Annotated in this window: 49 protein-coding genes and 1 tRNA gene (2 of these 50 cut by a window edge); 32 read left to right on the top strand and 18 right to left on the bottom strand. The window is 70.8% G+C overall.

What is annotated here, in order from left to right; all coding sequences use genetic code 11:
• Together ACLQ3B_RS08460 and ACLQ3B_RS08455 are read left to right on the top strand one after the other, a co-directional pair.
• A protein-coding gene (locus ACLQ3B_RS08460; RefSeq protein WP_425778910.1) for an SseB family protein crosses the window boundary here: on the top strand, positions 1-2,682 show its 3' portion. Its footprint begins 78 nt before the window's first position; 2,682 of the gene's 2,760 nt are visible here — the last part of the coding sequence; its start codon lies beyond the left edge, outside the window; its stop codon occupies positions 2,680-2,682.
• Complete coding sequence (locus tag ACLQ3B_RS08455; protein ID WP_124822515.1) at positions 2,679-3,044, top strand: hypothetical protein; 366 nt, start codon at positions 2,679-2,681, stop codon at positions 3,042-3,044. Before ACLQ3B_RS08460 ends, ACLQ3B_RS08455 begins: the two co-directional genes overlap by 4 nt.
• Positions 3,045-3,048: 4 nt before the next feature.
• Here ACLQ3B_RS08455 and ACLQ3B_RS08450 read toward each other — a convergent pair whose 3' ends face one another.
• The 4 genes from ACLQ3B_RS08450 to acs form a co-directional block, all read right to left on the bottom strand.
• Positions 3,049-3,981, bottom strand: a complete 933-nt coding sequence (locus ACLQ3B_RS08450; RefSeq protein ID WP_425778908.1) for an alpha/beta fold hydrolase — start codon at positions 3,979-3,981, stop codon at positions 3,049-3,051.
• A gap of 167 nt (positions 3,982-4,148) precedes the next feature.
• Complete coding sequence (locus tag ACLQ3B_RS08445; RefSeq protein WP_425779839.1) at positions 4,149-6,596, bottom strand: immune inhibitor A domain-containing protein; 2,448 nt, start codon at positions 6,594-6,596, stop codon at positions 4,149-4,151.
• 332 nt (positions 6,597-6,928) lie between these two features.
• Positions 6,929-9,724, bottom strand: coding sequence for an immune inhibitor A domain-containing protein (locus ACLQ3B_RS08440; RefSeq protein ID WP_425778906.1), 2,796 nt, complete (start codon positions 9,722-9,724; stop codon positions 6,929-6,931).
• A gap of 267 nt (positions 9,725-9,991) precedes the next feature.
• Positions 9,992-11,956, bottom strand: a complete 1,965-nt coding sequence (gene acs, locus ACLQ3B_RS08435) for an acetate--CoA ligase (protein WP_425778904.1) — start codon at positions 11,954-11,956, stop codon at positions 9,992-9,994.
• A 402-nt stretch (positions 11,957-12,358) separates the two neighbouring features.
• Between acs and ACLQ3B_RS08430 the strand changes: the two genes are divergently transcribed.
• Positions 12,359-13,105 carry an oxidoreductase gene (locus tag ACLQ3B_RS08430; protein WP_425778902.1) on the top strand — a complete coding sequence of 249 codons (747 nt, stop codon included), beginning with the start codon at positions 12,359-12,361 and terminating at the stop codon, positions 13,103-13,105.
• Between the two features lie 183 nt (positions 13,106-13,288).
• Here ACLQ3B_RS08430 and ACLQ3B_RS08425 read toward each other — a convergent pair whose 3' ends face one another.
• Complete coding sequence (locus tag ACLQ3B_RS08425; protein ID WP_425778900.1) at positions 13,289-14,092, bottom strand: HAD family hydrolase; 804 nt, start codon at positions 14,090-14,092, stop codon at positions 13,289-13,291.
• 597 nt (positions 14,093-14,689) lie between these two features.
• On the opposite strand from ACLQ3B_RS08425, the gene ACLQ3B_RS08420 reads away from it, so the two are divergent.
• Together ACLQ3B_RS08420 and ACLQ3B_RS08415 are read left to right on the top strand one after the other, a co-directional pair.
• Positions 14,690-15,748, top strand: a complete 1,059-nt coding sequence (locus tag ACLQ3B_RS08420; RefSeq protein ID WP_425778898.1) for an XRE family transcriptional regulator — start codon at positions 14,690-14,692, stop codon at positions 15,746-15,748.
• Positions 15,749-15,915: 167 nt separating this feature from the next.
• Positions 15,916-16,233: a GNAT family N-acetyltransferase gene (locus ACLQ3B_RS08415; RefSeq protein ID WP_425778896.1), complete on the top strand. Its 318-nt coding sequence runs from the start codon at positions 15,916-15,918 to the stop codon at positions 16,231-16,233.
• Positions 16,234-17,249: 1,016 nt separating this feature from the next.
• Here ACLQ3B_RS08415 and ACLQ3B_RS08410 read toward each other — a convergent pair.
• Positions 17,250-17,588 carry a DUF7668 domain-containing protein gene (locus tag ACLQ3B_RS08410; protein ID WP_425778894.1) on the bottom strand — a complete coding sequence of 113 codons (339 nt, stop codon included), beginning with the start codon at positions 17,586-17,588 and terminating at the stop codon, positions 17,250-17,252.
• Between the two features lie 462 nt (positions 17,589-18,050).
• A complete protein-coding gene (locus tag ACLQ3B_RS08405) occupies positions 18,051-18,473 on the bottom strand; it encodes a hypothetical protein (protein ID WP_425778892.1) in 423 nt (140 codons plus the stop codon).
• 125 nt (positions 18,474-18,598) lie between these two features.
• Here ACLQ3B_RS08405 and ACLQ3B_RS08400 point away from each other — a divergent pair, with 125 nt between their 5' ends.
• The 9 genes from ACLQ3B_RS08400 to ACLQ3B_RS08360 all read left to right on the top strand — a co-directional run bounded on the left by ACLQ3B_RS08400 (position 18,599) and on the right by ACLQ3B_RS08360 (position 25,799).
• Positions 18,599-19,153 (top strand): RNA polymerase sigma factor, encoded by a 555-nt coding sequence (locus tag ACLQ3B_RS08400; protein WP_425778890.1) that lies wholly within the window; start codon positions 18,599-18,601, stop codon positions 19,151-19,153.
• On the top strand, positions 19,153-20,163 hold the full coding sequence (locus tag ACLQ3B_RS08395) for a CU044_5270 family protein (protein WP_425778888.1): 1,011 nt from the start codon (positions 19,153-19,155) through the stop codon (positions 20,161-20,163). The genes ACLQ3B_RS08400 and ACLQ3B_RS08395 overlap by 1 nt, the downstream gene beginning before the upstream one ends.
• A gap of 219 nt (positions 20,164-20,382) precedes the next feature.
• Entirely contained in the window at positions 20,383-21,486 is a 1,104-nt protein-coding gene (gene ssd, locus ACLQ3B_RS08390; RefSeq protein ID WP_425778886.1) for a septum site-determining protein Ssd, read from the top strand.
• The gene (locus ACLQ3B_RS08385; protein WP_425778884.1) at positions 21,483-22,694 is read left to right on the top strand and encodes a TadA family conjugal transfer-associated ATPase; all 1,212 of its coding nucleotides are present in this window, start codon (positions 21,483-21,485) and stop codon (positions 22,692-22,694) included. Before ssd ends, ACLQ3B_RS08385 begins: the two co-directional genes overlap by 4 nt.
• Entirely contained in the window at positions 22,667-23,989 is a 1,323-nt protein-coding gene (locus tag ACLQ3B_RS08380; protein WP_425778882.1) for a hypothetical protein, read from the top strand. Before ACLQ3B_RS08385 ends, ACLQ3B_RS08380 begins: the two co-directional genes overlap by 28 nt.
• Before the next feature lie 182 nt (positions 23,990-24,171).
• The gene (locus ACLQ3B_RS08375) at positions 24,172-24,753 is read left to right on the top strand and encodes a type II secretion system F family protein (protein ID WP_425779837.1); all 582 of its coding nucleotides are present in this window, start codon (positions 24,172-24,174) and stop codon (positions 24,751-24,753) included.
• 22 nt (positions 24,754-24,775) lie between these two features.
• Entirely contained in the window at positions 24,776-24,943 is a 168-nt protein-coding gene (locus ACLQ3B_RS08370) for a DUF4244 domain-containing protein (RefSeq protein WP_081883916.1), read from the top strand.
• A 47-nt stretch (positions 24,944-24,990) separates the two neighbouring features.
• The gene (locus ACLQ3B_RS08365) at positions 24,991-25,386 is read left to right on the top strand and encodes a TadE family type IV pilus minor pilin (RefSeq protein WP_425779835.1); all 396 of its coding nucleotides are present in this window, start codon (positions 24,991-24,993) and stop codon (positions 25,384-25,386) included.
• Entirely contained in the window at positions 25,380-25,799 is a 420-nt protein-coding gene (locus ACLQ3B_RS08360; RefSeq protein ID WP_425778880.1) for an Rv3654c family TadE-like protein, read from the top strand. The genes ACLQ3B_RS08365 and ACLQ3B_RS08360 overlap by 7 nt, the downstream gene beginning before the upstream one ends.
• 187 nt (positions 25,800-25,986) lie before the next feature.
• On the opposite strand, the gene ACLQ3B_RS08355 is transcribed toward ACLQ3B_RS08360, so the two are convergent.
• The 3 genes from ACLQ3B_RS08355 to ACLQ3B_RS08345 all read right to left on the bottom strand — a co-directional run bounded on the left by ACLQ3B_RS08355 (position 25,987) and on the right by ACLQ3B_RS08345 (position 29,413).
• On the bottom strand, positions 25,987-26,565 hold the full coding sequence (locus ACLQ3B_RS08355; protein WP_425778878.1) for a hypothetical protein: 579 nt from the start codon (positions 26,563-26,565) through the stop codon (positions 25,987-25,989).
• Between the two features lie 166 nt (positions 26,566-26,731).
• Positions 26,732-26,941, bottom strand: coding sequence for a hypothetical protein (locus ACLQ3B_RS08350; protein ID WP_425778876.1), 210 nt, complete (start codon positions 26,939-26,941; stop codon positions 26,732-26,734).
• A 99-nt stretch (positions 26,942-27,040) separates the two neighbouring features.
• Complete coding sequence (locus ACLQ3B_RS08345) at positions 27,041-29,413, bottom strand: DEAD/DEAH box helicase (RefSeq protein WP_425779833.1); 2,373 nt, start codon at positions 29,411-29,413, stop codon at positions 27,041-27,043.
• Positions 29,414-29,601: 188 nt separating this feature from the next.
• On the opposite strand from ACLQ3B_RS08345, the gene ACLQ3B_RS08340 reads away from it, so the two are divergent.
• From ACLQ3B_RS08340 to topA, 6 genes are all read left to right on the top strand, one after another.
• The gene (locus tag ACLQ3B_RS08340) at positions 29,602-29,958 is read left to right on the top strand and encodes an STAS domain-containing protein (protein WP_425778874.1); all 357 of its coding nucleotides are present in this window, start codon (positions 29,602-29,604) and stop codon (positions 29,956-29,958) included.
• A complete protein-coding gene (locus ACLQ3B_RS08335; RefSeq protein WP_238684776.1) occupies positions 29,955-30,392 on the top strand; it encodes an ATP-binding protein in 438 nt (145 codons plus the stop codon). Before ACLQ3B_RS08340 ends, ACLQ3B_RS08335 begins: the two co-directional genes overlap by 4 nt.
• 315 nt (positions 30,393-30,707) lie before the next feature.
• Positions 30,708-33,068: a sodium-translocating pyrophosphatase gene (locus tag ACLQ3B_RS08330; RefSeq protein WP_425778872.1), complete on the top strand. Its 2,361-nt coding sequence runs from the start codon at positions 30,708-30,710 to the stop codon at positions 33,066-33,068.
• Positions 33,069-33,119: 51 nt separating this feature from the next.
• Positions 33,120-33,659: a hypothetical protein gene (locus ACLQ3B_RS08325; protein ID WP_425778870.1), complete on the top strand. Its 540-nt coding sequence runs from the start codon at positions 33,120-33,122 to the stop codon at positions 33,657-33,659.
• Entirely contained in the window at positions 33,650-34,411 is a 762-nt protein-coding gene (locus tag ACLQ3B_RS08320; protein WP_425778869.1) for a hypothetical protein, read from the top strand. The genes ACLQ3B_RS08325 and ACLQ3B_RS08320 overlap by 10 nt, the downstream gene beginning before the upstream one ends.
• A 450-nt stretch (positions 34,412-34,861) precedes the next feature.
• Positions 34,862-37,696 (top strand): type I DNA topoisomerase, encoded by a 2,835-nt coding sequence (gene topA, locus ACLQ3B_RS08315; protein WP_425778867.1) that lies wholly within the window; start codon positions 34,862-34,864, stop codon positions 37,694-37,696.
• A 76-nt stretch (positions 37,697-37,772) separates the two neighbouring features.
• Here topA and ACLQ3B_RS08310 read toward each other — a convergent pair whose 3' ends face one another.
• Both ACLQ3B_RS08310 and ACLQ3B_RS08305 read right to left on the bottom strand, forming a co-directional pair.
• The gene (locus ACLQ3B_RS08310; RefSeq protein ID WP_425778865.1) at positions 37,773-38,732 is read right to left on the bottom strand and encodes a DUF559 domain-containing protein; all 960 of its coding nucleotides are present in this window, start codon (positions 38,730-38,732) and stop codon (positions 37,773-37,775) included.
• A 112-nt stretch (positions 38,733-38,844) separates the two neighbouring features.
• Entirely contained in the window at positions 38,845-40,161 is a 1,317-nt protein-coding gene (locus ACLQ3B_RS08305; protein WP_425778863.1) for a D-arabinono-1,4-lactone oxidase, read from the bottom strand.
• A gap of 226 nt (positions 40,162-40,387) precedes the next feature.
• Here ACLQ3B_RS08305 and ACLQ3B_RS08300 point away from each other — a divergent pair, with 226 nt between their 5' ends.
• The gene (locus ACLQ3B_RS08300; protein ID WP_425778861.1) at positions 40,388-40,993 is read left to right on the top strand and encodes a TetR family transcriptional regulator; all 606 of its coding nucleotides are present in this window, start codon (positions 40,388-40,390) and stop codon (positions 40,991-40,993) included.
• Between the two features lie 61 nt (positions 40,994-41,054).
• On the opposite strand, the gene ACLQ3B_RS08295 is transcribed toward ACLQ3B_RS08300, so the two are convergent.
• Entirely contained in the window at positions 41,055-42,260 is a 1,206-nt protein-coding gene (locus ACLQ3B_RS08295; protein ID WP_425778859.1) for an amino acid deaminase/aldolase, read from the bottom strand.
• A 308-nt stretch (positions 42,261-42,568) separates the two neighbouring features.
• On the opposite strand from ACLQ3B_RS08295, the gene tmk reads away from it, so the two are divergent.
• The 6 genes from tmk (at position 42,569) to ACLQ3B_RS08265 (ending at position 48,648) form a co-directional block, all read left to right on the top strand.
• Complete coding sequence (tmk, locus tag ACLQ3B_RS08290; RefSeq protein ID WP_425779831.1) at positions 42,569-44,668, top strand: dTMP kinase; 2,100 nt, start codon at positions 42,569-42,571, stop codon at positions 44,666-44,668.
• A complete protein-coding gene (locus ACLQ3B_RS08285) occupies positions 44,668-45,924 on the top strand; it encodes a DNA polymerase III subunit delta' (RefSeq protein ID WP_425778857.1) in 1,257 nt (418 codons plus the stop codon). Before tmk ends, ACLQ3B_RS08285 begins: the two co-directional genes overlap by 1 nt.
• Positions 45,925-46,046: 122 nt before the next feature.
• Positions 46,047-46,376, top strand: a complete 330-nt coding sequence (locus ACLQ3B_RS08280) for a YbaB/EbfC family nucleoid-associated protein (protein ID WP_425778855.1) — start codon at positions 46,047-46,049, stop codon at positions 46,374-46,376.
• Between the two features lie 2 nt (positions 46,377-46,378).
• The gene (locus ACLQ3B_RS08275) at positions 46,379-46,684 is read left to right on the top strand and encodes a hypothetical protein (protein WP_425778853.1); all 306 of its coding nucleotides are present in this window, start codon (positions 46,379-46,381) and stop codon (positions 46,682-46,684) included.
• A complete protein-coding gene (locus tag ACLQ3B_RS08270) occupies positions 46,684-47,364 on the top strand; it encodes a hypothetical protein (RefSeq protein ID WP_425778851.1) in 681 nt (226 codons plus the stop codon). Before ACLQ3B_RS08275 ends, ACLQ3B_RS08270 begins: the two co-directional genes overlap by 1 nt.
• Before the next feature lie 444 nt (positions 47,365-47,808).
• The gene (locus ACLQ3B_RS08265; protein WP_425778850.1) at positions 47,809-48,648 is read left to right on the top strand and encodes a PSP1 domain-containing protein; all 840 of its coding nucleotides are present in this window, start codon (positions 47,809-47,811) and stop codon (positions 48,646-48,648) included.
• 172 nt (positions 48,649-48,820) lie between these two features.
• On the opposite strand, the gene ACLQ3B_RS08260 is transcribed toward ACLQ3B_RS08265, so the two are convergent.
• Positions 48,821-50,575, bottom strand: a complete 1,755-nt coding sequence (locus tag ACLQ3B_RS08260) for a metallophosphoesterase family protein (protein WP_425778848.1) — start codon at positions 50,573-50,575, stop codon at positions 48,821-48,823.
• A 144-nt stretch (positions 50,576-50,719) separates the two neighbouring features.
• Between ACLQ3B_RS08260 and ACLQ3B_RS08255 the strand changes: the two genes are divergently transcribed.
• Both ACLQ3B_RS08255 and ACLQ3B_RS08250 read left to right on the top strand, forming a co-directional pair.
• Positions 50,720-50,796, top strand: a tRNA-Thr gene (locus ACLQ3B_RS08255).
• A 298-nt stretch (positions 50,797-51,094) separates the two neighbouring features.
• Positions 51,095-52,675 carry a hypothetical protein gene (locus ACLQ3B_RS08250; RefSeq protein ID WP_425778846.1) on the top strand — a complete coding sequence of 527 codons (1,581 nt, stop codon included), beginning with the start codon at positions 51,095-51,097 and terminating at the stop codon, positions 52,673-52,675.
• A 304-nt stretch (positions 52,676-52,979) separates the two neighbouring features.
• Here ACLQ3B_RS08250 and ACLQ3B_RS08245 read toward each other — a convergent pair whose 3' ends face one another.
• The 3 genes from ACLQ3B_RS08245 to ACLQ3B_RS08235 all read right to left on the bottom strand — a co-directional run bounded on the left by ACLQ3B_RS08245 (position 52,980) and on the right by ACLQ3B_RS08235 (position 54,880).
• Positions 52,980-53,558: a hypothetical protein gene (locus tag ACLQ3B_RS08245; RefSeq protein WP_425778844.1), complete on the bottom strand. Its 579-nt coding sequence runs from the start codon at positions 53,556-53,558 to the stop codon at positions 52,980-52,982.
• Between the two features lie 143 nt (positions 53,559-53,701).
• Positions 53,702-53,920 (bottom strand): hypothetical protein, encoded by a 219-nt coding sequence (locus tag ACLQ3B_RS08240; RefSeq protein ID WP_327033162.1) that lies wholly within the window; start codon positions 53,918-53,920, stop codon positions 53,702-53,704.
• Positions 53,921-54,235: 315 nt separating this feature from the next.
• Entirely contained in the window at positions 54,236-54,880 is a 645-nt protein-coding gene (locus tag ACLQ3B_RS08235; protein WP_425778842.1) for a class I SAM-dependent methyltransferase, read from the bottom strand.
• 92 nt (positions 54,881-54,972) lie between these two features.
• On the opposite strand from ACLQ3B_RS08235, the gene ACLQ3B_RS08230 reads away from it, so the two are divergent.
• The gene (locus ACLQ3B_RS08230) at positions 54,973-55,527 is read left to right on the top strand and encodes a DUF4240 domain-containing protein (RefSeq protein ID WP_425778840.1); all 555 of its coding nucleotides are present in this window, start codon (positions 54,973-54,975) and stop codon (positions 55,525-55,527) included.
• 35 nt (positions 55,528-55,562) lie between these two features.
• Here the strand turns inward: ACLQ3B_RS08230 and ACLQ3B_RS08225 are convergent, their stop codons facing one another.
• Positions 55,563-56,180, bottom strand: a complete 618-nt coding sequence (locus ACLQ3B_RS08225; RefSeq protein ID WP_425778838.1) for a pyridoxamine 5'-phosphate oxidase family protein — start codon at positions 56,178-56,180, stop codon at positions 55,563-55,565.
• 165 nt (positions 56,181-56,345) lie between these two features.
• On the opposite strand from ACLQ3B_RS08225, the gene ACLQ3B_RS08220 reads away from it, so the two are divergent.
• Together ACLQ3B_RS08220 and ACLQ3B_RS08215 are read left to right on the top strand one after the other, a co-directional pair.
• Positions 56,346-56,849 carry a DUF2231 domain-containing protein gene (locus ACLQ3B_RS08220; protein ID WP_425778836.1) on the top strand — a complete coding sequence of 168 codons (504 nt, stop codon included), beginning with the start codon at positions 56,346-56,348 and terminating at the stop codon, positions 56,847-56,849.
• Positions 56,849-57,338, top strand: partial view of an Hsp20/alpha crystallin family protein gene (locus ACLQ3B_RS08215; RefSeq protein ID WP_425778834.1) — the 5' portion only. Its footprint extends 62 nt past the window's final position; 490 of the gene's 552 nt are visible here — the first part of the coding sequence; it begins with the start codon at positions 56,849-56,851; its stop codon lies off the right edge, out of view. Before ACLQ3B_RS08220 ends, ACLQ3B_RS08215 begins: the two co-directional genes overlap by 1 nt.

Here is a 57,338-nt window from a genome sequence, read left to right as displayed (position 1 = left end):
TTCCGGCTCCTGTCCCGCACCGACGTGCTGCTGCCGGTCTCCGCGCCGACGCAGCCTGGCCAGCCACCCGCCGGATGGGGCACCTGGACCACCGGCGGCCGGACCCACGTCCTGGCCTTCACCTCCGCCGCCGCACTGCGGGCCTGCCTCGGCGATCACGCCGGCGGCAACCGACGCATCCCCTTCGCCGATCTCGCGGCCAGCTGGCCCAACCACGAATGGTGGCTCGCCGTCAATCCGGGTCTGCCGGTCGAGGGTTACCTGCCGGCCTGGTTCGTGTCGCAGCTGTCCCGAGGCGACGTCCGGCTGCCCGGCCGTTCCATGGGTGCCCGCGCTCGCCTGGAGCGGGCCGAGACGTTGGCCCGGACCCGACCCGGCATGCCCCGGGACGCCGCGCCGGCCGCTGGATCGCCTCCGGCGACGGGGCCGTTCTCGTCCGGGCCCGAGAGTGCCCCGCCCACGCCCCGACGGGCCCCCCGGGTGGCTGCCCCGTCGGTGGCGGGCCCGGCGCCCCGGCCACCCGTTCCCGGTGAGCCGACGCGCCGACCCGGCGAGGACGACCTGCCCGCGGCCGGTCAGCGGCACCCGACCGAGCCGTCCCGGCCCGCGTCGGGCACCGGCGCCCTGCCCCGCAGCGGGCGGCCGTCCCGGTTCACCCCGTTGGCGTCCGCCGCCCCCACCACCGATCAGGCCGGGCCGAGTGTGGGCTGGCCGGCAGCGACCCGGCCGAGCGACGTCGACGGCCCCGCCGCGGGTAACGGCAATGGGGGCCCCCAGGCGGCACCCCGGCGTTCCTTCTTCGACCCCAGCCCGGCCCGCGACCCGGCCCCGAGCGGAGGGCGTTCCGGTGACCGGGCGGCCCCGCCGACCCGGTTCGGGCGGGGCAGCCAGCCCTTTCCTCGCCGCCGCCCGGCCGACGCGCCGGCCGACGACACGGCGACGCGCGCCTTTCCGATGGCAGCGGACCCGGCAGCCACCCAGCCGATCCGTCGGCCGGAGGGCGGCCTCGGCGCGTCCCGGGGGACGGGCGCACCGCCGTCCGGCGAGGAGATCACCCAGCCGCTGCCCCCGCGCCGGCACAACCCGTTGGCCGAGGAGCCCACCCGCGCGTTCCGGCTGACCGGTGAGCCGCCACTGGCGGGCGCGCCTGGGCGGCCCAGTCCGTCGACGGAGGAGACGCAGCCGATCCCCCAGGACCGGCCGGGCCGGTTCGCGCCGGCCGAGGATCTGCCGACGTCCGTCGCGGAACCGGTTTCCGGGCCACCCGCGCCGCGCCGCGGCTTCACGCCCATCGTCATCGAGGGCACCATCATCGAGTCCCGCGACCTCACCGACCCGGTCGAGAGCAGCGCGCCGGTCGAGACGCCCCGCCGGCCCAGTTCCGCCGAGGCCGCCCCGCCGCCGTTCGGCTCGACGCTCTCCGGTCCGGGCCTGTTCGGCCCGTCGTCCCCCAGCCCTTCCGCTCCCGCGTCGTTCAGCCCGGGTCCGCCGGTGGCGAGCCCGTCCGCTCCGCATCCGTCGATTCCGACACAGGCCGGCGGTGGCCTGGGTGATCCGCGTGTCGACGCACCGACCAGCACCCCGCACAGCGGCAGCCGTGGTTCGTCGGTCGGCCCGACCGACACGGACCGGGCCGGTAGCGAGGTCAACGGCGAGAGCATGCTCGCGGGCGACGCTCCCCAGCCGCCGGCCGACGAGCCGCCGCCTGTCGAGTTCGATCCGGCAAACACGGTCGAGGAGGACCTGCTCAGCGCCGCCGGCTCCGGCAGCACCGACACCTTCCTGTCCACCCTGCTGCTGGCCCGGGTGCTGCTGCCGGCGGCAGCGGACTCGATCCCGGGCAGCCGCCCGGGGGATCCGGGCTTCGTCTGGCGTACCGGGCAGCTCGACGGCGAGACGTACGTGGTGGTCTACACCTCAGCGGAGCGCCTGGCCGACCATGTCGAGGGGGACGTCGACACGGTCCGGGTGAAGTTCGCCCAACTCATCCGGCGCTGGCCCGACGAAGACTGGTCGTTCGCCGTCAACCCGGGCACCCCGGTCGGCGCCAAGTTGCCCGGCGAGCAGATCGTCGCGTTGGCCAACTGGGCTGCCGAGGTGGGGCTCGGGGACGACCTGGAAGTGGACCAGGTGGAAGCGCCGACCGTGGCCGAGCCCGCCGCCCGCCCCCGGTACGCTCCCGCGGCGGTCGACCCGACCCGACCGACGGTCATGCAGAAGGCGATCGCGCCGAGCCAGCTCGCGTACTACCTGGATCGTGGGTACGACCGGGTGTCCGGGTTCGTGCACCGGGCCGGTGAGCTGTCCCACCTGACCACACCGGCTCAGCTGCACGACGCGCTCGGCCTCAGCTACCCCGGCTCGCCGTTCGCCCCGAACGCCGAGGAGATCTACGTGCTGCGCTGGCCGGCGCACCGGCCAAGCCTCTACCGCATCCCGTACGGCGGTCAGAACGAGCCGGCGATGCGGGCCATGGAGGGCTGGGTCATCGAACGCCCGCCATTCCGGGGCAACGGCTTCGCCCCGGGCGAGAGCAGCGACGTGGTGGCGGAATTCAAGGTGGACAGCGCCCGCCTGCCGCACGGTGCCCAACTCTGGCGGATCGGCGCGGACGGCACCGAGCGGGTGGTCGCGGAACTGGACACCGACTCGGTCGTCTGGCGACGCGTCGGGGAGGCGTGATGCGCGACGGTTACGTGGCCCGCTGGCAGGGCCGGGAATACCAGGCCAGCCCGGACGGCGACGACATCCGGCTCTACCAGCCCGAGCCGGGTGAGGGCTTCGAGGAGGTCCGCGCGGGCCGCCACGTCCGGGTGCTGCCGGCGAGCGAGATCGAGGATCTGGCGTACGTGCGGACCACCTGCACCTGGCAGGGGCAGCCGTTCATCGTGCTCGGCGAGCACGACGCCTGGCTGCGGGTGGAATACACAGGTGGCCGTTGGCCGGTGGCCGAGGCGATGCGGCTGGAGGTCTTCGACTTCGGCGTCTACCAGGGTTGGGCGCCGGCCGCCGAGGTCACCGACCTGCGGGAGCAGCGGGTCTGACCGGTCAGGTCTTCGCCCACCGCAGGATCTCGCCGAGCACCAACTCCGGTGCCTCCAGGTGCGGGAAGTGCCCCACCCCGTCGAGCAGTCGCCACTCGTACGGGGCGACGACGTACCGGCCGGAACCCAGAGCGGTCCGGGGCAGCGAGGCGGTGTCCAGGGCGCCGTGCAGTTGCAGGGTCGGGGTGGACAGCGGCTTCTGCATCAGGCGGACGAACCGGTAGCCGTGTAGCCGCAGCAGCGAGCGGAACGCCCAGCGGTATCCCTCCAGGGCGCAGAACGCGGCCTGTGGAATGCGCATCGCCTCCCGGCACCGCTCGGCGTACGCCTCGAAGTCCGACCCGGCCACCCACTGTGGGCCGCCCCAGCGGCGCATGATCTCGCCGACGGCGGCCGCGCCATCGCGGGTCAGCACGTGCTCGTAGCGGGGAAGCTGGAACTTCAACGCCGGGGTGGAGGCGGTGAACTGCCCGCGCGGGTCGGCGAAGATGGCGGCGCGCAGCCGCAGCGGGTGCGGTGCCCCCAGCACCACGAGCCGGCGGACCAGGGACGGGTGGAACGAGGCCACCGTCCAGGCCACCATGCCACCGAGGCCGCTGCCGACGATCGTCGCTGATCGTTCACCGAGCGCGCGGATCAGCCCGGCGATGTCGGCGGCGAGGGTGTAGCCGTCGTACCCCCGGGGTGGTTTGTCGCTGGCGCCGTAGCCGCGCAGGTCGACGGCGACCGCCCGGAAGCCGGCGTCGGCGATCGCCGGCAGCATCCGGTGCCAGGCCCACCAGTGCTCCGGGAAGCCGTGCAGGAAGAGCACCATCGGCCCGGTGCCGGCCTCGACCACGTGGAACCGGCTGCCGTTGGCGCCGACGAAGCGGTGCGTCCACGGCCCCTCGGTGAGGACACAGGACTCGTCGACGGCCCCGCCGCGCTGGTCGGTCATGGCAGACAGCCTAGGACCCGGTTGCCGCAGGCGGCCCCGGTGGTCGCGTTGAACAGGGGAAAGCCCCGGGTTGTCCCGTACCGCGACCAGGGGCACCGAGTGCGACAAAGGGCGACGCCCGGGCAGATGACCTGCCCGGGCGTCGCTTGTAGGTGCGGGATCAGTGGTCAGCTGATCCGGATCTTCATCGAGGTGCCGTCCTGCTCCAGAACCTTGATCTTGACACCGGCCGCGGGAAGCTTGACGCCGTGGTTCGGCAGCTCCTCGTAGAAGTACTTCTTGGTGTCGTCGAACAGCGGCTCAGCGGCCTGGCCACGGACGTACTGCGGCTGGCTGTTGAGGTGCAGGGTGAACGAGTCGGCCTTGGTCAGGCTGAACGGTGCGTCGTACATCTGGACGCGGGCCCGCCACGGATCCCCGGTGAGGTTGTAGCTCGGGCGCGGGTGCGCGTCGATGTACAGGTTGCGACCCTCACCCGGGTGACCACCCGGGTTGGACTCCGGGTCGTACGGCGCGGTGTTGTTGTCCGACCAGCGGGTGTTCCAGTACGAGATGAGCAGGCCCTCCTGGTACGCGTAGTGGTCCACCCAGTCCGGGCGGGTGTTCGCGTAGCCGAAGAAGTACGGGCCGGTCTTCAGGTACTTGTCGTACGAGACGTACGAGCGGTTGCCGGCGATGTAGTAGTTGTCGAACAGCCGGGTGTAGGTCGCCCCGACCACCTGGAACTTGTCCAGGGCCCAGCCGGCGTCGGTCTCGGCGCCGTCGCTGAACACGGTCTGACCGTCGGCGGTCACGGTGATCGCGTCACCGAAGAAGCCGCCCTCGGAGACGCCACCGTCGGTGACGTAGTGCAGGCGGACCTGCGCCACCTTGCCGGCGACCGAGGTCAGCGGGATGTTGATGTCCGCCCAGGCGCCCTTGCTGGTACCGGCGAGGGCCGGACGTCCCGCGCCGTCGACGCCGATCGGCGTACCGTTGGCCGTGCCATCCAGGTCGGTCCAGGTCTTGCCGCCGTCCGTGGACGCCTCGAAGTAGAGGTAGTCGTAACCGGCCTCGATGCTGTACTTGCCCTTGAGCGACAGCGCCGCCGCGGACTTGCCGGTGAGGTCGAACGTCCTCGTCATCTTGCTGTCGAGGTTGTCCTCGTTACCGGAGAAGTACTGCTTGGCGCCCTCGAATGGCGCGCCGTAGTTGAAGGTGTATTCCCTCTTGGGCAGCACGACCACGACGGCCTGTGCTTCCTTCGAGTTGTACTCCTGCGGGCCGAGCTTCAGCGTCTGCTTGTCCCCGGCGATGACCGTCTCGTGGTCGAGCCAGCCGAGCTGGAGCTTGTTCCAGGCGCCGAGGTCGCCGCCGCGGTCGCCGATGCCTGCGTCGTTCTTGGCGCCGAGCCGGCTCTGGGCCATCAGGGTCCAGTGCTCGTTGCTGTTGTCCGCCGGGCCGTAGTCGTCCGGCAGGCCCAGGTCGTGGCCGTACTCGTGGTAGAAGACGCTGCGACCGCCGTTTTCCGGCTGGATCGTGTAGTCGCGGATCCAGACGCCGGTGTTGCCGATCTGGGTGCCGCCGATCGGAAGGTTCGGCGGGCCGACGGGCGAGCTGTTGTACGCCGACCAGCGGTGGCTCCAGATGGCGTCCTCGCCCTGCTGCGGGTCACCGTCGGCCTGGTCGCCGCCGGAGTGGACGATCTGGAAGTGGTCGATGTAACCGTCCGACTCGTTGAAGTCGCCGTCACCGTCGTAGTCGAACCGGTCCCACTGGTCGAAGGACTTCATCTCGGTGGCGATCTGCGCGTCCGTCCGGCCCTTGGCCTTCTGGTCGGCGACCCACTGGTTGGCGGCGTCGCGGACCAGCGCCCAGGTGTTCGAGCAGACGTTGTCGGGGCAGACGGCCAGGTCGTCGCGCGGGTCCGGCTTCTCGCCGGGCTTCGGGTCCGGGATCGGGTCGTCGGAGCGACCGTAGCGGGCCTCGTTGTACTTGACCTTGACCCAGTCGGTCACCTCACCGTCGACCGTGTAGCGACCCGAGGACTGTGCCTCGTAGTACTGCTTGAGCGACTCGTCGCCCGGGTTGGTGCCGAAGTAGACCTGGCGGAAGTGCTCCGGGCTGAAGTCCGGCTGCCAGATGGTGGAGTTGTCCACGGCCCGGTTGGGCTCGGGGACCTTGTTGTGCAGCGGTCCCTCGAACGTCGTCGGCCCGGCGATGTCCGGGTTCATGTCCTTGTCCGGGTAGGACGGGTGCCGCTCGTCACCGAACTCGGCCAGGATCACGAAGATCTTGTCGGTCCGCTCACGCTTGAGCTCGACGTACTGGTCCTTGGTCTTCTTGGCACCGGCGGCGGTGCGGGCGCTGAAGCCCAACCCGCTCGTCTCGCCGACCTTGACCACCGTGCTTCCGTTGCGCTCGATCGGCTTGCTACGACCGCTCAGCACATCGCTGAGCCCTTGCTCACGCAATGCGCGGCGCTTGTCCTCGAGCTTGTCGGGGAGTTCGTCCTTCAGCGCCTGTGGTTCGGCAGCGGCCGGTGCTGCGGCCGGCAGTTTGGGCTGAGGAGCCGCCGAGGCGGACGGGCCGAAAGCCAGGCCTGTCGCCGTCAGTGAGAGCCCGAGCAGACCCACTGCGACTTTGCGCACGTGGTACCTCCGGTGTGAGGGAACCGGCCCAACGGGGGTACGGGCCGGTGGGAGATCGATCCCACTAGTGGGACCATTGGTGAACATAGTTACTGGCGCGACGGGTGGGAAGATGAACGCGTCGATTTGTTGCAATATTTTGTTGGAAATGCTTTTCACCGTCACACCCCGCCAGTTCATCAGCCAGGTTGACCAGCGCGGCCCGGACGCGAACGTATACAACGACAATTTTCGATCGAGCTGACCGCACATACGACAGTGGGGCCGGCAGCGTCTCCGCCACCGGCCCCACCATCAGTTGTCGATCCGCGAAACCGTTACTTCTTCGCCGGCGTCACGTAGATCGTGGCCGACGAGTTGTCCCCGGCCGCCTTCTTGATCGTCAGCGAGACGCCGTAGTTCACGCCCTGGTCGCCGGGGTTACCGGTGCCCAGCACGATCGCGCCACCGCCCAGGGTCACGCCGTAGAACTCCGGCGCGGGGCTGCCGTCCGGGTTGGTGACCCGGGTGGTGTACGGCGCGTTGTTACGCGACGGCAGGACCACCGACGCGTCGTTGTCCCGGGCGTAGGCAGCGCCATCGCGCATCTCGATGCCCGGGTACCAGCCCTTGGCGTCGGTGAACGCCTTCACCGGCGCCAACCCCTTGAACTTCGTGCAGTACGCGCTGTACGGCTCGTCCGCCGCTTCGAGGCACTCGGTGAACGGGTACGTCCGCTGCAGCGTGAAGGCCGCGTTCGACGACTGCGGGCGGCTGGGCAGGTTGTCCGTCACCGACGGGTCCTTCACGGCCGCCTCGCCCGTACGCCGCAACGGGTCGAAGTGCGAGTCGACGATGAGCAACCCGCCCTTCGCGCCGTAGCTGGGCAGCGCGGTCATCTGCCCGGTGACGTGGTTGACGTCGCCCAGCGCGGTGTCCCGGTACCAGACCAACATGCCCGGCGCGTTGTACGAGATCCGGTCGACCTTCCACGCCTCGTGCGAGTAGATGGTGTCGTAGGCGTACTTCAGGCCCTTGTCGAAGCCGTCGAAGTTGCGCCACTCCGCCAGGTAGAACTGGGCGTGCACCTCGGTGCCGCTGGAAACCTTCCAGCCCCCGCCGGTGGTGTCGACGAAGGTGTCGACGGTGGCCGTCCAGCCGTTGGCGCCGCCCTCGACGTCGTCGCTCCAGGTGGTGGCGCCGCCGCCGGTGACCGAGAAGTCGTCGACGAACCAGTTGCGCTCCTGGAACGCCTCGTCGGTGGCCTGGCGCAGTCGCAGCTGCACGGTCGTGCCGGCGTACGCCGACAGGTCGACGTAGTCGTGCCGCCAGCCGTCGGTGCTGCCGGTCAGGCCGTACTTCTTGCCGCCGAAGTCGTTCATCCGGCCGTTCGGGTCGGCGTAGCCGTCCGGCGTGGTGACCACCTTGCCGGTCTCGTCGTACACCTTCTGCTCGGTCCAGGTCGTACCGCCGTCGGTCGAGAGCTCGACGAAGCCGTAGTCCCAGTCCTCCTCGATGATGTAGTTGTTCCACATCCAGAACTTCGAGTCGGCCGCGGCCGGCACGTCGACCGAGCGGCTCAGCTTGACGTCGGCCCACTCCTGGTCGTTGTTGCTGTGCCACATCTTGGTGCCGCTGTGCGGGGTGGCAAGCGTCGTCACCTTGTCCGGCAGGTCGACCTTGATGCCGTCCTCGGAGTCGATCGGGGTGCGCGACGTCTGGCCGAGCTTCACCTCGCGCGGGTTCGACCCGGGGCGGATGGTCAGCGGGTCGGCCCAACCGAGCACCCACTTGTCCCAGATGCCCATGTGCGTCGGCAGCGCCTGGAAGATCTCACCCGAGTGCGAGCCCGAGGCCATCAGGTCCCAGAAGTCCACGTCGGAGTCGGCGTTGCCGGACGTGTCGTAGAGGTCCGGCAGGCCCAGGTCGTGGCCGAACTCGTGGGCGAAGACGCCGACGCCGGCGTCCTCCGGCTGCACGATGTAGTTCGACGCCTTGATGTTGGTGCCCGGGATGGTGTAGCCACCGGCGACCGTGGAGGAGTGCGCCCACACGGCGTACACACCCTCGGCGCCGCCGCCGCGGGACTTGCCCTGACCGGCGTGCACCAGCACGAGGTGGTCGATCACGCCGTCCGGCTCGAAGACGTTGCCGTCACCGTCGCGGTCGGCCTGGTCCTCGATGTCGTAGTCGGCCCACGGGAAGGTCGGGTCCTTCGCGACGAGCGCGTCGATCGCGTCGGTCGCCAGGCGACCCGCGCCGGCCGGGTTGTCCGGGTGGCCGTTCATCGACTGCTCACGGCCGGGGACCCACGCGCCGGTCTCGTCCTGGAAGCAGCGGTTGGCCGCGTACCAGCCCTCCGAGTGCGGCACGGTGATCCACGGGCTGGCCTGCCCGTCCACCGTGTACGCGTTCTTGGACATCTCCAGGTACATGTTGTGCATGGTGCGACCGGAGAGGTCGATGCCCTTCTTGCCGTCCGGGCCCTTCAGGTCCGTGCGGACCCGCTCGGTGATGCCCTTCTTGCTGTACAGCATCTTGTTGTAGTGCGTCGGCGAGAAGTTCGGCACCCACATCGAGTTGTTGTCCTCGTGGGGCAGCCGCGACGGGTCCGGGATCTTGTTGTGCTTCGGGCCGTTCTGGACGGTGCCGGGCACGCAGGTGCGGTCCTCGAACACCGTCTTGGGGACCATCACGCCTGTGAAGTCGTCGTTGGCCTTGTCGTTGAACTCGACAAGCAGCGTCAGCAGCTTCGCCGTCTGGGTGGTCGGTGACTTCTTGAACTTGCGGGGGTTCTGGCCCGTCTTCAGCGACTTGGCCTCGTCCCTGGCCAGCTGCCGTGCCGTCACCGGGTTGCCCCGGGCGTGCTTCTTGTCGAACTCGCGCGCGGACTCCACGGCAGGGGTGTAGACGCCACCCTTGCCCTTCACCTCACGGCCGGTGGTGTCCGGCTGCACCTCGGGCTCGGCGTAGTTGATGTAGTGCTCGTCGGCGCCGATCACCGCCTGCGGGGTGCCGGACGACGGCTGGGCCGCCGCGCTGCCACTCACTGTCAGTGACGTGGCCGCGAGGGCGATGACGGGCAGCGCGACGAGTAGTCGTCGCCGCGCCCTGGACTGCGGTTTGTGGTTCATGCCGCTCCGTTTCTCGGGCATGGGGAGGAGGACGTTGGCGTGGCCGACCATCGAAGCGATGTGCGTCGAACTCTTCCAACCTGCGTGAACCTAAAGCACAACCGGCCGAAAGGACAGTGGTGACCCGCGCCTGTGCCCGTTCAGCTTCTCCCGACTCCCCCGACCGACCGATGTGACAGTGGCGGGGCGGCGCGCACCGTACCCGTAAGACATGACGGAGGGTGGCGGTCCGCACGGACCGCCACCCTCCACTTGGTACGCCTACCGTCAGTCCTCGTCGGACTTCGTACCGCTCATCCCCGAGGAGATCAGGTCCATCACCGAGGAGTCCTGCAACGTGGTCACGTCGCCAAGCGACCGGTTCTCCGCCACGTCCCGCAACAGCCGGCGCATGATCTTGCCGGAGCGGGTCTTCGGCAGCTCCGCCACGAGCATGATCTGCCGCGGCTTGGCGATCGGGCCGAGCGTCTTCGACACGTGGTTGCGTAGGTCGGCGATGAGCTGCTCGCCCGCCTCGCCGGCAATGTCCGTGCTGCCGCGCGGAATGACGAACGCGACGATCGCCTGACCGGTGGTCGGGTCGGTCGCGCCGACGACCGCCGCCTCGGCCACCGCCGGGTGCGACACCAACGCCGACTCCACCTCGGTCGTCGAGATGTTGTGCCCGGACACCAACATCACGTCGTCCACCCGGCCGAGCAACCAGATGTGCCCGTCGTCGTCCTTCTTCGCACCGTCGCCGGCGAAGTACATGCCCTGGAACCGCGACCAGTACGTGTCGATGAACCTGTCGTCGTCACCCCAGATGGTGCGCAGCATCGACGGCCACGGCTCGCGCAGCACCAGGTAGCCGCCACCACCGTTCGGCACCGACTGGCCCTGGTCGTCCACCACGTCGGCCACGATGCCCGGCAGCGGCGCCATCGCCGAACCCGGCTTGGCCGCGGTCACCCCCGGCAACGGCGAGATCATGATCGCGCCCGTCTCGGTCTGCCACCAGGTGTCCACGACCGGCAGCTCGCCCCGGCCGATGTGCTGCCTGTACCACATCCAGGCCTCCGGGTTGATCGGCTCGCCGACGCTGCCCAGCACACGCAGCGAGGACAGGTCGAAGCCGGCCGGAATGTCGTCGCCCCACTTCATCATCGTCCGGATCAGGGTGGGAGCGGTGTACAGGATGCTCACCCCGTACTTGTCGATGATCTCCCAGAACCGGCCCTTGTGCGGCGTGTCCGGGGTGCCCTCGTACATCACCTGGGTGGCGCCGTTGGAGAGCGGGCCGTACACGATGTAGGAGTGACCGGTGACCCAGCCGATGTCGGCCGTGCACCAGTAGACGTCCGTCTCCGGCTTCAGGTCGAACACCGCGTGCGTCGTGTACGACGCCTGGGTGAGGTAGCCGCCGGTCGTGTGCAGGATGCCCTTCGGGCGGGCCGTGGTGCCGCTGGTGTACAGGATGAACAGCGGGTGCTCGGCGTCGAACGGCTCGGCGGTGTGCTCGGCCGACGCGGTCTCCACCGTCTCGTGCCACCAGTGGTCCTTCTCCGACCACGCCACGTCCTCACCGGTGCGGCGCACCACGAGCACGTGCTCCACCGACGGAGAACTCGCCACCGCCTCGTCCACCGTGGGCTTCAACGCCGACGGCTTGCCCCGCCGGTAACCACCATCCGCGGTGATCACCACCTTGGCGCTGGCGTCCTGGATCCGGTTGCTCAACGAGTCCGCGGAGAAGCCGCCGAAGACCACACTGTGCGCGGCGCCGATCCGGGCGCACGCCAACATCGCCACCGCCGCCTCCGGAATCATCGGGAGGTAGATCGCCACCCGGTCGCCGGCGGTCACCCCCAGGTCGGTGAGCGCGTTCGCCGCCCGGCAGGTCAGCTCGTGCAGCTCCGCGTACGTGATGGTGCGCGTGTCGCCCGGCTCGCCCTCCCAGTGGATCGCCACCTTGTCGCCCCGGCCCGCCTCGACGTGCCGGTCCAGGCAGTTGTACGCCACGTTGAGCTGCCCGCCCACGAACCACTTCGCGAACGGCGGGTTCGACCAGTCGAGCACCTCATCCCACTTCTTCGACCAGGCCAGACGGTCCGCCTGCTTCGCCCAGAAGGCCAGCCGGTCGGCCTCAGCCTCGGCGTACGCGTCGACTGTGACGTTGGCGTGCGCGGCGAGTTCGGCCGGCGGGGGGAACTGGCGCGTCTCGTTCAGCAGATTGGCCAATGCCTCGCTCATGCCGTGACTCCTCATCCTCGGGGTGACCTGGGTCTCGATGGCACGAGGGTAGTCGCGGGGCCCTCGACCGGCCACGGCTGCCCAGCCCGTCGCGCCGAGTGGCCCCCGCCGCGCGCCCGACGGCCCGTCCTCATCCGTCCCCGGCCAGGCCGTCGCCCCGGGGTCCCTTGATCAACTCGGGTTCATTGAAATCGCGGGGTCCAGGTCAGGCCAACACCCCGAGTTCAATGAACCCGAGTCGACCTTGCCCGTGGTCGCGTCGGGGTGGTGGTCCCGGTCGCGTTGCCGGCGGGTGCGGCCCGCCGCGTTGACCCTGCCCGTGGTCGGGTCGGGGTGGTGGTCCCGGTCGCGTTGCCGGCGGGTGCGGTCCGCCGGGTCGGCTCGGGTCGTTAGCGTGGCGGGGTGACCACCGACCCGCTCGCCCCGTTGCTCGCGCTCGCCGACATCGCCGCCGCCGTCGAACAGGCCCGCGAGCGGTTCGACCAGGCGCTCGGGCACCGGGCGCTGCGCCGGCACGGTGGGCAGGTCGCCGCCGAGGTAAGCCTGCGCTCCGCGGTGGCCAGCGCGGCACTCGAGGGGGCCGGGCACGAGCGCGAGGCCGTCCGGGCCGGCACCGTCACCGACCCGGTGCTCCAGGGGGCGCTGCGGGTCGCCGGAGCGCTGCCGGGCCTGAGCGAGCTGTGGCCGAAGGCGCCCCGCCAGGCGCTCGCGAAGCTGCACGTACTCGCCGCCCGTGACCTGGTGTCGGAAGCCGAGCTGGGCCGTCCGGTGGCCGACCCCGTGGTCGCCACCCGGCTGGACGGGCTGGCCGCCCTCGTCGCCGGCGGCACGAAGGTCTCACCGTTGGTGCTCGCCGCTGTCGTACACGGGGAGCTGCTGAACCTGCGCCCGTTCGCCGGGCCGTCCGGCGTGGTGGCCCGCGGCGCCGCCCGGCTGGTGCTGTTCGCCAGCGGCCTCGACCCGCGTGGCGTGCTCGCCGTCGACGTCGGGCACCACGAGCGGGAGCCCGAGTACGTCGGCTCGGCCGGCGCCTTCGCGACCGGCACCCCGGACGGGCTGCGCTCCTGGCTACGCCACTACCTGGCCGCCGTCGAGGTTGGCGCCGACCAGCTCACCGCCATCGGCGACGAGATCCTCGCCGCCACCTGAGCGCTCACCCCGCCCCTCAGCCCCCCGCTCGGCCCCCGCCCGCGGCCCCCGCCCTGCGTCGTCGATCATGGAGTTGTGGTGCCCCGCAAAAGGTGCCAATGCGTTTAATGCGCCCACCACAAGTCCAAGATCGACGCCGGAGGGCGGGGCGGGTGGGGGTGGGGGTGGGGGTGGGGGTGGGGGTTAGGCGGTGGTGGCGGCTCGGGTGCGGCGGTGTCGGCCGTACCAGGCGATGCCGATGGCCACGCCCACCCCGACACCCAGGGCCGCCGCGGCCACCGGGACCGCGGGCCGTTCCCGTAGGCGCCGGCCCAGCGGGATCGGGTGCCGGAACTCCAGCACCGGCCACGCGTTCTCCGAGGCCAGCTTGCGCAACTGTCGGTCCGGGTTGACCACGCTCGGATGGCCGACGCACTCCAGGAGCGGGCGATCGCTGTACGAGTCGGAGTAGGCGTACGAATCAGCCAGGTCGTAGTCCCGGACGGCGGCCAACTCGCTGACCGCCTCGACCTTGCTCGGACCGGCCGCGTAGAACTCGACCTCGCCGCTGTACCGGCCGTCCTGCACCGTCATCCGGGTGGCGATCACGTCGGTCACCCCGAGCAGCTCGCCGATCGGCCGGACCATCTCCTCGCCGGACGCCGACACCAGCACCACGTCCCGCCCGGCCGCCTGGTGCTCCTCGATCAGGGCGGCGGCTTCGGCGTACACATAGGGGTTGATCAGCTCGTGCAGTGTCTCCGCGACGATCTGGCGGACCTGCTCCACCGGCCAGCCCTTGCAGAGCGCAGCCAGGTAGTCCCGTGTTCGGGCCATGGTCTGCTCGTCGGTGCCGCCCAGCCGGAACATCAGCTGCGCGTACGCCGACTTGACCACGTCACGCCGGGTGATCAGCCCATCCCGGTAGAACGGCCGACCGAACGCCAGGGCGCTCGACTTGGCGATGACGGTCTTGTCCAGATCGAAGAAAGCGGCACTTCGGCCCACGGCGCGAAAGTCTAGCCGGATGGTCTATCGTCGGCGGGTGCCCGGGGTCATGCCACCCCTCAGACCTGCGGGCTGGCAGCATCATCTCCGCTCCGCGTGATCACGCTCACACTCTGCGAGGAGATTTTCGCAGTGAGTGGAGTCGGCACCACTCGACGTGACGGGCCCGCTCAGGCAGACTTGTCCGTACGACGAGCTTTCACATCCTCGAAACAGCAGACCCTCAGCGGTTGCACCCCCCGTGACCGCTGAGTGGTTCGGCTCGACCCCCCCGGAGCCGAACCTCCGACGACCCCCGTCTCCCCCCGACGGGGGTCGTCCCTTTCCCGGGAGCGCTTCCGGCCAGGCGAAGGCGTGCCTCCTGGATTTCCGGTCGGAGTGACTAGCGAAGGTCAGCCGAACTCGCTCGGCGTACTCCTCGGGCGTGCACCTCGCCCCGCGTTCGCCATCCGGCTCGGCTCTGGGGTGAGGTTGCCCTGCCAACGCCTCAAAGCAGTCTTCAAGCGGGCATTTTCCGCCCGAAGGGCGCCTCCTGCGCCAGCCCGACAGCTCACCGTCGAGCCCACCGGCGCCGGCCCGGAAAGGAACCTCCTCGCCATGGCCGCACAACGCGCCCGCCAGTACGCAATGCTCGCCGCAGAAGCCACCTCGCCGGCAGCCATCGACCAGCTCGCCGAGGATGTGCAACGCCTCGCACTCGCCTACCCGCAGCGACCGGTCAGCCAGATCTTGCCGGACCTGGCCGAGACTCAGGACACTCTGTTCACGCTGCTCGAACGTCGCCAACAGCCGACCCAGTCTCGTGACCTGCACTTCCTTGCTGGCATCACCAGCGGTCTGCTTGCCCAGGTCTCGCACGACATGGCCGACCCGCATTCGGCCATGCTGCAAGCCCGAACCGCCGTCCTCTGCGCCGACCAGTCCGACCACCCCGGGTTGCAAGCCTGGCTCCGCGGACTTCAGTCGCTGGTCGCCTACTGGGCTGGTCGGTACGCCGAAGCGGTCCGCTACGCCGAGGCGGGACGCGAGTACGCGACCCAAGCAGGTGGCACCTCCGCCGTCTGGTTGCCCGTCAGTGCTGCACGCGCCTACGCCGCACTCGGTAATTCGGAACAGGCCAAGGCCGCCATCACCGAGGCTGAGGACACCTGGTCCCGGGTACGCCCCGACGAGATGGACGAGATCGGCGGCATCTGTACCTTCAACCAGCCCCGCACGCTCTACTACGCCAGCGACGCCCTCGCCTGGCTGCCCGGCGAAGCCGACGCCACCGAGCGCTACGCCCTGCGTGCCGTCCAGGCGTACTCCGACCGCTACGACCCGGCGTGGGCCTTCGGCGACCAGGCCGGCTCCCACACCAACCTCGCCATTGCCCGCGTCGCCAGCGGAGAACTCGATGCGACCGCTGATGCCCTCGCCCCGTACTCGATCTTCCCGCCGATCAGCGCATCAACGGCGTCATCCACTCCGTCCGGCGCGTCCACCAAGCCATCACCCGTGCCGGCCACGCCAACGACGCCCGTGACCTCATCGAAGGCATCGAGCACTTCACGCACACGCCTGCCAACGCCCTTCCTCGATAAGGCACCATCAGCACATGCACCCGATCACCATCCCCGGCCGCGTCATCACTCTTCGCGAACTGCGACCCGATGACGCGGCCGACGCTTTGGCGATCGTCGGTGACGACCGGGTCACCCGGTGGCTCTCGTTCGACAGCCGCGACCAGGCCGGCACTGTCGTCATGGTCGAGGGAGCTGTGAGCCGCGCGCAGCTCGACCCGCAACGAGTACTACCTAGCGGTCGCTGACACCTCAGACCGGATGATCGGCTTCGCCCGCCTCGGACTCACCGGGCACCAGGCCGCCAAGCTTGGCTACGCCATCGGCGCCGCTCACTGGGGCCACGGCTACGCCACCGACGCAGCACGAACCATCATCGACTACGGCTTTCGAGAGCTGAAGCTTCACCGCATCACCGCAGCTATCGGCCCCGACAACGCTTCCTCCATCGGCGTCGCCAAGCGGCTCGGGATGCAGTACGAAGGCCGGCTACGCGATCACGTCTTCACCAACGGCGCCTGGCGCGACTCCCAGCTCTACTCAATCCTCGCCCCAGAGTGGAACGACACCGCCGGCTGACCGCCATCGTCGCTCCACCATGAGTCCCAGGCAGAGCCGAGCAGACCAGGGGCCAGGGTGCGTGGGACTCACGGCAGAGATGGCTCTGAGGCCCGCCGTGCGATTTACGTGCGATTAGGGGCGGCCATCAGTACTTTCCCCGATAGTCCACAGTTGGAGTACTAGGAACTCGGCGTGTCAGTCCCGTCGCATGGGACACCGATACCCAGCTGCACTTGTGCCGTCTGCCCCCGCGACCGAATTGTCAGCGGTAGGCAGGTTGCCCGCGCAACCCACGTGCCGCCGACAAAGGCCAGCCACTGAGGTTGGTCATCGACAGGTGTGCAGGCACGCACGTGGGCGCTCACGGCTGGCACCACTGAAGAGCCCCATCCGAGACGTGCCCTGTCCTCCCAGCCAGGTGCCACCCGAAGATCAACCACTGCGCCGCCGCGTACGACCAACCCCCATTTGGCGAACAGCCGGGCTGCCGGATCCGCTTCCCCCGATTCCTCTGCTTGAAGCACCGTCCGGTCAGGTACCGCGACGTCCTCTCCCACGAGCCGATAATCTGTCGGCGGTTCCTGTAGCGGAAAGCCCGATACAGTGCATGACTCCTGCCTAGCGCTCCCGTCGGTTGACGGGGACGCGCTGGGGTCAGCCCTCAGAGATGCAGTTGGTGCCGGTGATCGGGCCTCACCCTGGCTGGACCCTTTTGAGGACGTACAGGCAGCCGGCGTCACCATCAGGCAGATGCTGAGCGGCCACCACACCATGCGGCTAGTCCTTCGCATGCGCGCTACCCCCTGAACGGCGAGGCCTACGACGGTAAGGGCGCGATCCGTGAAGCGTCACCGTACCGGAAGGCGGGATTCATCCGATGCGCCGTGCCATCAACGTGCCAGTAGCCGGTACCCCCGCCGGTCACCAGGGGGCACGAACGGTCAAGCACTTCGCGCATTGATCTGGCCCACCAGGTCCTTGTCGGCCATGATCTTCGTCCTTCCTAACTGGCGGTGCGGTGAGGGTGGCCGTTACTAGAGGGTGTGCAGGTCATCAATGGCCAGCTTGATCGCGTCGGCCTCTTCCCAGACCTTCACCTGCAAGGTCATGTCGCTCCGCCCTTCCTCCTGAGACCACAGGTCGACATCGACCTTCCAAACGCCGTGGTCAGCAAGGAAGTAGGCGTCGACGTGGTGCCACGCCTCAGGCGGCATAGGGATGAACGTCGCGGGGTGCTGGCGGGCCCACAGGCCCAGGTCATGGCCCGACCGCGAGTAGTCCCGCGCTAGGCCGGCGAAATCGCCGGCGGCAATCCGTTCGACCACCTGCTCGATGACGGGCCTGAACCGGGCTGGAAGATCCGCAGCAGTCACCGATCGAGTATGAGAAGCGGGGACGACGGCTGTACAGCCATCCGTACAGCCAAGCCGGCCAACCGAAGGCAGCGAGAAGCGGCGGTAGCCGACAGGCCGAGCAGGTCAGCAGCAGCAGTCGACGCCCGCCGACATGCCGCATGATCTTTGCAAGGCAGAGGTCGGGCTGATGCTCGCTCGCGGACTGCCCTGCGGGCGGCCTCCGGCCGTCCTCGGGCGCCCGCAGCGCATCATTCGAGAGTCAGCAGATCGTCAGCAAGTGTCGTACCGCGCGGCGACTCTCGATCATGCTCGACGGCAAACCCGCTACGTCTGACCACGCGGTACGGCACTTGATCACACTCGCTACTACGTCAGGTCGCTTTCGCCCCGACGGGGGTCGTTCCTTTCCGGGAGCGCTACCAGTCCAGCGCGACGAGGAACGGGGCATCGGCAGCGGTCGCACGCCTGCCCACATCCCGTCTATCCAGGTCGCAGGGACCCGAGAATCCTTCGGGCCTCGTCGCGCACCCCGGCGTCTTCATCCATCGCCAGGTTCCGAAGGTGCTTGGTCAGGCGGTCTGCGCCTGCGGCCGCCATCCAGTCAGGGTTGCAGTCCAGGGCAGCCTGGATCTCTTCGGCAGTGGCTTCGGCGGCGGCGTTGCTACGGGCCAACAGCACGAGGCGTAGGCCCACGGCGTCTCCGCGTTCCAGCAGCGCCTCGGCCGTTCGCCAGGTCACAGCTGTGTCGTGGGGATCTAGGAGGAGGCGGTGGAGGACATCCGCTACCTCGTCGATTTCGCGCGATCTCGCAAGATGCCGCCCGGCTGCAGCGCGAACCGACCAGGTCGGCGAGTCGGCATTTCCGATCGCCCTGCCCAACTCCTGATCGTCGGAGACCACCATGGTCCCAGCCTGCCAGGTCGGTGCTGCCACTGTCCCTGGCCGGCGACCAGTTGGTATGCGCGGTAATCCCGGGGCCTTCAGCGACACAAGTCACTGTGAGAGTCGCCGAGGCAATGGGGGTTCGGGTGGGTCCACCGAAGAAGCGGGACGAGGGCTGGTTCACCAGCCTCTACGCCGCCGAGTACGAGCACATAGTCCGGTACGGCCTGCGCCGGCTCGTTGACCGGGATGCCTCGGCGGAGCTCGCCCAGGAGGTCTTCGTCGTCGCCTGGCGTCGCCGCGTCGAGGTGCCGGACCGCAGCCTGCCCTGGCTGTACGGGGTGGCCCGGCGCCTTCTGGCGAACCAGTGGCGGTCGCGGCGTGCCGCCCCGGACCTCCTCTCGATCACCGATGTCGACCTCTCGCGGCTGGCCGGGTCGTCGGGTGCCGACGCGAGCGTCGGGGTCGCCGACATATGGGCCGCTCTGGCCACCCTCAACGACCTCGACCAGGAAATCCTCCGGCTGGTCGGCTGGGAGGAGCTGACGGTCTCCGAGGCGGCCAAGGTTCTCGCTTGCACCGGGGCGACCGCCGCAGTGCGCCTGCATCGCGCCCGCCGTCGTCTTGCCGAAGCAATGTCGGACCGGCCCGCGCAGACCCGGCGCCGACCGGTGTTGGTGACCATTCGAGAGGATCTGTGATGTTCGGAGCAGAGCGCACCCGTACTCTTCTGGGCCCGGCCGACCCGGCCCGGACCGCCGCCGTCGCGCCACCGCCGGTCTCGGCGCGCGAGCTGATCGACCGTGCCGGTGCTACCGAGACGGTGGCCGCTCGTCATCGCGTACTCCCGACCCGCCGGCTGGTCCTGGCGGCCGGGACGCTGGCGGTCGCGGTCGGTGCCGTGGCGGTGCTCCAGCCGTTCGGCGAGGGAGCACCGGAGACTCCGGGCGAGTCGCCGGCGGCAGCGGGGTTGGTGCTCGTGCCTGTCGCGTACCAGTTCGACGCGGATCCACCCGCCGCCGGCCCGCAGCTACGCATGCTGGCCGACAAGATCAAAGACGCGGTGTACGACCACCAGAGCGGGCGCTACATGTATCACCACAGCAAGGTGTGGGGCGACCCGGTGGAGACGTCTGCCGACGGTCGCCACCACGTGGCCTACGCCAGCGAGACGAAGATCTGGCAGGCCGCCGACGGGACCGGCAACCAGGTCAGCATCCAACTGGAGCCGCAGTACCCCGACCAGGAGTCTCGGGACTACTGGCAGCGCGAGAGCGCTGCCCGGCCAGCAGCCGCCGGCACCCCCGCACCGGGCGTCATTCCGCTGCCGCCCGAGGAGCTCAGGCCACTGTCGGCCGACCCGTCCGAGCTGCGGGAGCGGCTGAAGGTCGAGTACGGCGCGGGGGCGGCGAGCAAGTGGGTCGGCGCGCTCTACGGGCAGTACGTCGTACCGCGTGCGATCCGAGCGGCGGTCCTGCGGGTCCTGGCCGACGTGCCCGGCTTCCGCTGGCGGGGGCAGGTCACGGACCGTGCTGGCCGCAAAGGAGTCGCCGTCACCTTCGACGACCGCGAACACGACCAGCAATCCCTTCTGATCTTCGATCCGAAGACGGGCGAATTGCTCGCCGATGAGCTGTTGACGCTGTCGCCCGTGCGGATCAGCTCGTACAAGGTGATCCTTGATGTTGCCTGGACGAATCAGCCCAGCTGACCACCGTCTTGCGGGGCCGCTCCTTTTGGGAGCGGCCCCGCTGTCTTTGCTCAGCGGCGCTAGCTGCGGAGTTGCCCGCGCCCGTAGCAGATCAACTGTCTTGGCGGGGGTTTTCCACAGGCCACCAGGTTGTCCACAGGCGACGACATTCGGGCGGCCCGTGGGGCGGATTCCGAGCACTGTCGGCGGCATACCAGAGCCCGACCGCTGGAGGCCGCGATGCCACCCCGTACCACGGTTCCGCCGATCCGCCGGCTCCCGCTGGTCGTCACCGGCGACGACGAACTGCTCGACGATGTGCTCCGGCTCGCCGCCGTTGGCGGGACCGAGGTGGAGCTGGCCCGAGACCCAGCGGCTGCCCGTACCCGTTGGCTTCCCGCGCCCCTGGTGCTGCTCGGGGCCGATCAGGCGCAGGCGTGTCTGCGCGCCCGGTTGCCGCAGCGGCCCCGGCTGGTGCTGCTCGGCCGGGCTGGTCAGCTTGACCCCGGCTGGCAGATCGCCGAGCTGATCGGTGCCGAGCACGTCGCCATGCTGCCGGCTGCGGAGCCATGGTTGGTGGATCGGTTCGCCGAACACGATCCGGAGCGCCCTGCCGGCGTGGGCGCCCGGGTCGTCGCGGTCCTTGGTGGTCGGGGCGGTGCGGGCGCGAGTGTGCTCGCCGGTGGTCTCGCGGTGACCGCAGCCCGGGCCCGCCTGCGCACCCTCCTGGTCGACGCCGACCCGCTCGGTGGTGGCCTCGACCTCGTGCTGGGCTGGGAGCAGTTGGAAGGCCTGCGCTGGCCGTCGCTCACCAGCGCCGACGGGCGGGTGGACGCCCCGGCGCTGGTGCAGGCCCTGCCCAGTCGGGGTGACCTCGTGGTGCTCTCCTGGGACCGCGGCGAGATGCTGACATTGCCGGCGACGGCGATGGCGGCGACCGTCGACGCGGCCCGGCGTGGGCGCGACTTCGTGGTGATCGACCTGCCCCGGCAGTTGGACGACGCGGCAGTGGTGGCCCTACAAGCCGCCGACCAGGCGCTCGTGGTCGTGCCGGCCGAGCTGCGCGCCACCGCGGCGGCCACTCGGGTGGTGGCTGCGGCCGCCCCGCACTGCGCCGCGCTCTCGGTTGTGGTGCGCGGTCCGGCCCCGGGGCGGCTGCGGGCGACCGAGGTGGCACGCGCGCTGGGCCTTCCCCTGGCCGGCACACTGCGTCCCGAGCCAGGGCTCTGCCGTGGGCTGGAGCGGGGCGAGGCGCCGGCCGCCGGGGGCAAGGGCCCACTGGCCGCGCTCTGCCAACGGATCGTCACCGACCTGACCGGCGTGCCGGCCACGGGTGCGGCATGACCGCCGGGCCGGAGGACGGCACGCTCGCCGCCCGGGTACGCCAGCGGATCGCCGCCGCCACCACCCCGGTCACCGCGGCGGCCATCGTTTCCGCGGTACGGGCCGAGCCAGCCGCCGCAGTGCTCGGTGACACGGCCATGCTGCGGATCGCCGACCGGGTGCGCGACGACCTCGTCGGCGCCGGGCCGCTGGCGCCGCTGCTCGCCGACCCGGAGGTCACCGACGTCCTCGTCAACGGCACTCGGGTGTGGGTGGACCGTGGGTCGGGGCTGCACCAGGTCGCCGTGCCGGTGGGCTCGGTGGAGGACGTCCGCCGGCTGGCGCAGCGGCTGATCGCCAGCGCGGGGCGGCGGCTCGACGACGGCTCTCCGTACGCGGACGCGCGGCTTCCCGACGGCACCCGGCTGCACGCCGTGCTGCCGCCAGTGGCGACCGAAGGTCCCTACCTGTCCCTGCGGACCTTCCGGCACCGGCCGTTCACCCTCGACGAGTTGGTACGCCAGGGGACCGTGCCGCGGCCGCTGGCACCACTGCTCGCCGCCGTCGTCGCGGCCCGGCTGGCGTACCTGGTGACCGGGGGCACCGGCTCAGGCAAGACGACCTTGCTCAACACCCTGCTGGGGATGGTGCCGGCCACCGAACGGATCGTGCTGGTGGAGGACGCCGCCGAACTGCGTCCCGGACATCCGCACGTGGTGGGGCTCCAGGCGCGCACCGCCAATGTGGAGGGCACGGGCGTCGTCGGTCTGGCGGACTTGGTTCGGCAGGCGTTGCGGATGCGCCCGGACCGGCTGGTGGTCGGGGAGTGTCGAGGCGGCGAGGTGGTCGATCTGCTGGCCGCGCTCAACACCGGCCATGACGGGGGTGCCGGCACACTGCACGCCAACACACCGTCTGACGTGCCGGCCCGGTTGGAGGCCCTGGGCATGTTGGGTGGGCTGCCGCGCGCCGCGCTACACGCCCAGGTGGCCGCCGCGTTGCAGGTGCTGTTCCAGGTACGACGTGGCGACCGGGGTCGCGTCCTGGAGTCGGTCTGCCTGCTGCTGCCCGAGGGGCCCGAACGGTTGGTGACCGTGGTGCCCGCCTGGGTGCGCGGCACTGGGCTCGGCCTCGCCGCTCGTGCCCTCGGGGCGCTGCTGCGGGAGCGTGGGGTGACGGTGCCACCCATCCTCAGTGAGCCGTGGCCTGGATCGGCGGGTCCGGCATGACCGGCGCGACGATGCTGGTGGCGGCGCTGCTCCTGGTCGCCGCTGCCCTGGTGGCGTGGCCGGTGCGGAGCATTCGGGCCCGTCGGCGTCGCGTGCTGACGCCGAGGCGGAGGCGCGGCGGTGTCGATCCGGATGAGGCCCTGGTGCAGTGGATCAGGGAACTCGGTCGCACGCCGGACGGGCCGGTCGACGGCACCGGCGCTGCCTCGACCTCGGGCCATCCGGTCGGCATTGTTTGTGAGCCCGACGCCATCGCGAGTTCCAGCGGAAGGCGGACGGCACTCGGCTGGCCCGACCGGGACGTCACCCGCAGCCCGAGGTGGCCGGGAACGGCAGGCGGCTTAACGCGTCCGGAGGGCCCGACCCGCCCGCCGGCTCGGCGAGATTCCCGCCGCCCGACCGGCGCTGCCCGGCCGGAGGAGGCCACTGCCAGGCTCGATGCCGAACAACAGCCTGGCGCGTCGGCGGCCACGATCACGATCGGTGCCAGCGGTGTGGACGTGGGCGGTGGTCACGATGTCTCCGACACGCCAACCGCCGATGGCCACGGCGACCCGGAGGCGGGCCGTCGGAGCGACGCGTCGGTTGCGGCGGCGCCCGACGGCTATGCGATCGCCGCTTCCCGCGACCACCGGCGTGTCGGCCCGACCGACAGACCGTCGGGTACGCCTCCGCCGGCGCGCATCCCGCGAGGGACGACCCGCGTGCTGCCACTGGTCGGTCTGCTCGGCGGTGGTGTGGGTGCCGTGGTCGGCGGCCCGGTGGCCGCGGTCGCGATGGCCGGGTACGGCACGCTGGCCGTGCGCGCCGCGCTGCGTTGGCGAGTGAACCGGAGCGCCGAGCGGGACCGACGGCGTGGGCTGGACCAGCTCTGCGGCCTCGCGGCGGACCTACGGGCCGGTCTGCCCGTGCCGCACGCGCTCGACGTCGCGGACGTTGAGCGTGCCGGGGCAGGCCGTCTACGTCAGCTGACCTTGGCGGCGGTGCGATTGGCCGACCGGACCGGCGCGCCGCTCGCGGAGCTCGTCGAGCGGATCGAGGCGGACGCCCGGGCGACCGACCGGGGCCTGGCCGCAGCGGCGGCCCAGGCGGCCGGTGCCCGGGCTACGGCCTGGCTACTGGCGGCGCTGCCGATGGGCGGCATCGGGCTCGGGTATGGGATCGGCGTCGACCCCGTGGCGGTGCTCCTGCACAGCACGGTGGGTGGAGCCTGCGCGGTCGCCGCGGTCGCCCTGCAGATCGTGGGCCTCCTCTGGGCGGAACGGCTGGGCGCGACACCGGGGCGGGCCGGATGACCGCCCGGGGCCCAGCCGGCCAGTCCAGCTCAGCCGGCAAGTTCAGCTCAGCCGGCAAGTTCAGCTCAGCCGGCCAGTCCAGCTCGGCGAACCAACTCAGCTCGGGGCGCCAGCTCAGCCCAGCCGGTCGGCCCAGCTCAGCGAGCCAAGCCAGCTCGACCAGGCGGCGGCGGCCGGACGCGATTCGGCTCGTGGCGGTGCTGGGTGGGCTCGCCGTGGCCGTCGTCGTCGAGGGCTGGTTCGGGCTGCTCAGCGCTCTCCCGGCCGCGCTCCTGCTTGATGTCCTGCTGCGTCGGATCGAGCCGCCCGCTGTGCGCAAGCGGCGGCAGCGGGAGGCCGCCGACCTGCCGCTCGCCGCGGACCTCCTGGCCGCGGCGATGCGGGCGGGCGCCCCGGTGGATCGCTCGGTGCTGGCCGTCGCCGAGGCGCTGGACGGGCCGCTCGCCGGCCGGCTGGCCCGGGTTGGCCGCACGCTGTTGCTGGGGGGTGGCCCAGCGGAGGCATGGTCCGCGCTGGACGGAGTGCCCGGCGCGGAGCGCCTGACCGCGGCGGCGTTGCGCTCCGCCAACAGTGGTGCGGCCCTGGCCGGCGCACTGACCCGGCTCGCCGACGACCTGCGCGCCGACCGGGCCACCGCTGCCGAGGCAGCGGCCCGCCGGGCGGGTGTGCTCATCGTCCTGCCGCTGGGGCTCTGCTTCCTGCCGGCGTTCATTCTCGCCGGCCTCGTGCCGGTGATCGTCGCCGTTCTCGGCGATGTGCTCTGACCCATCGAGAAGGGAAACAGTCATGCGCAAACTCATCGCGCGCCTGCGCGGCGATGCCGGAATGAACACGGCCGAGTACGCCGTGGGCACGCTCGCCGCGGTCGCCTTCGCCGGGATCCTGTTGAAGGTGCTGACCTCCGGCAACGTCCAGTCGGCGCTGACCGCCGTCATCGACCGGGCACTGAAGTGATCGAGCGCCGGCTGGCCGGCCGCGATTCAGGGTCGAGCGTTCCCGGGCTGGCGGCACGCGGCGGGCGGAGACTTCGCGTCCTCGTACGGGCTGCTGACGGGGACCGGGGTTCGTTCACCGCCGAACTGGCGGCCGGCCTGCCGGCGCTGCTCCTGTTCCTGCTGGCCGGCCTGACCGCGGTCAACGCCGTCACCGCGCAGGCGGGCTGCCTGCACGCTGCCCGGGAGGCGGCGCTCGCCGCCGCCCGAGGCGCGGACGGCGGCGCGGAGGGTGGCCGTGCGGCACCGCCGGGGGCAGCGGTGTCGGTGTCCGTCGACGGCGACCTGGCGCAGACGACGGTACGGGCACCCGTCCGAATGTTGGGCGGGCGGCTACCGCGAATCACAGTGGTCGCCACCGCCGTCGCCGCCGTCGAACCGGGCGCTCACGAGGGGAGTTGGTAGTGCGAAGAGATCCGTCACCCCGCTCAGGTAAAGAACCGGCTGCCGGAGGGTTCGTTGCTGGCCGGCCGGACCGGCAGCGAGGTGGGGCGACGGTCCTGCTGCTGGCGATGGGCCTCGTCATCGTGGTGTTCGGGACGTTCGGTGCCGCCATCGTCGCCGCCGGGATGGCGCGCCAGCGGGCGGCGGTAGCAGCCGACCTCGGCGCGCTGGCCGGGGCAGCGAGGGCGCTCGACGGCGACGCTGCGGCCTGCGCGTCCGCGTCCGACCTCGCCGGTCGCAACGACGGCCGGCTGGTGGGATGCCACCTCGACGGGCTGGACGTGCTGGTGACCGTCGAGGTGGCGTTCACGCCACTACCCGGCTTGACGCGAGTGGCTGCGGCGAGCGCGCGTGCCGGCCCGGTGCGTGGCTGATCCTCGTGGTCGACCCTCGGAGTCACCAACTGCCTGCCGCCCAAGAGCGCGGCCTAACGGCCTGCCGGCCGGGACTGGTCGAGGTCCAGGTCCCAGCCGGCAGCCGAGGAGTGGGTGGTCGCCACGGCGACCGCGGAGGGTCACCGCACCGCACCCCACCGCACCGCCCTGGTCCGGCTCGGGTCGGTCAGCGGGCCTGGAGCGCGTCGAGGGCGACGGCCATCGCGATGACGAGGCGGCGGTCGATCTGCGGGTTCTGCACCTCGACGATGTACTTGTCGCGCAGGCCCCACTTCTTGACCACTGTGAAGACTGGCTGGCCGCCTGCGGTGAAGTCGAAGTGGTACGGCAGCCAGGACAGCGAGTCGACGAATCGACGCAGCAGTGCCACCGGCATGCTGCGCTCCTGGCCCGTCACCTGCGGCAGGCCGCCCTGCTCGACGTGCCAGGTGGATCGCAGCAGCGACTGGGCGAAGTCCTTGCGGAACAGGCCGATCGGGTTGCCAGCCGCGTCGGTGACGTCGTACGTGGCGCCGAGGTCGATGCGCTGGCGGGCCTTGAAGCCGAGCAGAGGCTGCTGCTTGGAGTCATCCGTGTAGATGGTCACCTGCTCCTTGAAGGCGAGCCGCTTCTGCTGCGCGAACGCCAGCAGCTCACCCTCGGTGCCGTCCGGGGAGACCGCCCGGACCTCGTACTGGTTGACCATCATGCGCAGTCGCTGGCGGATGTAGAACTGGTGCTGGCCCTGCAAGTTGTCGAGCTGCATGTGCACTCCTCCGGGGGTTGGTGCGCCGGAGTCTCGCACAGCCCGAATACCGTCGCGCTCCCTGCTGCCCATGATCAGTTGCTGCTGGGTAGTCGTCGGGGCCTGTCGGACGACTACCCAGCACGGAGCGACCACTGGTGCCCTTGCAGGATCACCCCGGGAGACCTCAGTGACCGTCGACGGAGGTCGCGGCCCGCAGCGCCCAGGTGTTCAGGACCTGGTGGATGCCACGGAGCCGCTCGTTGATCTGTTCCAGCCGTTCCGCCTGGGCCAGGGCCGCCAGTGCCGACCCCAGCGCGATCTGCTGGTCGAGAGTGAGATTGTCCTGGTCGATGGTGTAGAGCAGGTCGACGGTCTCGGCGATGGTGTCGGCCACAGCTTCTCCTCGGGCACGGGTGTCGATCAGCGACATAGACATCGATGGAAGCGCTCCCACATCATTGTGCCCCGTGCCATGCCGATTCATGCAAGCCGCTCAGGCCGGCAGGTTCGTCAGCACCACGTCGAGCACCCGGATCGCGTCCGGCTTGGAGAGCGGGTTGTTGCCGTTGCCGCATTTCGGTGACTGCACGCAGGACGGGCAGCCGGTCTCGCAGCCGCACTCCGCGATCGCGTCCCGGGTGGCCCGCAGCCACGCCGCCGCCGTCCCGTACGCCCGCTCGGCGAACCCGGCGCCACCCGGATGCCCGTCGTAGACGAAGACGGTCGGCGCCTCGGTGTCCGGGTGCAGCGCTGTGGAGAGCCCGCCGATGTCCCAGCGGTCGCAGGTGGCCATCAGCGGCAGCAGCCCGATCGCGGCGTGTTCGGCGGCGTGCAGCGCACCCGGCACGTCGGCCGGCTGGACCCCGGCGAGGGCCAGCGACTGCGGTGACAGGGTGAACCAGACAGCCACCGTGCGCAGTTCCCGGGCGGGCAGGTCCAGCGGCCGGGTGTCGATCACCTCGCCGGTGGCGATCCGCCGCCGCTGGTACGACACCACCTGGCTGGTCACGTCCACCTCGCCGAGGAACATTCCGACAGGCCCGGCGTCCACGTAGGAGCGCACCGACACCACGGACAGGTCGGTGACGTCGCGGGCGTGGGTGGACCAGTCGGGCTCCTCGGCGTGCACCAACGCGCAACCGTCGGCCAGGTCGAGTTGGTCGACCACGTACGAGACGCCCTGGTGCAGATAGACCGCGCCGGAGTGCAACAGGAAGTGCGAGGAGCCACCGTCGACGGTGCCGAGCAGCCGGCCGGTCGACGACTCCACCACGGCTACCGGGGCGCCGCCCTCGCCGCGCAGGTCCACCTCGGGTCGCTCCCGGTGCCGCCAGTACCAACCGGTGGGCCGTTGCCGCAGCGCCCCGGCGGCCACCAGTTGGTCGACGGCCTCCTTCGCCCCGTCACCGAATAGCGCCAGGTCAGCCGGGGTGAGCGGGGCCTCGAACGCGGCGCAGGCTAGCTGCGGTGCCAGCACGTACGGGTTGGCCGGGTCGAGGACCGTCGCCTCCACCGGCGCGCCGAAGATCGCCTCCGGGTGGTGCACCAGGTAGGTGTCCAGGGGGTCGTCCCGGGCCACCAGCACCGCGAGGGCCTCCTGCCCGGAACGCCCGGCGCGGCCCGCCTGCTGCCACAGGGACGCCCGGGTGCCCGGGTAGCCGCAGATCAGCACCGCGTCGAGCCCGACCAGGTCCACGCCCAGCTCCAGCGCGTTTGTCGAGGCCAGGCCGAGCAGGTCGCCGTGCAGCAGCGCCCGTTCCAGCTCGCGCCGCTCCTCCCGCAGGTAGCCGCCCCGGTAGGCGGCCACCCGGTCGCCGAGCTCCGGCACCGCGTCGTCAAGCGCTCGACGCGCGTTGGCGGCCACGACCTCCGCGCCCTTGCGGGAGCGGACGAACGCGAGGGTGCGTACCCCCTCGGCGACCGTGTCGGCGAGCAGGTCCGCGGTCTCGCGCAGCGCCGACCGGCGGACCTGTCGAAGGTCGTCGTGGTCGCCGGTCGCCTGCGGGGGCACCGGGGAGGAGGAGTTCGAGTCGGGTGGCAGCAGTGGCGGCTCCCAGAGCGCGAAGGTCACTCCGCCACGGGGCGAGGCGTCCTCGGTGACCGCCGTCACCGGCAGGCCGGTCAGCCGACCGGTCGCGGTGGCCGGGTCGCCGGAGGTCGCCGAGGCGAGCACGAACACCGGGGTGGCCCCGAACCGGGCGCACTGCCGACGTAGCCGACGCAGCACGTGCGCGACGTGCGAGCCGAACACGCCCCGGTAGGTGTGGCACTCGTCGATCACCACGTACGCGAGTCGGCGCAGGAAGCCGGACCACTGGGCGTGCCCGGGCAGGATGCCGTGGTGCAGCATGTCGGGGTTGGTCAGCACGAACCGGGAGTGCCGGCGGATCCACTCCCGCTCGGTGCGCGGAGTGTCCCCGTCGTAGCAGGCGGGGCGTACCCCTTCCAGCTCCAGCGCGGCGACGGCGCGCAACTGGTCCGCGGCGAGCGCCTTGGTCGGCGCCAGGTAGAGCACTGTGGCCCTGGGGTCGGCTAGCAGGGTGGCCAGGGCCGGCAGTTGGTACGCCAGTGACTTGCCGGACGCGGTGCCGGTGGCGACGACCACGTGCTGGCCCTCGTACGCCAGGTTGGCCGCCTCGGCCTGGTGCTGCCAGGGCGCGACCACGCCGCGCCGGGTGAACGCCGCGCGCAGTTCCGCAGGTGCCCACGACGGCCACGGCGCGGACGCCCCGGCGCGGGCGGGCACCCGCTCGACGTGGGTGACCGGGTCGGCGGCGCCCCGGGCGCGCAACCGGCGCAGCAGGTCGACCGGCGCTGGCCCGGGGCCGGGACCAGCGGATACGGTGGCCGCGGACGACGACTCCAGGTCGTGGCGCGGCGTGCGGCGCGCGGAGCTGAAGTCGTTGGAGGTCACGCCCTGCACTCTCGCACTGGTGTTCGGAGATGAAAAGTCGGACACCGGGGTAAGGGGAAGCCTCCGCTGGCGTCCGCAGGCCGCCCCGGCGGTAGTGGTTAGATGCCCACGAGAGTTTACGGCTCTGGCGAGGAGGACCGATGGAGCTGTCGCTGGCGACCCGCACCGTGGGCGAGCACACGGTGCTCGAGGTCGGTGGTGAGGTGGACGTCTACACCGCGCCCCGGCTCCGGGAACGACTCCTCGAACTTGTCGACGGTGGGGCTCGTCACGTGGTGGTCGACCTCGGTCGGGTGGATTTCCTCGACTCCACAGGGCTGGGCGTGCTGGTCGGCGCGCTCAAGCGGCTCCGGTCGGCGGGCGGTTCGTTCGCCCTGGTCTGCGACAAGGAGCCACTGCTCAAGATCTTCCGGATCACCGCGCTGGACCAGGTGTTTCCGCTGCACCCGACGGTCGACGCGGCGATCAGCGCCGACTCGGCGGGCGCCGACGCGTGATGGCGACAGTCAAGCTCTCCTTCTCGCCCGCCCCGGTGCACGTGCGCACCGCCCGCCTGGTCGGCGTCGCCGTCGCCCGCCGGGCCGGCGTCCGGGAGGATCTGCTGGACGAGGTGCGCCTGGCCATCGGTGAGGCGTGTACGCGCGCCGTGGCCCTGCACCGGCAGTACGGCCTGGCCGACCCGGTGCTGGTGGAGATGTCCGATGGTGGCTCGTACGCGGTGCGGGTGGTGGACCGGGCGCCGATCGAGGCGGGTATCGGTCTGACGGCGCTGCCGCCGGACGAGCTGGCCAACGAGGCGCTGACCGATGAGGCGCTGACCACCGGCGTCGGCTTCGCGCTGCTCGCCGGTTTCGTCGAGGACCTTCAGGTGCGCCCGGTCGACGAGGGCATCGGCACCGAGGTGCGGATGGTGTGGCCGGTCGGCCGCTGACGAGTTCCGCCGCGTCGGCCGCGTCCCCTGCTGGGGATGCGGCCTTTTCGCATGGATCGGGCCCTATATCAGATTTCGTTTCATAACACAGCGACGAAGATCATCGCGACACGGTGCCACCTGGATGTGACCTCCAACACTGCGGAGGGCTACAGTACCCGGGTTGTCAGCAAGTGACCCAACCCGCAGCCAGCGGGTATGGGTGTTCATCGCTGGTCCGCTGGTGGGTTGGCGCGCGCTTGCGAGTCCGCATCCAGGCGTCGGTCAGTGCGTCTCCACTCACCGGCGCGATTGTTCGGTAACAGGAGGACACAGATGTCCGAGACCTTGGCCGCCGACGGCGGCGGGCTTTCCCTTACCGGAAGCAATGTGACCTACGTCGTCATCGCCGCGGTTGTCGCGCTGGTGGCGCTCGGTTTTGCTGCCGCCCTGACAAAGACGGTGCTGGCCGCTGGTAAGGGCACCGAGAAAATGCAGGAGATCTCGGGGGCGGTCCAGGAGGGCGCCTCGGCCTACCTGCTCCGTCAATTCCGCACCCTGGCGATCTTCGTCGTCGTCGCCGTCGTGCTGCTCTTCCTCCTTCCGGTGCACGACACCGATGGCAGTGAGCTGGCGGTGAAGATCGGCCGCTCGCTCTTCTTCGTGGTGGGCGCCCTGTTCAGCGCGTTCATCGGCGGCGCCGGCATGTGGCTGGCCACCCGGGCGAACCTGCGCGTGGCCGCCGCCGCGAGGGAGCGGGTAGGCGGCCGCGAGGCGGCCATGAAGATCGCCTTCCGGACCGGCGGCGTCGTCGGCTTCTTCACCGTCGGCCTCGGCCTCTTCGGTGCGGCGATGGTCGTCCTCGTCTACCGGGGTGACGCGCCCACCGTGCTGGAGGGCTTCGGCTTCGGCGCCGCGCTGCTCGCGATGTTCATGCGCGTCGGCGGCGGCATCTTCACCAAGGCCGCCGACGTCGGCGCCGACCTGGTCGGCAAGGTCGAGCAGGGCATCCCCGAGGATGACCCGCGCAACGCCGCCACCATCGCCGACAACGTGGGCGACAACGTCGGTGACTGCGCCGGCATGGCCGCCGACCTGTTCGAGTCGTACGCGGTGACGCTTGTCGCCGCGCTGATCCTCGGCCGGGCCGCGTTCGGCGAGGAGGGCCTGGTCTTCCCGCTGATCATCTCCACCATCGGCGTGCTGATCGCGATCGCCGGCGTCTTCATCACCCGGCTGCGCGCGTCCGACCGTAACGCCCTGACCGCGATCAACCGGGCGTTCTACCTGTCGGCGGTGCTCTCCGCGGTGCTGGTGGCGATCGCCGCGTACGCGTACCTGCCGGCGACCTTCGGCGAGTTCGACAGTGGCCTCACCGACGCTCCCGGTAACCCACGGATGGTGGCCATCGGCGCGGTCGTGATCGGCATCGTGCTGGCCGCCGCGATCCAGGCGTTGACCGGCTACTTCACCGAGACCAACCGGCGGCCGGTGCAGGACATCGGCAAGAGCTCGCAGACCGGTGCGGCGACCGTGATCCTGGCCGGCATCAGCATCGGTCTGGAGTCGGCGGTCTACTCGGCGCTGCTGATCGGCGCCGGCGTCTTCGGTGCCTTCCTCCTCGGCGGCAGCTCCATCACGCTGTCGCTGTTCGCGGTGGCGCTGGCCGGCACCGGCCTGCTCACCACTGTCGGCGTGATCGTCGCGATGGACACCTTCGGGCCGATCTCCGACAACGCCCAGGGCATCGCCGAGATGTCCGGCGACATCGACGAGCACGGCGCTCGCACGTTGACCGAGCTGGACGCGGTCGGCAACACCACCAAGGCGATCACCAAGGGCATCGCGATCGCCACGGCGGTCCTCGCAGCGACCGCGCTGTTCGGTTCGTACACCGACACGCTCAGCAGCGCGTACGCGGACGCTGGCGTGGGCGACGTCGGGACGGAGATCCTCAACTCGCTGAACGTGGCGAACCCGCGCAACCTGGTCGGCCTGATCATCGGCGCGGCGGTGGTCTTCCTCTTCTCCGGGCTGGCCATCAACGCGGTGTCCCGCTCGGCCGGTGCCGTGGTGATGGAGGTCCGCCGGCAGTTCCGTGAGCTGCCCGGCATCATGGACGGCACCCAGCGCCCCGAGTACGGCAAGGTCGTCGACATCTGCACCCGGGACGCGCAGCGCGAGCTGATGACCCCCGGCCTGCTCGCCATCCTGGCGCCGATCGCGGTCGGCTTCGGCCTCGGGCCCGGTGCGCTCGCGGCGTACCTGGCGGGTGCGATCGGTGCCGGCACGCTGATGGCGGTGTTCCTGTCCAACTCCGGTGGAGCCTGGGACAACGCCAAGAAGCTTGTCGAGGACGGCGCGTACGGCGGCAAGGGCTCCGAGTCGCACGCCGCCACGGTCATCGGCGACACCGTCGGCGACCCGTTCAAGGACACCGCCGGCCCGGCGATCAACCCGCTGCTCAAGGTGATGAACCTGGTCTCGCTGCTGATCGCGCCCGCCGTGGTGGCCTACAGCGTGGGCGACGACCGCAACGTCGGCCTGCGGGTCGGCATCGCGCTGGTCGCGACGCTGATCATCGTGGCGTCGGTGGTGTTCAGCAAGCGCAAGGGCATCGCGATGTCCGACTCGGACGCCGACGGCAACACCGGCGCGGGCAGCACCGATCACCGCCCGGAGACGGTCAACGCCTGACCCAGGAACGGCCCGGGGTCACACCTGGCCAAAGGCCGTACGCTGCAACGCATGCGTACGTGCCGGGCGTCTGCCGCCGGAAAGTTCACGGTGGTCCTGGCCACGATCGTCGTCCTGGCCGGCTGCGGCGGGGGCCCCAGCCCACGAGCCTGGGCGGCCTCGGTCTGCGGCGCGCTCGCCCCATGGCGCTCCGAGATCAACAAGCTGACCAGCAGCACTGACGAGCAGATGACCGCGCAGACCACGCCGGCGCAGGCCAAGGAGAACCTGGTGCGGCTCTTCGCCGGGGCGGAGCAGGCCAGCGAGGCCGCGCGCCGCAAGGTGGAGAAGGCGGGCATCCCGGAGACCGACAACGGCGAGGCCATCTCCGCGGGTTTCCGCAGCTCCCTGGGAAAGATGCGGGACGCGTACGGTCGCGCCCGGGACACCATCGACGGCCTGGGCATCGGCGAGCCGACCACCTTCTACGACGGCGTGCGGTCCGCCGTGGAGACCCTCAACAAGGAGTACGACGCCAGCGCGCTGGACACCAGCAAACTCAACTCCGAGGAGTTGAAACAGGCATTCGACGAGGTGCCGGAGTGTCGCTGAGCGGGCTCGGTGACACCGGGAAGGCGCAGTCGCCCCCGGCGCTGTTTCCCGCGCCCGAGTCCGACACGCCCACCCCCGTGCGACGCCGCGGTGGCGCGTCGCAGAACGGCCCGTCGCAGAGCGTCTCGGCTCAGCACGGCTCAGCCCAGAACGGCCCGCCCCCGGGTGACGACGCGGGCCGGCAACTTGTCTTCTTCGGCGCGGACGCGGCCGAACCGACCACCGCCGACCTGGCCGGGTTGCTCGCCGGGCCGGGTGAGGTGGTCCGGATGGGCGGCACCGCCCGCCTCTCGGTGCCTGTGGACGCCGCCTGGCGGGTGCACGTGCTCGTCGCCGAACTGGCGTCGCGCGGGCTCGCGGCGAGCTGGCAGCCGATCGAGGGCGAGCGACACGCCGTTCGTACGTCGTACACCCGGGTCTTGAAGCCGCTCGCGGCCGCCTGGCTGCACGGTACGGCGAAACGCCCGCCGGCCGCCTTCCACCTGACCGGCCGGCGGTTGCGGCTGTGGCTCGCCGCCGCCGGGACGCCGGAGCCTCCGGACTGCTTCCTGTTGCGGCTCGGCGCCGACGACCAGGAGTGTTGGGAGCCGATCGGCGTCGCGCTCGGCGCGGCCGGGCTGGCCGGGACGCTGCTCGGCCCGGCCGAGGGCGGCCCGGCGTACCGGATCACCGGCCGCCGCCGGCTAGCCCGACTCGCCGAACTGGTCGGCCAACCCCCACCCGCAACACCCCCCCACTCCTGGCCAACCTGACCCCACCCCGCACCCCACCCCGCACCGCGTCGATCATGGAGTTGTGGTGGGGGACGTATTGCTCCTCCGGGGCTAAAACGCCCACCATAAGTCCATGATCGACCCGGTTGGGCGGCGGGCCGGGGTGGTGGGGCCGGGTGTCCGGTGCCGGACAGCCGGCGGGACGATCCAGGCGGAAAACGGGCGGGTCGGGCCTCAGCCGTGGGCCCGCCATCGTCACAGTGACCCGCTTCGAGCCCTACCCACGGTGTACGGTGGCGCCGTCCGGCAGTGCCGAGCGTGGCGGGGTGGTGTCGACCGCCGCGTCGAAGCGGTTTGCGGCCCGCGAAACCCGAAACGCGGGCGGCGCGTTACGTTGGACATCCGGACCGCCGGTGCGACGGCGGTGTCGAAAGCGGTCGCTGTCCGGGCGCCGGCAGGCCACGAGCAGGAGTGAGGTCGGGGAGAGACGTGCCAAGCAACGCTGGAACCACCCGTCTGGTCATCGTCGAGTCACCGGCGAAGGCCAAGACGATCTCGGGCTACCTTGGCCCGGGGTACGTCGTGGAGGCCAGCTTCGGTCACGTCCGCGACCTTCCGCGCAACGCCGCCGATGTGCCGGCCAAATACAAGAAGGAGCCCTGGGCGCGGCTCGGGGTGGACGTCGACAACGGCTTCCAGGCGCTCTACGTCGTCTCCGCCGACCGCAAGCAGCAGATCAGCAAGCTGGTGAAGCTGGCCAAGGAGGTCGACGAGATCTTCCTGGCGACGGATGAGGACCGCGAGGGCGAGGCGATCGCCTGGCACCTGGTCGAGACGCTCAAGCCCAAGGTGCCGGTCAAGCGGATGGTCTTCCACGAGATCACCAAGCCGGCGATCCAGGCGGCGGTGGCCAACCCCCGGGAGATCGACCGCGACCTGGTCGACGCCCAGGAGGCGCGCCGGATCCTCGACCGCCTCTACGGCTACGAGGTCTCCCCGGTGCTGTGGAAGAAGGTCATGCCGCGGCTCTCGGCAGGGCGTGTGCAGTCCGTGGCCACCCGCATCGTGGTCGAGCGGGAGCGGCAGCGGATGGCTTTCCGCACCGCCGAATACTGGGACATCCTGGCCACCCTCGCCGTGACCAACGCCGGCGAGGGCCCGCGCAACTTCAACGCCACCCTGATCGCCCTGAACGGCGATCGCATCGCCACCGGTAAGGACTTCGAGCCGACCACCGGTCGCGTCCGGGCCGGCGCCGGCGTCGTGCACCTCGACGAGAGTGGCGCCCGGGGTCTCGCGGCCCGGCTGGAGGGGCGGCCGTTCACCGTCACCCGGGTCGAGGAGAAGCCCTACCGCCGTCGCCCGTACGCGCCTTTCATCACCTCGACCCTCCAGCAGGAGGCGGCCCGCAAGCTGCGCCTGTCCTCGCAGCAGACGATGCGCACCGCGCAGCGGCTCTACGAGAACGGCTACATCACCTATATGCGTACCGACTCGGTCAACCTGTCGGAGACCGCCATCTCGGCGGCCCGCCGTCAGATCGTCGAGCTGTACGGCGAGCGCAGCGTTCCGCCGGAGCCGCGCCGCTACACCGGCAAGGTGAAGAACGCGCAGGAGGCGCACGAGGCGATCCGCCCGGCGGGGGACAACTTCCGGACCCCGGGCGAGGTGGCCAAGGAGCTGTCCGCCGAGGAGTTCAAGCTCTACGAGCTGATCTGGCGGCGCACCATCGCCTCGCAGATGACCGACGCGGTCGGCTCCAGCGTGTCGGTGCGCATCCGAGCGGTCTCCACCTCGCAGGAGGAAGCCGACTTCGGCGCGACCGGCAAGACCATCACCGACCCGGGCTTCCTGCGCGCGTACGTCGAGTCGAGCGACGACGAGAACGCCGAGGCGGAGGACGCCGAGCGCCGGCTGCCCACCCTGGTCAAGGACCAGCCGCTGACCGCCGACGAGCTGGCCGCGCAGGGTCACCACACCCAGCCGCCGTCGCGCTACACCGAAGCATCGCTGGTCAAGGCCCTGGAAGAGCTGGGCATCGGCCGCCCGTCGACCTACGCGTCGATCATGCAGACGATCCAGGACCGGGGGTACGTCACCAAGCGCGGCCAGGCGATGATCCCGACCTTCCTGGCCTTCGCGGTGATCGGGCTGATGGAGCGGCACTACCCCCGCCTCATCGACTACGACTTCACCGCCACCATGGAAAACGAGCTGGACGAGATCGCCGGCGGTGACCACGCCGCTGTCGACTTCCTCACGGCGTTCTACTTCGGCAGCTCCAACGGTGCCGGTGACCAGGACATCGCCCGTTCCGGCGGGCTCAAGAAGCTGGTCACCGAGAACCTCAGCGACATCGACGCCCGCAGCGTCAACTCCATCCCGCTCTTCACCGACGACGACGGCCGTGAGGTCGTGGTGCGGGTCGGCCGGTACGGGCCGTACCTGCAACGGGAGCTGCCCGGCGGCGAGCAGCCGGCCCCGGCTTCGGGCGAGGGCGAGGAGGGCGGCACCCAGGGTGACCGGGCGCCGATCCCCGAGGGCCTGGCCCCGGACGAGCTGACCCCGGAGAAGGTGCACGAGCTGTTCCTCGGCGGCAGTGGCGAGCGCAAGCTCGGCGACGACCCCGCCACCGGCGAGCCGATCGTGCTCAAGTCCGGCCGGTTCGGCCCGTACGTGTCCAGCGGTGAGCGGAAGTCGTCGCTGCTGCGTACGCAGACTCCGGACTCGCTGACCCTGGAGGAGGCGCTCAAGCTGCTCAGCCTTCCCCGGCTGATCGGTGTCGCGCCGGACGGCGTCGAGGTCTTCGCGAACAACGGTCGCTACGGCCCGTACGTCAAGCGGGGCGAGGAGTTCCGTTCGCTCGAGTCCGAGGACCAGATGTTCACTGTCGGCCTGGACGAGGCGCTGGCTCTGCTGGCCGCCCCGAAGGCCCGTGGGCGGCGGGCCGCGGCGCCGCCGCTGCGCGAGATGGGCGTGGACCCGGCGACCGAGAAGCCGTTGGTGATCAAGGACGGTCGGTTCGGTCCGTACGTGACCGACGGGGAGTTCAACGCGTCGCTGCGGCGTGGGCAGACTCCGGAGGAGCTGACCCTCGCGGAAGCGTCCGAGATGCTGGCCGAGAAGCGGGCGAAGGGTCCGGCGCCGCGGAAGAAGGCGGCGGCGAAGAAGGCACCCGCGAAGAAGGCCACGGCCACCAAGAAGACGGCCGCCGCCAGCAAGTCCACCGCCGCGAAGAAGACCACGACGGCCAAGGCGACGGCGGCGAAGAAGGCTCCGGCCAAGAAGGCCGCCCCGCGCAAGGCCGCCACCAGCACGGAGTAACCCTGGATCTGCGAGATCTTGGTGGGCGAGCGCCCCTGGGGCCGTTTCGTACCAAGATCTCGGCCAGGCGGGGCGGTCAGCCGGGCCAGCCCGCGGCTTCGAGCGCGGTGCGGAGTTGACGGACGACTTCGCCGGCTTCGGCGCGGATCGCCCAGGCGGGGAAGCGAAGAACGCGGTCGCCCTCCATCCACAGGTCGTTCTGCCGCCGCATGTCCGCCCAGGCGGTCCGCGGATCGAGGTGCTGCCCGCCGTCGATCTCCACGTGGACTCGCCACTCCTCGAACCAGGCGTCGAGATAGCGGCGGCGCCCGGCAGCATCGCGTCGGGCGGCCTGGCGGGACGGCTCGGGCAGCCCAGCGCGACGGACCAGGTCGAGGAATTCGAGCTCGGCCAGGGAATGCGCGCCTCCGGCGACGTCAGCGGTGGTTCGGTGGATCAACTGCCGACGGTGGGCCCGGGGCAGCCGCCCCAGGACGTGGTGCAGGTCGTCACCGGCGACGAGCCGTTGCTGGAAGCCGGCCGCGATGACAGCCCTCGCCTCGGCGTCGGTGCGCGCCCACTGGGCCGCGTCCACCAGCGACCGGGCAACTCTGGTGCGGGGCGGGCGCGCCGAGGGGTGTACGTCGGCTGCGGGAAGGAGGGTCGTGCGGTGGACGCGTACACCCGGCGGTATCGCACGGGTCTGATGCCTCGCCGGCAGGAGCACGTGGATGACCCGGCTGTCGTAACCGTGCAGCCCGCAGGCGTGGGCAGCCGTCAGGCCACCGAGTAGCGCGGCTGGGCCAGCCGCGAGCACGGCGATCCATCGGCGCTGGTCGACAGTGATCGGGCCGTTGTGCGTGACCAGGACTGACCGGTGTGCCTGTCGCCAGCGGCCGCTGGACACCCGGTGGCGGATCGCCTTTGGTGACAGGTGTCGCCGCGCCTGGTCGAGGCTGATGACTGCATCCTGCTGGAACAGCAGCCAGGTCAGCTCGTCGGCGTCATCGCCGGGTAGCTCCCGCCGCAGCCCCATCCACCCCGAATTCGCCCGCACGGACCTACCCTGCCCCCGCGCCCCCAGAGGTGTCCGCCCCTGTGGATACCGGCCGAGATCTTGGTATGCGCGCGCCCCTGCAGGGGCGCGCGCATACCAAGATCTCGAAGAGTCAGGTCCCGAGGACGTGGTTCAGGTGGGGGTTGGTGAAGACCCGGTCGGGGTCGAGCCGGTCGCGGACCTTTTGGAAGTCCGAAAAGCGGGGGTACGCCGTGGCCAGCGAGGCGGCATCGCGGTAGTGCAGTTTGCCCCAGTGGGGGCGACCGCCCAGCCCGGCGGCCACCTGCTCGAAGGCCCGGAAGTACGGCTCGTACGGCATGCCGACGTACTGGTGCACGGCGATGTAGGCGTTGTCCCGGCCGTAGCCGTGCGACAGCCAGATGTCGTCGGGGGCGGTGAACCGCACCTCCACCGGGAAGAGCACCTTGAACGGCAGGCCGTCCACGATGCGCTGGAGCGCGGCGAGCGCCTCCGGCAACGCCTCGCGGGGCAGGCCGTACTCCATCTCCACGAAGCGGACCCGGCGCGGGGTGCAGAAGACCCGGTCGGAGCGGCCGGTGTACTGGCGTTCGGTGAGGGCGCGGGCGGAGACCGCGCTGATCCGGGGGGCCAGCGCGGGCACGGCCCGGCCGAGTCGGCAGGCCCCGGCGAAGACCCTGTTAGACAGGAAGTCGTCGTCCACCCAGCCGCGCCAGCGCGACAGCGGCCGGTCGTTGGCGGGCACCCGGTCGTTGGCCTTGACCTGCACCCGGGACGTGTACGGGAACCAGTAGAACTCGACGTGGTCGTGCCGGCCGATCAGCGCGGGCAGTTCGCCGAGCACGTCGGTCAGCTCGGCCGGGCGTTCGTGGGCGCGCAGGACGAAGGCGTCCACGCAGCGCAGCGTCACCTCGACCAGGACGCCGAGCGCGCCGAGTGACACCCGGGCGGCGGCGAGGACGTCGGCATGCTCGTCGGCGGAGCAGCGCAGCACCTCGCCGGTGCCGGTGACCAGGGTGATCGCCTCGACGAAGGTGGAGAGGCACCCGTAGCCGGCGCCGGTGCCGTGGGTGCCGGTGGAGATCGCGCCGGCGACGGTCTGCTCGTCGATGTCGCCGAGGTTGGGCAGCGCGAGGCCGTGCCGGGCGAGTAGGCCGTTGAGCACGTGCAGGGTCATACCCGCCGGTACGGTGACGAGTCGATGTGCGACGTCCACGCTGACCATGGTGTCCAGGTCGGACAGGTCCATCCGGCGGTCGTCGGCGAGCGCGACGGCGGTGAACGAGTGGCCGCTGCCCGTCACCCGGATCCGACCGCCGTCGGCGGCGACAGATCGGACGGCTTCTGCGACGTCGGTCGGCGAGCCGGGGCGCAAGATCGCGCTGGCGCTGCCACGCTGGTTCCCGGCCCAGTTGGACCATCCAGCCCCGAGCGGTGCGGTGCGGACCATGCGCGCTCCTCATTCATGAATATGAACTGACTTCATATCAGGAACGTTCTAGCTGGTAAATACCGCAATTGCGATCCGCTCGTTGTACCGGTAGTCACGGACTCGTGACGTGGAGATATGTTCATCCGTCGAAGGGGGGTGGCGCAGAGTGTCCACACCAGCCGCCACGACCGGGCCGCTGCGCCGCGTACCGGTGCAAGGTCGAAGTGTCGCGCGGGTACAGCGCATGTTGGATGCCTGCGCCGAACTCGTCGACGAGGTGGGGTACGAGGGACTGACCACCACCCTGCTCGCCGAGCGGGCCGAGGTGGCGATCGGGTCGGTCTACCAGTTCTTTCCGGACAAGCGGGCGATCGTGCAGGCGTTGACCCTGCGGACCATGGAGTCCTACCTCCAGCGCCTCGACGAGCGATTCGCCTCGGACGAGATGACCCACTGGTGGGACGGCGTCGACGCGGGCATCGACGAGTACATCACGATGCACCGTACCGTCCCCGGCTTCCGTACCCTGCACTTCGGCGACGTGGTCGACCTGCACCTGCTCGACGAGCAGCGGGACAACAACGGCGTGATCGCCGACCAGTTGGCCCGGGTGCTCACCGAGCGTTTCGGGCTCACCGACGTACCCAAGCTGCGTTTCGTGCTGGAGATCGCGGTCGAGGCGGCGGACGCGCTGATCAAGCTCGCGTTCCGCCGGAAGTCCGACGGCGACGAGCGGGTGCTGCTGGAGGCGAAGGCGCTGATCCGGGAGTACCTGCACCGCCAGGTCGACGGCCCGGACAGCGACCGGTCCACCGCCGGAAAGCAGGCCGAGGCGGCCCAGCCCGTCTGAGCCGACGCGGGGCGCGGGCCTCGGCCGGCGTCCGGCCTCAGGCCTCGGCCGGCGTCCGGCCTCAGAGGAAGGCCCGCCCCTCACCCCGATAGGTGGGGACGGTTGCCACCACCGCGTCCCCCTCGACCAGGTGCAGCTCGTTGACCCGTTCACACAGCTCACCTGCCTTGGCATGCCGGAACCACACCCGGTCGCCGACGCGCAGCTCGGCCGCCGCCGCCCCGGACAGCGGGGTCTGCACCTCGCCGGCGCCCTCGGTGCCGACCAGCTTCAGCCCCGCCGGTAGCCACGGCCGGGGCAGTCGACTGTCGGCGGCCGGACCGGAGGCGATCCAGCCACCGCCGAGCACCGTCGCCAGTTCCGGCGTCGGTCGGCGGACCACCGCGCAGGCGAAGAACGCCGCCGGGGTGGGCCGCCAGGCGCGGTACGCGTCGAACAGCGTCGGCCCGTACAGACCCGATCCCGCGGTGACCTCGGTGACCGCGGGATCGGCGCTGGTCGCGGCCACGCTGCCGGTGCCGCCGCCGTTGACGAACTCCAGGTCGGCGTGTTCGCGTACCGCGGCGACCGCCGCACCGCGGCGGGCCAGCAACTCGCGGTACGACAGACGCTGGGCCAGCCTGATCGCGCCGGCCAGCAGCGTCCTGCCCGGCGGCGCGTCGCCCAGGCCGGCGATCTGCGCCTCGTACGACATGAGCCCGACCAGCCGGAAGCCGGGCCGGCCGGCGACGGCGGCGGCGAGCGTGCCGGCCGCCCGCGCGCTGTGCACCGGCGAGCGGCGGACGCCGACGTGCACCCCGCGCAGCGGTCGCCAGGAGGCGTCCAGATCGAGGCAGAGCCGTAGCTCGGCGCGCTGCCCCGGGGCCGTGACGGCGTCGATGAGGTCGAGTTGGCCGGTGCTGTCGATCATCAGGGTGATCGCGGCGGCGAGCGTCGGGTCGGCGCCCAGCTCGGCGAGCGCGGCCCGGTCCGCGCTGGGGTACGCGACAAGCACGTCGTCGCTGACGCCGGCGCGGACCAGCCAGATCGCCTCGGGCAGGGTGAACGCCATCACGCCCTGCCAGCCGGGCCGCCCCAGCGCTCGGCTGATCAACTCCCGGCTGCGGACCGACTTGCTGGCGAGGCGGACCGGCTTTCCGGCGGCGCGATCGGCGAGGGCGACCGAATTGGCGTCGAAGGCCGTGAGGTCGACCACCGCGTACGGGGGGTCGAGGTGGGCAGTCGCCCGATCCAGGCGCTCGCGAAGTTTGTCGCTTTCGATGGCCACGTGTGCACGCTAACTGTCTGACGGAAAATGCGAAATACCCTCGCGTACGTCCGGGCTGCGGTCGGTGCCTCAGGCGGCCTAGGCTCAGCGAGCAGGAGAATGTCGCCCGGGGGGTGGCCCCCTACCGGGTCTAGAGTGTTGCACCGGAGGTGCCCAGCGATGGGCCGGCACGTGGAGGTACGGCCATCGAAAGCCAAAACAGCGGCGAGTCGCCCGGCGTGTCGCGCTCGGACGACCAATCGGCCAACGCCGCCAAGCAGCCCAACGGCGGCCAGGTTGATCCGTCGGGTTATGCCGCGATCCGCTCCGTGCTGCGCATCCGGCCGTTCCGCCGGCTCTGGATCGTGCTGGGCGCGGCCTCCTTCGGTGACTGGCTCGGCCTGCTGGCCACCGCCCTCTTCGCCGCCTCGCAGGTGCAGGGCAGCACCGCCCAGGGTGCCGCGTTCGGCGGGGTCACCGCGATCCGGCTGCTGCCCGCACTGGTGCTCGGCCCGATCGCCGGTGTCTTCGCCGACCGGTTCGACAGGCGCTGGACGATGGTCATCTGCGACCTGCTGCGCTTCGTGCTCTTCGCCTCCATCCCGCTCTACGCCCTCAGCGGCGCCGCGGGCGGCCTGGTGGTCGGCTGGGCGCTGATCGCCACCTTCCTGATCGAGTCGCTCACCCTGCTCTGGATCCCGGCCAAGGAGGCCGCGGTCCCCAACCTGATCCCGCGGGCCCGACTGGAAGCGGCCAACCAGCTCACCCTGATCACCACGTACGGCCTCACCCCGGTCGCCGCCGCCGTCGGCCTCGCCGTGCTCGACCGTGGCGTCCGTGGTGCCGTCGGCGGCGACCTGCCCTCCTGGGCCGAGCCGGCCCAGCTCGCGCTCTGGATCAACTCCTTCTCCCGGCTCGCCACCGCACTGGTGGTGGCATTCGGGATCAAGGAGATCAGCGAGGCGCAACGCGGTGAGGCCGAGCGTGCCGAGCAGAGCATGTTCCGGCAGTTCTCCGAGGGCTGGAAGTACATCGGCGCGACCCCGCTCGTCCGTGGCCTGGTGCTGGGCATCTTCGGCGCGTTCGCCGGCGGTGGCATCGTGGTCGGCACGGCCAAGTTCTTCGCCAACTCGCTCGGCGCTGGTGACGCGGCGTTCTCACTGCTCTTCGGCGCCATCTTCGTCGGCCTGGCGCTCGGCATCGGGCTCGGCCCGATGGTCGTCAAGGAGATGTCCCGGCGCCGCTGGTTCGGCATGAGCATCGTGCTGGCCAGCGCCGCGGTGATGACCCTCGCCTTCGCCATCCACCTGTCCATGGCGATCGTCGGCGCGGTGCTGGTCGGCGCGGGCGCCGGGATGGCCTTCCTGGCCGGCACCACGCTGCTGGGCGGCGAGGTGGCCGACGAGGTGCGCGGCCGGGTCTTCGCGGTGGTGCAGATCGGCACCCGGCTGGTGCTGATCCTGGCCATCGGGCTGAGCAGCGTGTTGGTAGGTGTCGGCGGCTCCCGCAAACTGACAATCGCCGACCTCGGCATCTCCGTCTCCTCCACCCGACTGTTGCTGCTCGCCGCCGGTGCCGCCGGCATCTTCGCCGGGATCAGCGCGTTCGGCCAGATGGACGACAAGAAGGGCGTCCCGGTCCTCGCCGACCTGTGGGGCTCCATCCGGGGCCGTCCGCTGATGCCCGCCGAGCCGTTCGTGTCCGCCGGGCTCTTCGTGGTCTTCGAGGGCGGCGAGGGCGCGGGGAAGTCCACCCAGCTCACCGCGCTCTCCGAGCGGCTGCGCGGCCACGGCCGAGAGGTCGTGGTCACCCGCGAGCCGGGGGCCACCGGCGTCGGTCGGCGAATCCGGTCGCTGGTGCTGGACACCTCCGGCGACGACGCGCCCTCCCCCCGGGCCGAGGCGCTGCTCTACGCCGCCGACCGGGCGCACCACGTGGCCACGATCGTCCGGCCCGCGCTGGTCCGGGGTGGCGTGGTGATCAGCGACCGGTACGTCGACTCGTCCCTGGCGTACCAGGGCGCCGGCCGGACACTGCCCGTCGACGAGGTCTCCTGGCTCTCCTCCTGGGCCACCGGTGGGCTCAAGCCCGACCTGGTGGTCCTGCTGGACGTCGAGCCGCGCACCGGCCTGTCCCGGGTGGCCTCGCGCAACACCGGCACCGACCGGCTGGAGGCCGAGTCGATCGCCTTCCACGAGCGCGTCCGGTACGCGTTCCTCGACCTCGCCGCCGCCGACCCGAAGCGCTACCTGGTGCTCGACGCGTCCCAGTCGACCGAGGAGATCACCGCGCGGGTGGTCCGGCGGGTCGAGGAGATGCTCGGCAAGCCCGGCGGCATCGTGCACCCGCGGCCGGCGCAGGGCCCGGACACCTCGGTGCAGCCTGAGTTATCCGACGCGGAGCTGGTGACGATGGAGCACAAGACCTAATGTCGGACGTCTTCGCCGACCTGGTCGGTCAGGACGAGGCGGTGGTCGAGCTGCGTCGCGCCGCCACCGCAGCAGCCGCCGTGCTGCGTGCTGGCGCGTTCGACCGGGCACCCGCGTTGGTCACCGCCAGCGCTGCCGAGCCCGCGAGCGCGCCCGGCGGGGTGGACCCGTCCACCGGGATGACGCACGCGTGGATCTTCACCGGGCCGCCCGGCTCCGGCCGCTCGGTCGCCGCACGGGCGTTCGCCGCCGCACTCCAGTGCGTGCACGGCACCGGCTGCGGTGAGTGCCCCGGCTGCCACACCACGATGGGCGGCACCCACGCCGACGTGCGGATGGTGGTGCCGGAAGGGCTCTCCATCGGCGTCGGCGAGATGCGCGCGCTGGTGCTCCGCGCGGCCAGCACCCCGTCCGGCGGGCGCTGGCAGGTGGTGATCATCGAGGACGCCGACCGGCTCACCGAGGCCGCCGGCAACGCGCTGCTCAAGGCGATCGAGGAGCCCCCGCCGAGGACGGTCTTCCTGCTCTGCGCGCCGTCCACCCACCCGGACGACATCTCGGTGACCATCCGGTCGCGCTGTCGGGTCGTACCCCTGCGGCAGCCGCCGGCCGACGCGGTGGCCGAGGTGCTGGTTCGTCGGGACGGCATCACGCCCGACGTGGCGCAGTGGGCGGCGGCGGCCGCGCAGGGTCACGTGGGTCGGGCCCGCCGGCTGGCCCGCGACCCGGAGGCCCGCAAACGGCGCGAGGCGGTGCTCGCGGTGCCCCGCCGGTTGACAGGTGTCGGCGCGGCGTTCGACGCGGCGTCCGCGCTGATCGAGGCGGCCGAGGCGGAGGCCGAGGCGTCGGTCACCGAGGCCGACACGACCGAGCGGGCGGCACTGGAGACCGCGCTCGGCGCGGGCGGCACCGGCCGGGGCGCGGCCGGCGCCATGCGGGGTGCCGCCGGGCAACTCAAGGAGTTGGAGAAGCGGCAGAAGTCCCGGGCCACCCGGGCCCAGCGGGACGCACTGGACCGGGCGTTGGTCGACCTGGCGGGCTTCTACCGGGACGCGCTCACCATGGCGCTGCGCGCACCCGTCGCCCCGGTGCACACCGACACGGCCGCGCTGGCCGGCGCCGGCGCGCAGAAATGGGACGCCGAGGGGTCGCTGCGCCGGTTGGAGGCCGTGCTCGCCTGCCGCGCGGCGATCGAGGCGAACGTCAAGCCACGGATCGCGGTCGAGGCGATGATGCTCGCCCTCTGGAAGGGCTGACCCCACACTTTCCGGCGTTGTCCACAGGCATCGACAGGCCCGATTGCGGTGCGGTACGGTCCGTGTGCCGTGGTGACGGTGGCAGCACACTGAGTGATGGATCACCCGGGAGGAGTCGGCCGATGCCGCGGGGGGAGATCGACGAAGCCTGGATCGAGGAGGCGGTGCGACGCTACCGCCGGATCGAGTCCCTCCAGGCCGAGTTCGACCAGGCGGTGTCGACCGTCGAGGTGGCCGTCCGCTCGCCGGACGGTCTGGTCGAGGTGGTGGTCACCGCCGGTGGACGGATCACCGACGTGCGGTTCCTCGGGCCGCTGCACACCCGCAGCCCGCGCGACGTGGCCGGTTCCGTGCAGGCCGCGGTCACCGCGGCCGCCGACGCCGCCGAGTGGGCCCGGGAGAAGCTGCACAACGAGACGTTCGCCGCCTACCGACCGCTCGCGGGGGCCTGAAAATGGACACACTGCGCGCGCTCTCCGCCCGACTGGACGAGGCGAGCGCCACGCTCACCCTCATCTCGCACACCGTCACCGCCAGCGATCCGGCCCAGGCCGCGTTCGGCGCCGACGCGCCGGGCCGGCCGGGCGAGATCGGTCGGGCGCTGCACCGGCAGTGGGCCACCGCCACCGACGACCGGGCCCGGGAGGCCCGCGCCGCCGCCGGTCGACTGGCCGCCGCCGCAGCGGCAGTGCGGGAGGCCGCCGACCGCTACGCCGAAGTCGACCGGGCGGCCCGCCGCCGCCTCACCGGAGAACCGTGATGGACGCGCTGGACCGGCTCGCCGAGCCCGGCCTCGACCTGCTCCGCCGGGTGGACACGCTGATCGCCGCCGGCGTCCCGGAGGGGCACCGGGTCTGGCCGCTGCTGCGCCGCATGCAGGTGCTGCCGGGCGACGCGGTCCGTAACTTCCTCGATCTGCACCCGGTGCCGCTCGCCAGCGCCGGCCACGCGGTGCGCCGGCTCGTCCGGGGGTACGACGAGGTCTCCGCCGCGCTCACCGACTCGGTGCTCTGGTCCGGCCCGGCCGCCACGGCGTACGGGCAACAGCGGGCCGCGCTGCTGCGCCATCTCGACGAGGGGCCGGACAGCCTGGTCGGGCGACTCGACTCCACCGCCGGCTACGCCGACGCCCTCGCCGACTGGGTGGAGGGCAGCCGTCTCGCGCTGGCCCGCACGTTGGCCGACGTGCTCCGCTCGGCCGAAGCGGTCGCCGTGGTCGCCGCCACCGCCAGCGGCGGGTCCACGCGCCCCGGACCGGTCGGGCCCGGTGTGACCGACGCGGCCGAGATCGCCGCACGGGTGCTGACGGTGCTCTGCGTCGCGTACGACGGCGCGGAGACGCTGCTGCGACAGTGGGCGCCGAGCCTGGCCGAGACCGCGTGGCGTCCGCCAACGGACGGGCGACCCCGCTACGACCAGCCCACCCGGGTCGGCTGGTAACCGAGCTTCCGGTCTTCCGGCCGCAGGCCTGTTGGCCCGGCCTTTGGTCTTCCGGCCGTGGTCGCGTTGCGCGGACCTTCGCTCTTTCGGCGGCGGCCGGTTGCGCGGACCTTCGCTATTCCGGCGGCGGCCGGTTGCGCGGACCTTCGCTCTTCCGGCGGCGGCCGCGTTGCCCCGGACAGGCCACGGCGTCGCTCGCGGGCGCCGACCTGAGCCGGTGCCCACGGCGACGCCGTGGTCTTCCCCCTGCACCCCCGCAGGTCTGCCTCCACTCAACGCCGCCGAGGCACGTCTTGTCTCCTGCGTGGCCCCGGATTCAACCGTCCGGGCGAGGAGTAACGGCACGACGGGATGCCCGGCAATAGGTCGAGTCGACGGTCATGAATGCAGCGAGGCGTAGCGGGCTGATGCGCCCTGCGCGTCGACCCGTCGTAGGGTGGGGGGATGGGCATGCTCTGCGCGGTCAGCTTCAACCGGTACGGGCGGCTCTACTACCTCGACCCGGGTGAGTTACGTCCGCAGGTGGGCGACCGGGTGCTGGTGCCCACCGATGACGGGCCCGAGGTGGCAGAGTGCGTGTGGGCCGCGCAGTGGGTGACCGAGGACACCGACAGTTTCCCCCGCCTGGTGGGGCTTGCCGGCGACGACGACCTACGCCGGGACGAGGCGTTGCGTCGGCGTAAGGCCGAGGCGAAGGTGGCCGCGAAACGGCTGATCCGCTCGCACGGCCTACCGATGAAGGTGGTGGCGGTCGACCACGTGCTCGGTTCCGCCGAGAGCGGCGGTGAGCGCAGCACCGTGTACTTCACCGCCCCACACCGGGTGGACTTCCGTTCCCTGGTCCGCGACCTGGGCGCGACCCTGCACTGTCGGGTGGAGCTGCGCCAGCTCTCCGCACGCGACTCGGCACGGGTGCAGGGCGGCATCGGCTCCTGCGGTCGCGACCTGTGCTGCGCCACGTTCCTCACCGACTTCGAGCCGGTGACGATCCGGATGGCGAAGGACCAGGATCTGCCGCTCAACCCGCTGCGCATCTCCGGCGCGTGCGGCCGGCTGATGTGCTGCCTCAAGTACGAGCACCCGCTGTACCAGCGCTTCCAGGAGACCGCCCCGGCAGTCGGCAGCCGGGTCTCCACCCCGGAGGGCGACGGCCGGGTCGTCGGCCACAGCGTCCCGAGAGACGCGGTGACGGTACGCCTGGACGCGGACGGCTCCCGCTGCTCCTGCTCCCGAGCCTCCGTCTGCGCCCCCCGCCAAGCCCACGACCAGCACTACACCCCCTAACAGCCCCCCACCCCCACCCCCACCCCCACCCCCACCCCCACCCCCTCTCACCCCGCCCGTTCCCCCGTTGATCATGAAGTTATTGCCACCCCAAGCGGCGTGTCGTGGCAATAACTTCATGATCAACGGAGAGGTGGGAGGGGTGGGGGAGGGCCGAGATGGGTGGGGTGGGTTAGTTGAGGACTGTGGGGGGTTCGGCTAGGTGGGGGGTTAGGGGGGAGTTGGGGATTAGCCAGCTGTCGGTGGAGGACTGGGCGGGGTTTACCTGCCAGTCTCGGGCAACCCGGTCCACCGCTACCGGGTAGATGGTCAACGTGCCGTCGGGGTCGATGCGCAGCCGCAGGAACGACTTGGAGTCCTCGATGCCCTGGCCGGCGAAGAGTTCGTTGACGTTGACCCCGAACGAGCCCGCCACCAGCAGGTACGCCGCCACCAGTTGGCTTGCCACCAGACCGATCACCGGGCCGTAGAGCACCGCCGCGGCGGCTGCCGGCAGCGGCCACGGCCAGTCGTAGAACGGCAGCGCCAACCAGGCCCAGGTGCCGGCCGCACCCAGGGCGACCTGTGCCACGCCATGGCCGACGCCGAGGATCCAGTGCCGCGCGTGGCGTTTGCCGCTCGCGCTCGGCGGCTTGGCGAAGAGGGCGGCCGCCAGCACGGTCACGAGCACCATCACCACCAGCGGGACGCTGAACAGCCGCTGGTCGGTGCTGTCGGCCCAGTTCGCCGTCGCACCCGCCATGGCAAGCATCAGCAGGGTGTGCAGGGTGCCGAGCAACGTGGTGAAGCCGGGATTGCGGAACGGCAACCGGGGGAAGATGCCCCAGCCGTAGCGACGGGACCGCGCCGCGTCCGGGTAACGGGCCACCAGGTCGTACGGCTGGGCGGAGCTGGCCTTGCGGGCCAGCGTGTCCCGCGGTGGCACCTCGATGCGCTCCGGCAGCTTGTGCGTGGGGTAGAGGTACGCGCCGCCCCCACCACACGTGATCAGTTGCCGGTCCGGCCCCGAATAGCGGGCGTAGTGGTGCAGGTCGCCGGAGAGCAGCAGCCGCACCCGTGCCCCGGTCGGGTCGATGATCGTGCGGACGAAGTAGTCGATCGAGTCGTACGCCGTGGGGTTGTCGGCGGCCTTGACCCAGGTCGGAGCCGGCGCGGCGATGATCACCTTGGACTCCGGGCCGAGCCGCCGGGCCACCTCGTCGAAGTAGGCCAGCTGCGGGTCGTCGAGGTACGAGCCGGACTGGTCGTCCACGCCGAGCAACCACCAGCCGGCCGGCAACTCCACAGCGAAGTACGACCGGGACTGCCCGGTGCTCCAGCCTGCGAAGTTCCGGTCCCGGGAGCGGACGAACAACCGCAGGAACGCGGTGAGGCCGTCGTACCAGTCATGGTTGCCCGGCACCGCGAAGAGCGTGGGCTTCACGGTCGGGGCCACCGGCAGGGCGGCCTGGTATGGGCCCTTGCACCGGTCTTCGTAGGCGGCGTAGGCCGCCGACGGGTACACCTGGTCGCCGCCCATCACCAGGGTCTGTGCCCGGGGTAGGTGGTGCCCGTCGACGGTCAGCTCGGGCTGCGCCAGCAGGTACGCCACCGAGTACGTGGCGTTGAAGCCGTCACCCAGGTCGGCCACGTAGTCGAGCCACAGCCCGCCGTCCGGCCCGACCTGGCGGAAAACGTCGTCGCCGAACGCGTTCTGCAACTCGCGCTTGTCGAGGTACGCCCCGAAGAGCACCGCGAGCAGTGTCCGGATGCCGGTGCTGATCAGCAAGAACGGCGCCAGCCACGGCACCGGCTTGCGCGGTGTGAAGCCCAGCTCCAGTGGGTCGGTGCTGCGCGGACGGTGGGCGGCGCGTTCACCGGCCGGCGCACGGTCAGGGCGTTCGCTGGTGTCGTCCTGACGTTCGGGGTGGTCGCGTTCGTCGCTCACCCGCCGCAGCGTAGTCCCGGACCCGATCATCCGCTGTCCGGTAAGCGTCCAGATGGCGGCCGATGTCCGGTTGGTGCTGGCAGCTACGACAGGGGTATCCCGTTCGGGCGGTGCCGCCGGGGTGCCGTACACTTGCTGATCGTTGCCGCCTTAGCTCAGTCGGCTAGAGCGACGCACTCGTAATGCGTAGGTCGACGGTTCGATTCCGTCAGGCGGCTCCATAGAAAGGCCCAGGTCACCGGCTTGATCGCCGATCATGACCTGGGCCTTTTGGTTGCCCTCGCTAGGCCAGGCAGCCAAGCGAGCAGCCAACCAACTCACCGGACCACAGCGCCCCCTCCAGCCATGCCGCACCGCGGGTGGACATTCTTCTACACCGAAGCGGTCAGTTCTGCGTCAAACCGGGCCGGCCCCATTTTGCTGGGACAGCCCACTGAGCGGCGTGCTGCTAGTCTCCGCCGATCAAGACCACCCCTCTGGAGGCATGACATGCAGCGAACTGCTGCGCGCCAATGGTTGGTGGCCACGGGGATCGCCTTCACACTCGTAGGGCCGCTCGCAGCGCCGGCCCTCGCCGAGCCGACCCCGGCCACCAGCGCCTACCTCGGCGACGCCTTGCTGGCTCCCGGCAGCAGCGGCGACTACATTTCGACCAAGTTGTATTCCGCGGAGCGGATGTCCAACGCGACCATCACTGTCCGGTACGACGCCTCGGACGTATCGGGTTTCGCCCAGCTGATCGAGCACGACGAGGACGACTGGGAATGCCACGTCGCGGTCGATGCCGCTACCTGCAGTGCCGACTTCGTGGATCTCGATGAGTCGGGCGTTCCGGTCGGTTTCATCAGGCTCGTCCCCAAGGGCACGGCAGCCCCCGGCAACACCGGCAAGCTCAGGGTCACCGTCTCGGCGCAGGTCTCCGGTCAGAACTCCGAGCAGGCGGTCAAAAGCTCTACCGAGGGCCAGGTGACCGTGGGTGAGGGCGTTGACGTCGTGGCTGAGCCCTTCCCCGACGTGAGCGCACCGACCGGAGCCTCCTTCACCCAGCTGTACGGGGTGCGGAACGTCGGCGATAAGACCGCCCACGGAGTTGTCGCCGAGTTCCGGAGCGGGTTCGGAATTGAGGCGGGTGGCAAATTCGCCAACTGCCGGTACGACGGCGACACGCTCCGGATCTGCACGTTCGACGAGGATCTGCTGCCGAGCAAGGGATACGGCGCGTCCATTCCGCTGAAACTGCGGCCCGACACGATGGCTCCGGGGTTGCAACTCATCGAAGTCACCTGGATGACACCCGCTCAGTGGGACCTGCGAAAGGCCTTCCTTGAGCGAAACGGCCACGAGAACCTGGTAGGCCAACCCGGTAGCGGCTCCGAGGTGGATCTCGTGGAAGGAGCCACCGGCGCCGCCCCGTCTCGAACGCAGCGCGTGCCTCAGGTGGACACAGCTCCGGTGGGCAACTTGGCCTCCAGCTACGTGAAGGTCTCCGGCAACCTCAAGGCCGACGTCGCTGCAGTGGGAGACACGGCTGCGGGCAGCGAAGGGGTCCTCGTCGACGTGACCGTGGGTACGACCAACAGGGGGCCCGCAACGATCAGCGAGTCGTTCGGGCACGTTGATTTCACGGTCCCGCCCGGTGCTTCGGCGACCAAGGCCCCGGCAGACTGTGCGCCGGTCGTCGACGGGGAGTACCTTTTGGAAAAGAAGGGCGAACCCGGCCACGCCCGTTACCTCTGTTTCAACGACTGGTTCCTACCGGTCGGCGGGCAGTCGCTCCATTCGTTCACCCTGCGTATCGACACCGAGGTGTCGGGCTCGAAGGGGAAGGTGGAGCTCCTCCTCGTAGGCACTGGGGCGACGCCGCAGACCGACGGAGACCCCGCCAACAACATCGCCTACGTCGTACTGAACGAGAGCGGGGCCAGCGCACCCACCACCGCGCCGGGCGCCCCGGGACATGGCGGCAGCGGTGACGAACCCGGGCTTCCGATAACCGGTGTCGGCGTGGCCGGCATCGCTGGCGGTGCGATCTTACTGCTGGCCGCCGGCTCCGGGCTGCTTCTGATGGTCCGCCGCCGTAGGTTCAGGTTCACCGTCTGAACGTCAGGGTCCTGAGGCCGGCGGGGACCGTCCCGCCGGCCTCAGTGGTCTCGCCGACTGTGGCGACCGCAGCCAAACCGGCGAGTCCCTGCGAACGACCATGGACCGGGACAGCGTGTTCAACAAGAAGAGCAGGCACGGACCCAGCGCCGCGTGACGGACTCGTAATGCGTAGGTCGACGGTTCGATTCCGTCAGGCGGCTCGGTACAGAAGCCCAGGTCATTGGCCTGGGCTTCGCCGTTTCCCAAGGTCCACGACAGCGCCGCCGGACGTCCCTCAAGCCCATGGCCCCGTTGTCACATCTCACCAGTCCAGACCTGCTTTCAAGCACAGGATCCCAGCCTGGGTGTGCCAGCCGCTTCGGTACAGGTCTACCGGGTAGCCGAACTCTCTGACTTTCCTGTCGGCTGTCTCTACTGAGACGCGCATCGGCAACGGCTCGTCCCGGACTTCGGGCGGGCACTGAAGCCGCAGCTTGACGTCGAGCCAGCGGGTGCTCCCGGGGCGCAGCGACTGGGACTGGCCGGTGTCCTGAATCAGGACGCCAGGTGTCTGCGCTTGCACCGCACGGATCGTGACCGGCAGAGGGCCAAAGTTGGACACTTCCACCGACCCGTCCAATTCGGCGACGCCCTTGGTAACGACGCCGTCGGTACGGGCCGCCCCCGGTATGACGACGAGTGCGACCGAGGCGGCCCGTTCCCGCTGCTCACGACGGTCTCGCAACTCGTTGACACTGATGCCGCCCAGCAGCAAGCCGGCCAGGAAGGCGGCGATGAGGCGCAGTTGGGCCTTCTTGACCGCACGACGGGTCGAGGTGGCACCCGATTCGGCCGGCACATGCTTGTGCTCGTCGAGATCGATCACGTCATGCTCAGGCACCACGACAGATTAGGGCCTCGATCCCCTGACGCGTGGTCCGTGCCATCCACGTGCCAGTAGCCGATGCCCAGGACGGTCATCGCCGGCCCATGGTCGACAACTGGACCGTCTCGGGAGGCCGGCCACCGCCGACGGGGTATCTCTTACCGCAGCATGTCCGCGTCGCCCGTTTCCTGATCGACAGCCACCCGCAGCGGCCATCCGAAATTCACGATGTGACAGGGACTCTCGCCGGTCACGGTCATCACCTGCTCGACGGTCACCCCCTGCACGCTCGGTGGTTCGCGCAGATCCTGACGCTCCGCGAGGCGACAGGCCAGGAATCGCATCGCGATCTGGATCGCCTCATCGGTGTCAACCACGAGACGACAGTACGTAGTGGAGGCCCAGCCCGGCCACCCACCCAGGGGTCGGCGGGCGTCGCGTGTCAGTGCCCGCCGCGCGATGGTCATATGTTCAGCAGGCCGCCGTTGCGCACGGCGGATTTTACTTACGATAAAGGGCGTCAGCCCTGGCCACCGCGTCGCGGGCCCCCATCCGGGTCCTCATGCCAAGGGCTCGTCACCTTCAGGCCGTGGATCGCCGCCACGGCCTGAAGGTTCGGCTGACCCGCCAGGCCAGGAGCGTCGGCCCCGCGGGTCCAGCCCCGGCGATGGCTCCGCGAGTGCGGGTGCCGCTCAGGGTGCCCGTCGTCCGACGACGATGCCGCCGAGCCGGCTCTCCGCCGAGGTGACAGTGGTCTGCGAGTCGACTGTGAACCCGTTCTGGCGCAGCCAGGCCGCCACCTGGGCGGGCTGCCGACGATGGACATGCACGTTCATCGGGTGGCCGCCGTAGCCCTCCGTCTTCAGGGTTGTCTCGTCGCCCACGTGGAAGCCGAGCAGCAGGGGCCCACCGGGGCGCACCACCCGGCGGAAGTGCGCGAACACCGTGCCGATCTGGTCGTCGGGGATGTGGATCAGGGAGTACCAGGCGATCAGGCCGGTGACCGAGTCATCGGCAAGGTCGAGGTCGGTCATCGAGCCGACCTCGAACCTCAGTTCCGGGTGATCACGGCGGGCCACGTCGATCATCCCGGGTGAGAGATCGATCCCGAAGGCGTCGACGCCGAGCGTGTGCAGGTGGGCGGTGATCCGCCCTGGTCCGCAGCCGACATCCGCGACCGGCCCGCCGCCGGCACGGTGCACGAGCTCCGCGAACGTCGCCAGAGCGGCGCGTTCGTGCGGTGCCCCCGCCAGGAGGTCATGTACCAGGCGCGCGTAGCTGACCGCGACCGTGTCGTAGGAGGTGCGGGTTTCTGCCAACCAGTCGTCATCGTCCACGGCGGCAACGCTAGGGCAGCGACACGGCGACCGGTCGATGTGGAGGCACGACGAATTCAGGAAGTGTCGGCGGTGGTCGATATGGTCCGCCGGTGACCGTGACCACCGATGCCCCCGGGACGCTGCCCACCCCCGCCGACGAGGCCCGGCTGTGGGCACTCGTCGAGGCGGCCTGGGCCGAGTTGGGCGCCGAGCCCTTGGCGCTGCGGCAGGCCCTCGTCGAGCGTGACCCCGCCAATGACCACGGCGATGACGATGCTGGCCCGTCGTACGCGATCGACGCCTGGCTTGATGCCTTCCTGGCCCGCCTCGGGCAACTGACCGTCGAGTTCACGGGGCAGGAGTTGACCGATCTCGACCGGGTGGTGGAGCGCAAGCTGCACGACCTCGACCGGGAGGACATCCACGAGGTGACCGACGGGTCGGACGACGGCTTCCTCTACTGCCGAGGTTTCATCGTGGCCCTGGGACGGGCGTACTACGAGGCGGTCCTCGCCGACCCCGCGATGGCTCTGCTGGACGCCGACTGCGAAGGCATGTGTTACTTCTTCGCGCACCTGCACAACGACCGGTTCGGTTCGTGGCCGGAGACCGGCTCCGGGATCTCCCGGGAGTCGTTCGGCAACCCGGCCGGCTGGTCGGCCTGACCGGCATCACGCGGGTCACGCGGCGAGGCCCAGGATCAGACGTAGATCTTCTTGGCGTACTCCGGGCCGTAGTGCCGTTCCAGGTCTTCGAGGCTCTCCGGCGGTGCCTCGACCTCCTTGATCAGGCGTGCCCGGGTCGGCAGCGCCTCGGGCTGCCAGGTTTCTGGCCGCCACAGCGCGGACCGCAGGAACGCCTTCGCGCAGTGGTAGAAGATCTGCTCGATCTCCACCACCACGGCGAGCACCGGCCGGTGCCCCTTGACCACCATGTCGTCGAACCAGGGCGCGTCGCTGACCAGGCGGGCTCGTCCGTTGATCCGTAGCGTGTCGGTCCGCCCGGGGATCAGGAAGAGCATCCCGACGTGCGGGTTGTCGAGGATGTTGCGGTAGCCGTCGGCCCGCTTGTTGCCGGGCCGCTCGGGCAGCGCGATGGTCGTGTCGTCCAGCACCAGGGCGAAGCCGGCCGGGTCGCCCTTGGGTGAGACGTCGCAGCTGCCGTCCGCGCCGGCCGTGGCCAGCAGGCAGAACGGCGAGGCGCCGAGCCACTCCCGGTCCCGCTCGTGCAGGCGGGTGCGGTCCTTGTTGGCGGCCCGCGCGTGCGGCACGCCGAGCAACTCGCGTAACTCCTCGTGCGAGGTGATCTCCACCGTCACGTTGTCCTCCCTCAGCCGTTGACCCGGTGGTGGGCACCACCGTCGTCAGCCTATGCCGCCGTGACCAGCGCGAGGTTTGTGCCTGGTTGCCGGGGGTACGGCCTCACCCGACGCGCTCGCCGCACGAGACCGTTCCGCAGGACGCCGACCAGTGGAGGCCGGGAGATGGAGAGCCGACTCAAGGTGCTGGGTCACCCAGTCCATCCGATGCTGGTCATGTTTCCGGTCGCGCTGCTGGCCACGGCTGTGCTGTTCGACGTGGTGGACACCGTGGGTGGTCCGGACCTGCTCGGCGAGGTCGCGTACTGGAACATCACCGTCGGCCTGATCGGTGGCCTGCTCGCTGCGGCGGCCGGCTCGTTCGACCTGCTGGCGATTCCGACAGGCACCCGCGCCAAGCGGGTGGGTCTGCTGCACGCCGGCGCCAACGTCGCGGTGATCCTGCTCTTCGCCGCCGTGTGGGCCGTCCGGCTCAACGCCGATTCCCGGGCCGCCGGTGGGGCACTTGTCGCCATCGAGGTGGTGGCCGTGGCGATTCTCGGCATCAGCGCCTGGCTCGGCGGTGAGCTGGTCGATCGGCTCGGTGTGGGCGTCGACCGCGACGCCGGCCTGGACGCGCCCAGCTCGCTACGGCCGCCGGCGGCCACCCAGCGGATCGGAGAGGTGTGATGAGCGAACAGCAGTTTGGTGGCTTCGGCCGGGGGTGGCGGGGCGGCCGGCAGCAGGGCTGGGACCCGATGGGGGAGTTGCAGTCGCTGCGCGCCGAGTTGAGCCGCCTGGTCGGCGGTCGGGCCGGGGCGTCCGACGTCGAGCTGACCGAGACCTCGGACGGCTGGGAGGTCGTCGTTCGGCTGCCCGGGGTGGCGCCGGAGGAGGTGGCCGTCGAGTTGGACGACCGCGAGTTGTGCGTGCGGGCCCGCTCGGAGGCGGAGGTCAACGCCGACCAGGGCATCCCCGGCGGTTTCGAGACGCGCGGCTTCGAATACCGGGTCAACCTGCCGTCGCGGGTCGAGCCGGACGCCATCGACGCGGTGATGGACCATGGTCTGCTCCGGGTCCGGCTGCCGCGGGCGACCCGGCCCACGCCGCGCACCATCACCGTGGGCCGCACCGGGCCGCCCTCCGGCGGCCGCTCCACGGGTACGCCGATGCCTGCCG

It is taken from the genome of Micromonospora sp. DT53, assembly GCF_049841535.1.
Classification (GTDB): domain Bacteria; phylum Actinomycetota; class Actinomycetes; order Mycobacteriales; family Micromonosporaceae; genus Micromonospora.
The sequence above is the reverse complement of the archived record's forward strand: the minus strand, read 5'-3'. Positions and strand labels throughout refer to the sequence as shown.

What these genes read in the sequence shown, in the direction of transcription:
- ACLQ3B_RS08420 (WP_425778898.1), top strand. Translation starts at nt 14,690, where the DNA reads ATGGCCGCACAACGCGCCCGCCAGTACGCAATGCTCGCCGCAGAAGCC.
- ACLQ3B_RS08330 (WP_425778872.1), top strand. Translation starts at nt 30,708, where the DNA reads ATGTCCGAGACCTTGGCCGCCGACGGCGGCGGGCTTTCCCTTACCGGA.
- ACLQ3B_RS08370 (WP_081883916.1), top strand. Translation starts at nt 24,776, where the DNA reads ATGCGCAAACTCATCGCGCGCCTGCGCGGCGATGCCGGAATGAACACG.
- ACLQ3B_RS08305 (WP_425778863.1), bottom strand. Translation starts at nt 40,161, where the DNA reads ATGGTCCGCACCGCACCGCTCGGGGCTGGATGGTCCAACTGGGCCGGG.
- ACLQ3B_RS08450 (WP_425778908.1), bottom strand. Translation starts at nt 3,981, where the DNA reads ATGACCGACCAGCGCGGCGGGGCCGTCGACGAGTCCTGTGTCCTCACC.
- ssd (WP_425778886.1), top strand. Translation starts at nt 20,383, where the DNA reads ATGCCACCCCGTACCACGGTTCCGCCGATCCGCCGGCTCCCGCTGGTC.
- ACLQ3B_RS08395 (WP_425778888.1), top strand. Translation starts at nt 19,153, where the DNA reads ATGTTCGGAGCAGAGCGCACCCGTACTCTTCTGGGCCCGGCCGACCCG.
- ACLQ3B_RS08275 (WP_425778853.1), top strand. Translation starts at nt 46,379, where the DNA reads ATGGACACACTGCGCGCGCTCTCCGCCCGACTGGACGAGGCGAGCGCC.
- ACLQ3B_RS08405 (WP_425778892.1), bottom strand. Translation starts at nt 18,473, where the DNA reads ATGGTGGTCTCCGACGATCAGGAGTTGGGCAGGGCGATCGGAAATGCC.
- ACLQ3B_RS08440 (WP_425778906.1), bottom strand. Translation starts at nt 9,724, where the DNA reads ATGAACCACAAACCGCAGTCCAGGGCGCGGCGACGACTACTCGTCGCG.
- ACLQ3B_RS08265 (WP_425778850.1), top strand. Translation starts at nt 47,809, where the DNA reads ATGGGCATGCTCTGCGCGGTCAGCTTCAACCGGTACGGGCGGCTCTAC.
- ACLQ3B_RS08220 (WP_425778836.1), top strand. Translation starts at nt 56,346, where the DNA reads ATGGAGAGCCGACTCAAGGTGCTGGGTCACCCAGTCCATCCGATGCTG.
- ACLQ3B_RS08280 (WP_425778855.1), top strand. Translation starts at nt 46,047, where the DNA reads ATGCCGCGGGGGGAGATCGACGAAGCCTGGATCGAGGAGGCGGTGCGA.
- ACLQ3B_RS08385 (WP_425778884.1), top strand. Translation starts at nt 21,483, where the DNA reads ATGACCGCCGGGCCGGAGGACGGCACGCTCGCCGCCCGGGTACGCCAG.
- ACLQ3B_RS08325 (WP_425778870.1), top strand. Translation starts at nt 33,120, where the DNA reads ATGCGTACGTGCCGGGCGTCTGCCGCCGGAAAGTTCACGGTGGTCCTG.
- ACLQ3B_RS08285 (WP_425778857.1), top strand. Translation starts at nt 44,668, where the DNA reads ATGTCGGACGTCTTCGCCGACCTGGTCGGTCAGGACGAGGCGGTGGTC.
- ACLQ3B_RS08270 (WP_425778851.1), top strand. Translation starts at nt 46,684, where the DNA reads ATGGACGCGCTGGACCGGCTCGCCGAGCCCGGCCTCGACCTGCTCCGC.
- acs (WP_425778904.1), bottom strand. Translation starts at nt 11,956, where the DNA reads ATGAGCGAGGCATTGGCCAATCTGCTGAACGAGACGCGCCAGTTCCCC.
- ACLQ3B_RS08355 (WP_425778878.1), bottom strand. Translation starts at nt 26,565, where the DNA reads ATGCAGCTCGACAACTTGCAGGGCCAGCACCAGTTCTACATCCGCCAG.
- ACLQ3B_RS08300 (WP_425778861.1), top strand. Translation starts at nt 40,388, where the DNA reads ATGTTGGATGCCTGCGCCGAACTCGTCGACGAGGTGGGGTACGAGGGA.
- ACLQ3B_RS08415 (WP_425778896.1), top strand. Translation starts at nt 15,916, where the DNA reads ATGATCGGCTTCGCCCGCCTCGGACTCACCGGGCACCAGGCCGCCAAG.
- ACLQ3B_RS08340 (WP_425778874.1), top strand. Translation starts at nt 29,602, where the DNA reads ATGGAGCTGTCGCTGGCGACCCGCACCGTGGGCGAGCACACGGTGCTC.